47 protein-coding genes and 3 tRNA genes (1 of these 50 running past the window's edge) are annotated in these 57,671 nt (G+C 39.6%); 25 read left to right on the top strand and 25 right to left on the bottom strand.

The window, feature by feature from the left end; genetic code table 11:
* A protein-coding gene (locus ACSZOX_RS21485; protein ID WP_437922270.1) for an FAD-dependent monooxygenase crosses the window boundary here: on the top strand, nt 1-549 show its 3' portion. The gene continues 606 nt to the left of window position 1, outside the view; 549 of the gene's 1,155 nt are visible here — the last part of the coding sequence; its start codon lies beyond the left edge, outside the window; it ends in the stop codon at nt 547-549.
* Complete coding sequence (locus tag ACSZOX_RS21480; RefSeq protein WP_437922269.1) at nt 546-1,490, top strand: NAD(P)-dependent oxidoreductase; 945 nt, start codon at nt 546-548, stop codon at nt 1,488-1,490. The genes ACSZOX_RS21485 and ACSZOX_RS21480 overlap by 4 nt, the downstream gene beginning before the upstream one ends.
* Here ACSZOX_RS21480 and ACSZOX_RS21475 read toward each other — a convergent pair.
* Nucleotides 1,465-2,346 carry a hypothetical protein gene (locus ACSZOX_RS21475; protein WP_437922268.1) on the bottom strand — a complete coding sequence of 294 codons (882 nt, stop codon included), beginning with the start codon at nt 2,344-2,346 and terminating at the stop codon, nt 1,465-1,467. The genes ACSZOX_RS21480 and ACSZOX_RS21475 overlap by 26 nt on opposite strands.
* A gap of 349 nt (nt 2,347-2,695) precedes the next feature.
* Here ACSZOX_RS21475 and acs point away from each other — a divergent pair, with 349 nt between their 5' ends.
* From acs to mnhG, 8 genes are all read left to right on the top strand, one after another.
* Nucleotides 2,696-4,612, top strand: a complete 1,917-nt coding sequence (gene acs / locus ACSZOX_RS21470) for an acetate--CoA ligase (protein ID WP_437922267.1) — start codon at nt 2,696-2,698, stop codon at nt 4,610-4,612.
* A gap of 140 nt (nt 4,613-4,752) precedes the next feature.
* Nucleotides 4,753-7,062 carry a putative monovalent cation/H+ antiporter subunit A gene (locus tag ACSZOX_RS21465; RefSeq protein ID WP_437922266.1) on the top strand — a complete coding sequence of 770 codons (2,310 nt, stop codon included), beginning with the start codon at nt 4,753-4,755 and terminating at the stop codon, nt 7,060-7,062.
* A 50-nt stretch (nt 7,063-7,112) separates the two neighbouring features.
* Nucleotides 7,113-7,523, top strand: a complete 411-nt coding sequence (locus ACSZOX_RS21460) for a Na+/H+ antiporter subunit B (protein WP_437922265.1) — start codon at nt 7,113-7,115, stop codon at nt 7,521-7,523.
* Between the two features lies 1 nt (nt 7,524).
* Nucleotides 7,525-7,881, top strand: coding sequence for a Na+/H+ antiporter subunit C (locus ACSZOX_RS21455; protein ID WP_437922264.1), 357 nt, complete (start codon nt 7,525-7,527; stop codon nt 7,879-7,881).
* Nucleotides 7,878-9,389 (top strand): proton-conducting transporter transmembrane domain-containing protein, encoded by a 1,512-nt coding sequence (locus tag ACSZOX_RS21450; RefSeq protein WP_437922263.1) that lies wholly within the window; start codon nt 7,878-7,880, stop codon nt 9,387-9,389. Before ACSZOX_RS21455 ends, ACSZOX_RS21450 begins: the two co-directional genes overlap by 4 nt.
* Nucleotides 9,390-9,392: 3 nt before the next feature.
* Entirely contained in the window at nt 9,393-9,869 is a 477-nt protein-coding gene (locus tag ACSZOX_RS21445) for a Na+/H+ antiporter subunit E (protein WP_437922262.1), read from the top strand.
* Nucleotides 9,869-10,141 (top strand): monovalent cation/H+ antiporter complex subunit F, encoded by a 273-nt coding sequence (locus ACSZOX_RS21440; RefSeq protein ID WP_437922261.1) that lies wholly within the window; start codon nt 9,869-9,871, stop codon nt 10,139-10,141. The genes ACSZOX_RS21445 and ACSZOX_RS21440 overlap by 1 nt, the downstream gene beginning before the upstream one ends.
* Nucleotides 10,134-10,565, top strand: a complete 432-nt coding sequence (gene mnhG / locus ACSZOX_RS21435) for a monovalent cation/H(+) antiporter subunit G (RefSeq protein ID WP_437922260.1) — start codon at nt 10,134-10,136, stop codon at nt 10,563-10,565. Before ACSZOX_RS21440 ends, mnhG begins: the two co-directional genes overlap by 8 nt.
* A gap of 4 nt (nt 10,566-10,569) precedes the next feature.
* On the opposite strand, the gene ACSZOX_RS21430 is transcribed toward mnhG, so the two are convergent.
* Nucleotides 10,570-11,661 carry a lactonase family protein gene (locus ACSZOX_RS21430; RefSeq protein ID WP_437922259.1) on the bottom strand — a complete coding sequence of 364 codons (1,092 nt, stop codon included), beginning with the start codon at nt 11,659-11,661 and terminating at the stop codon, nt 10,570-10,572.
* A gap of 235 nt (nt 11,662-11,896) precedes the next feature.
* Here ACSZOX_RS21430 and ACSZOX_RS21425 point away from each other — a divergent pair, with 235 nt between their 5' ends.
* Complete coding sequence (locus ACSZOX_RS21425; protein ID WP_437922258.1) at nt 11,897-13,264, top strand: foldase protein PrsA; 1,368 nt, start codon at nt 11,897-11,899, stop codon at nt 13,262-13,264.
* A gap of 140 nt (nt 13,265-13,404) precedes the next feature.
* Here ACSZOX_RS21425 and ACSZOX_RS21420 read toward each other — a convergent pair whose 3' ends face one another.
* The 6 genes from ACSZOX_RS21420 to ACSZOX_RS21395 all read right to left on the bottom strand — a co-directional run bounded on the left by ACSZOX_RS21420 (nt 13,405) and on the right by ACSZOX_RS21395 (nt 17,704).
* The gene (locus tag ACSZOX_RS21420) at nt 13,405-14,271 is read right to left on the bottom strand and encodes a DUF4440 domain-containing protein (RefSeq protein WP_437922257.1); all 867 of its coding nucleotides are present in this window, start codon (nt 14,269-14,271) and stop codon (nt 13,405-13,407) included.
* A gap of 24 nt (nt 14,272-14,295) precedes the next feature.
* A complete protein-coding gene (gene cysS, locus ACSZOX_RS21415; RefSeq protein WP_437922256.1) occupies nt 14,296-15,774 on the bottom strand; it encodes a cysteine--tRNA ligase in 1,479 nt (492 codons plus the stop codon).
* Nucleotides 15,775-15,794: 20 nt separating this feature from the next.
* The gene (der, locus tag ACSZOX_RS21410) at nt 15,795-17,099 is read right to left on the bottom strand and encodes a ribosome biogenesis GTPase Der (RefSeq protein WP_437922255.1); all 1,305 of its coding nucleotides are present in this window, start codon (nt 17,097-17,099) and stop codon (nt 15,795-15,797) included.
* Nucleotides 17,100-17,389: 290 nt separating this feature from the next.
* Nucleotides 17,390-17,462 (bottom strand) — tRNA-Met (locus ACSZOX_RS21405).
* Nucleotides 17,463-17,510: 48 nt separating this feature from the next.
* Nucleotides 17,511-17,583: transfer RNA gene (locus tag ACSZOX_RS21400), tRNA-Met, on the bottom strand.
* A gap of 48 nt (nt 17,584-17,631) precedes the next feature.
* Nucleotides 17,632-17,704: transfer RNA gene (locus ACSZOX_RS21395), tRNA-Met, on the bottom strand.
* A 117-nt stretch (nt 17,705-17,821) separates the two neighbouring features.
* On the opposite strand from ACSZOX_RS21395, the gene era reads away from it, so the two are divergent.
* The gene (gene era, locus ACSZOX_RS21390) at nt 17,822-18,700 is read left to right on the top strand and encodes a GTPase Era (protein ID WP_437922254.1); all 879 of its coding nucleotides are present in this window, start codon (nt 17,822-17,824) and stop codon (nt 18,698-18,700) included.
* Here the strand turns inward: era and uvrC are convergent.
* The 3 genes from uvrC to ACSZOX_RS21375 all read right to left on the bottom strand — a co-directional run bounded on the left by uvrC (nt 18,697) and on the right by ACSZOX_RS21375 (nt 26,113).
* Nucleotides 18,697-20,496, bottom strand: a complete 1,800-nt coding sequence (gene uvrC, locus ACSZOX_RS21385; protein WP_437922253.1) for an excinuclease ABC subunit UvrC — start codon at nt 20,494-20,496, stop codon at nt 18,697-18,699. The two genes, era and uvrC, sit on opposite strands and share 4 nt — an antisense overlap.
* Nucleotides 20,497-20,566: 70 nt before the next feature.
* A complete protein-coding gene (locus ACSZOX_RS21380) occupies nt 20,567-22,813 on the bottom strand; it encodes a penicillin-binding protein 1A (RefSeq protein WP_437922252.1) in 2,247 nt (748 codons plus the stop codon).
* Between the two features lie 15 nt (nt 22,814-22,828).
* Nucleotides 22,829-26,113, bottom strand: coding sequence for a tetratricopeptide repeat protein (locus ACSZOX_RS21375; protein ID WP_437922251.1), 3,285 nt, complete (start codon nt 26,111-26,113; stop codon nt 22,829-22,831).
* A 254-nt stretch (nt 26,114-26,367) separates the two neighbouring features.
* On the opposite strand from ACSZOX_RS21375, the gene ACSZOX_RS21370 reads away from it, so the two are divergent.
* Nucleotides 26,368-27,588 carry a TCR/Tet family MFS transporter gene (locus tag ACSZOX_RS21370; protein WP_437922250.1) on the top strand — a complete coding sequence of 407 codons (1,221 nt, stop codon included), beginning with the start codon at nt 26,368-26,370 and terminating at the stop codon, nt 27,586-27,588.
* Here ACSZOX_RS21370 and ispF read toward each other — a convergent pair.
* The gene (gene ispF / locus ACSZOX_RS21365) at nt 27,572-28,051 is read right to left on the bottom strand and encodes a 2-C-methyl-D-erythritol 2,4-cyclodiphosphate synthase (RefSeq protein ID WP_437922249.1); all 480 of its coding nucleotides are present in this window, start codon (nt 28,049-28,051) and stop codon (nt 27,572-27,574) included. The genes ACSZOX_RS21370 and ispF overlap by 17 nt on opposite strands.
* Before the next feature lie 194 nt (nt 28,052-28,245).
* Here ispF and ACSZOX_RS21360 point away from each other — a divergent pair, with 194 nt between their 5' ends.
* From ACSZOX_RS21360 to ACSZOX_RS21350, 3 genes are all read left to right on the top strand, one after another.
* A complete protein-coding gene (locus tag ACSZOX_RS21360) occupies nt 28,246-29,802 on the top strand; it encodes an SUMF1/EgtB/PvdO family nonheme iron enzyme (protein ID WP_437922248.1) in 1,557 nt (518 codons plus the stop codon).
* A gap of 144 nt (nt 29,803-29,946) precedes the next feature.
* Entirely contained in the window at nt 29,947-30,516 is a 570-nt protein-coding gene (locus tag ACSZOX_RS21355) for an RNA polymerase sigma factor (RefSeq protein WP_437922247.1), read from the top strand.
* A gap of 14 nt (nt 30,517-30,530) precedes the next feature.
* On the top strand, nt 30,531-31,625 hold the full coding sequence (locus ACSZOX_RS21350; RefSeq protein ID WP_437922246.1) for a trypsin-like peptidase domain-containing protein: 1,095 nt from the start codon (nt 30,531-30,533) through the stop codon (nt 31,623-31,625).
* Nucleotides 31,626-31,684: 59 nt separating this feature from the next.
* Here the strand turns inward: ACSZOX_RS21350 and ACSZOX_RS21345 are convergent, their stop codons facing one another.
* On the bottom strand, nt 31,685-32,320 hold the full coding sequence (locus ACSZOX_RS21345; RefSeq protein ID WP_437922245.1) for a peroxiredoxin: 636 nt from the start codon (nt 32,318-32,320) through the stop codon (nt 31,685-31,687).
* Between the two features lie 172 nt (nt 32,321-32,492).
* On the opposite strand from ACSZOX_RS21345, the gene ACSZOX_RS21340 reads away from it, so the two are divergent.
* Nucleotides 32,493-33,629, top strand: a complete 1,137-nt coding sequence (locus ACSZOX_RS21340; protein WP_437922244.1) for an acyl-CoA dehydrogenase — start codon at nt 32,493-32,495, stop codon at nt 33,627-33,629.
* A gap of 19 nt (nt 33,630-33,648) precedes the next feature.
* Here ACSZOX_RS21340 and ACSZOX_RS21335 read toward each other — a convergent pair whose 3' ends face one another.
* Genes ACSZOX_RS21335 through proB form a run of 3 tightly spaced genes read right to left on the bottom strand, consistent with a single transcriptional unit; the run spans nt 33,649 to nt 36,378 of the window.
* Nucleotides 33,649-34,059, bottom strand: coding sequence for a hypothetical protein (locus ACSZOX_RS21335; RefSeq protein WP_437922243.1), 411 nt, complete (start codon nt 34,057-34,059; stop codon nt 33,649-33,651).
* Between the two features lie 3 nt (nt 34,060-34,062).
* The gene (locus tag ACSZOX_RS21330; protein WP_437922242.1) at nt 34,063-35,313 is read right to left on the bottom strand and encodes a glutamate-5-semialdehyde dehydrogenase; all 1,251 of its coding nucleotides are present in this window, start codon (nt 35,311-35,313) and stop codon (nt 34,063-34,065) included.
* 30 nt (nt 35,314-35,343) lie between these two features.
* A complete protein-coding gene (gene proB, locus ACSZOX_RS21325; RefSeq protein ID WP_437922241.1) occupies nt 35,344-36,378 on the bottom strand; it encodes a glutamate 5-kinase in 1,035 nt (344 codons plus the stop codon).
* A gap of 142 nt (nt 36,379-36,520) precedes the next feature.
* Here proB and ACSZOX_RS21320 point away from each other — a divergent pair, with 142 nt between their 5' ends.
* Complete coding sequence (locus ACSZOX_RS21320) at nt 36,521-36,949, top strand: hypothetical protein (RefSeq protein ID WP_437922240.1); 429 nt, start codon at nt 36,521-36,523, stop codon at nt 36,947-36,949.
* A 14-nt stretch (nt 36,950-36,963) separates the two neighbouring features.
* Here ACSZOX_RS21320 and uvrB read toward each other — a convergent pair whose 3' ends face one another.
* Nucleotides 36,964-39,000, bottom strand: coding sequence for an excinuclease ABC subunit UvrB (gene uvrB, locus ACSZOX_RS21315; protein WP_437922239.1), 2,037 nt, complete (start codon nt 38,998-39,000; stop codon nt 36,964-36,966).
* Nucleotides 39,001-39,128: 128 nt separating this feature from the next.
* Here uvrB and upp point away from each other — a divergent pair, with 128 nt between their 5' ends.
* From upp to ACSZOX_RS21295, 4 genes are all read left to right on the top strand, one after another.
* Nucleotides 39,129-39,776 (top strand): uracil phosphoribosyltransferase, encoded by a 648-nt coding sequence (gene upp, locus ACSZOX_RS21310; protein ID WP_437922238.1) that lies wholly within the window; start codon nt 39,129-39,131, stop codon nt 39,774-39,776.
* Nucleotides 39,777-39,856: 80 nt separating this feature from the next.
* Nucleotides 39,857-40,330, top strand: a complete 474-nt coding sequence (locus tag ACSZOX_RS21305; RefSeq protein ID WP_437922237.1) for a ribonuclease H-like YkuK family protein — start codon at nt 39,857-39,859, stop codon at nt 40,328-40,330.
* A gap of 60 nt (nt 40,331-40,390) precedes the next feature.
* Nucleotides 40,391-41,005 carry a nicotinamide riboside transporter PnuC gene (gene pnuC / locus ACSZOX_RS21300; RefSeq protein WP_437922236.1) on the top strand — a complete coding sequence of 205 codons (615 nt, stop codon included), beginning with the start codon at nt 40,391-40,393 and terminating at the stop codon, nt 41,003-41,005.
* 7 nt (nt 41,006-41,012) lie between these two features.
* Nucleotides 41,013-41,525, top strand: coding sequence for an AAA family ATPase (locus ACSZOX_RS21295; RefSeq protein ID WP_437922235.1), 513 nt, complete (start codon nt 41,013-41,015; stop codon nt 41,523-41,525).
* Between the two features lie 77 nt (nt 41,526-41,602).
* Here the strand turns inward: ACSZOX_RS21295 and ahcY are convergent, their stop codons facing one another.
* Nucleotides 41,603-42,919, bottom strand: coding sequence for an adenosylhomocysteinase (gene ahcY, locus ACSZOX_RS21290; protein ID WP_437922234.1), 1,317 nt, complete (start codon nt 42,917-42,919; stop codon nt 41,603-41,605).
* Nucleotides 42,920-43,114: 195 nt separating this feature from the next.
* On the opposite strand from ahcY, the gene ACSZOX_RS21285 reads away from it, so the two are divergent.
* Nucleotides 43,115-43,525 (top strand): BrxA/BrxB family bacilliredoxin, encoded by a 411-nt coding sequence (locus tag ACSZOX_RS21285; RefSeq protein ID WP_437922233.1) that lies wholly within the window; start codon nt 43,115-43,117, stop codon nt 43,523-43,525.
* Between the two features lie 183 nt (nt 43,526-43,708).
* On the opposite strand, the gene lipA is transcribed toward ACSZOX_RS21285, so the two are convergent.
* Nucleotides 43,709-44,590, bottom strand: coding sequence for a lipoyl synthase (gene lipA / locus ACSZOX_RS21280; RefSeq protein ID WP_437922232.1), 882 nt, complete (start codon nt 44,588-44,590; stop codon nt 43,709-43,711).
* A gap of 148 nt (nt 44,591-44,738) precedes the next feature.
* On the opposite strand from lipA, the gene ACSZOX_RS21275 reads away from it, so the two are divergent.
* Entirely contained in the window at nt 44,739-46,988 is a 2,250-nt protein-coding gene (locus ACSZOX_RS21275; protein ID WP_437922231.1) for a glycoside hydrolase family 20 protein, read from the top strand.
* A 62-nt stretch (nt 46,989-47,050) separates the two neighbouring features.
* On the opposite strand, the gene ACSZOX_RS21270 is transcribed toward ACSZOX_RS21275, so the two are convergent.
* Nucleotides 47,051-47,557: a hypothetical protein gene (locus ACSZOX_RS21270; protein WP_437922230.1), complete on the bottom strand. Its 507-nt coding sequence runs from the start codon at nt 47,555-47,557 to the stop codon at nt 47,051-47,053.
* A 280-nt stretch (nt 47,558-47,837) separates the two neighbouring features.
* Here ACSZOX_RS21270 and carB point away from each other — a divergent pair, with 280 nt between their 5' ends.
* Complete coding sequence (carB, locus tag ACSZOX_RS21265; protein WP_437922229.1) at nt 47,838-50,657, top strand: carbamoyl-phosphate synthase large subunit; 2,820 nt, start codon at nt 47,838-47,840, stop codon at nt 50,655-50,657.
* A 66-nt stretch (nt 50,658-50,723) separates the two neighbouring features.
* Here carB and ACSZOX_RS21260 read toward each other — a convergent pair whose 3' ends face one another.
* The 5 genes from ACSZOX_RS21260 to ACSZOX_RS21240 all read right to left on the bottom strand — a co-directional run.
* Nucleotides 50,724-51,800: a formylglycine-generating enzyme family protein gene (locus ACSZOX_RS21260; protein WP_437922228.1), complete on the bottom strand. Its 1,077-nt coding sequence runs from the start codon at nt 51,798-51,800 to the stop codon at nt 50,724-50,726.
* A gap of 127 nt (nt 51,801-51,927) precedes the next feature.
* Nucleotides 51,928-53,232: a TolC family protein gene (locus tag ACSZOX_RS21255; protein ID WP_437922227.1), complete on the bottom strand. Its 1,305-nt coding sequence runs from the start codon at nt 53,230-53,232 to the stop codon at nt 51,928-51,930.
* A 3-nt stretch (nt 53,233-53,235) separates the two neighbouring features.
* Nucleotides 53,236-56,313: an efflux RND transporter permease subunit gene (locus ACSZOX_RS21250; RefSeq protein ID WP_437922226.1), complete on the bottom strand. Its 3,078-nt coding sequence runs from the start codon at nt 56,311-56,313 to the stop codon at nt 53,236-53,238.
* Nucleotides 56,310-57,368 (bottom strand): efflux RND transporter periplasmic adaptor subunit, encoded by a 1,059-nt coding sequence (locus ACSZOX_RS21245; protein WP_437922225.1) that lies wholly within the window; start codon nt 57,366-57,368, stop codon nt 56,310-56,312. Before ACSZOX_RS21245 ends, ACSZOX_RS21250 begins: the two co-directional genes overlap by 4 nt.
* Nucleotides 57,369-57,384: 16 nt before the next feature.
* On the bottom strand, nt 57,385-57,671 hold a 287-nt coding region (locus ACSZOX_RS21240; RefSeq protein ID WP_437922224.1), incomplete at its 5' end, for a hypothetical protein.

Here is a 57,671-nt window from a genome sequence, read left to right as displayed (position 1 = left end):
TTCGGCATGACACCTCTTGTAAACAACAAACTGTATTGGTATGCTTGTGTGAATGCTCCTCAAAACAGTCTTCTATACAAATCATATGGCATAGCGGATCTTGCGACACATTTTTCTTCTTATCACGAACCGATTACAAGAATTTTGAAAGCAACAAAAGATGAACAGTTGCTTTGGAATGATATAATCGACATCAAACCTTTAAACACACTCGCTTATAACCGCGTTCTCCTCATAGGAGACGCAGGTCATGCCACCACTCCAAATTTAGGACAGGGAGCCTGTCAAGCAATAGAAGATGTGGCTGTATTAATAGAGAAACTCTCGCAAGAAGAAAATATTGTTAAAGCATTTCGACAAATCAGCCAGCTACGACTTCCCCGTACACGCTACATCACCAAGACATCGTGGCAAGTTGGAAAGATTGCCCAGTGGCATTCTCCATTAGCCATAACTATTCGCAATTTTTGTATGCGACTCTTACCTGAACCGCTAAAACAGTTACCTTTAAAAAAACTAATAAATGAGGATTTTATGTCCTCCAAATGATTATGACAGAACAACGCATTCTCATTGTAGACGATATTCATGAAATATTGCTTACCCGACTTCGTGAAGCTGCTATTGCTTTTGATTACGAGCCAAACATGCAACGCTCAACTGCAGAAGATTGTATTAAGAATTATACAGGACTTGTTATCCGTTCAAAATTTCAGGTAGATGCCGCTTTTATTGATAGCGCTCCCCGGTTACAATTTATCGCTCGCGCAGGGGCAGGTCTTGATAATATTGACGAAAATTACGCTTTGTCGAAAGGTATAAAGCTTATTCCTGCAAATGAGGGAAACAGAGACGCTGTGGGGGAACATATGACAGGCATGCTATTAAGCCTTATGAACAATCTAAACCGAGGGCATTGCCAGATTACGGAAGGGCTTTGGCGGAGAGAAGAAAATAGAGGCTATGAACTCAAAGGTCGTACAGTTGCCTTGATTGGATACGGACACAACGGCCAAGCTATGGCAAAAAAACTATCAGGGTTCGATGTCAACATCATTGCCTATGACAAATATAAAACAGGATTTTCGGACAGCTACGTGAAAGAGGTATCTATGGAGGAAGTTGTTCGCCAGGCCGATGTGCTAAGTTTTCATATCCCGTTAACAAGAGAGACAAAAGGCATGATAGACGACGAGTATTTGTTCCATTTCCGAAAACCCATCTTCTTCCTCATGGGTGCTCGAGGCGAGATCAGCAATATACCATCTATATTAAAAGCATTAGATAACGGCAAAATTTTGGGCGCAGCATTCGATGTGCTACCTATCGAAAAATTCCCACTTCTTCAAGAACAAGAATGGTACAATGACCTCATCTCACGAGACAATGTACTATTAAGCCCCCATGTCGCGGGCTGGACCTTTGAAAGCTATTATAAGCTTTCTGATGTTCTAGCAGAGAAGATCATTGCGCTATGGAATGCAGTGTAACAGAAGTCAACACCGTCAAAAATTGGACAACCAAAGCAAAATCAAGAAGGTAGGCATAATGGTATCTATCCTTATTCCGGAACACAAAATTTCTTAACAGCAAAGCTATTAATACATTTGTCGTAAGAACACCTACTTTGAGATCCCAAGGAAAAGACGTCAACAATACCGAGATACTGTGTAGACACAAAAGTCCGTAACATAACTTTATAGCTTTTTGTGCACCTAACATACTCGGTATTGTCTTTAAATGGTAATAAGAATCTTGTTGTATATCCCGAATATCAAAGGGTAAAGTACAAATAATCAAAAAGATAAACTTCAAAACAAACAGACTCAAGAGGCGGTGTATATCCAGTAGATGCCCATCAAGATAGAGTTCAAATGCAGGTAAGCAAACCGAACTTAAAGTCCAGACTAGCGCAATATGAAAAATTTTAACAGCAGGTAGCTGCCGTAAACCAACCCGTTTTCCACGATAATGAAAGAGCGGAAAAGAATAAGCCACACTGACAAGACCTATAAAACCCAGAAACACGAGGCTATACCAATGTATCAGAAAAATAGCGTATGCAAGAACACCAATTCCCATAACAGTATTCAACCACAAAATCCATTCGTTTTTAAAGATCCATCGTGTACGTTTGTAGACCGATTTATCCGGATCTTTGGGTTTGGATAAAACCAAACTAAAATTATACAACACTAAAGTAGCGGCTCCCTCTATTGCGATAATAGGATAATCAAAGGAAGCATCAAAGAAAACATAGGTTAGCGCACATTGGGCCATAGCAGCACTTGCTATTAGCAAATTGGTATAAATAAAAAAATAATAACAACGTCTTAGTGCATTCATACGTAAAAGTATATACTTGAACCTTTTCTTTTCTTCCTATAAATATCCGTTTATTTTCATCTATTTGTTTTTTTATTTTTCAGTGTTTACGCACTCCTCAATAACTAATACATCCCAAAGCGCTTACCATTATTTCACCCCTCCCGATTGCCTCTGCTAAAAAAATACACCTATTTTGTTAAAGATACCTATTCTCTGCTTAAAGAGCTTCCAACCCGTTTTATCCGTTCAAAAAATTGACATTGATGGCAAAAAAAACTAAATTAGCTAGTGAATATTCAATAAAGACAGTATAAAATAAATAACTGTCCGTATTGAATAAGTAAGAGATAAATTTTGTACCGAAAATATGAACCTGCAGATTAAAAACTTTGAGGAGTATCAACAGGCCTATGGCCAAAGTGTAGAAGATCCAGAAGGATTTTGGGGAGGAATTGCTGAACATTTCTTTTGGAAAAGAAAATGGACAAATGTTTTAAACTGGAATTTTGAAGAACCTAAAATAAAATGGTTTGAAGGCGGTAAGCTAAATATAACAGAAAACTGCCTAGACCGACATATTTACAGCCTAGGCGACAAGCCTGCAATTATATGGGAGCCAAATGATCCAAATGAATCCCACCGTATCTTAAGCTACAAGCAGCTATTAGAGAAAGTCGAAACCTTTGCAAACGTTTTAAAAAACAATAATATATCGAAAGGAGACCGTGTCTGTATCTATTTACCCATGGTTCCTGAGTTGGTAATAGCTGTTCTAGCTTGTGCTCGAATAGGAGCAATTCACTCGGTTGTTTTCGGAGGTTTCTCAGCCCAATCCATTGCTGACAGAATCAACGATGCTTCCTGCAAACTCGTTGTCACTTCAGATGGAGGCTATCGCGCAAATAAAGTCCTAGAGCTTAAATCTATCGTCGACGATGCGTTAATGCAATGTCGCTCTGTAGAGCGCGTTATCGTCCTTACACGGACAAGAACCCCGATTTCTATGATTAAAGGACGGGATGTATGGTGGGAAGATGAAATTAAAAAAGTGGAAACACAAGGAAATCCCCCTTGTCCAGCTGAAGAGATGGATGCCGAAGATCCGTTGTTCATTCTTTACACCTCTGGGTCGACAGGAAAACCAAAAGGTGTAGTCCACAGTACCGGAGGCTACATGGTGTATGCAGGATATACTTTTTCGAATGTTTTTCAATATCAACCTGGTGAAGTTTATTTCTGTACAGCTGATATCGGGTGGATTACAGGTCACAGTTATATTGTTTACGGACCGCTATCACAGGGCGCAGTCTCTCTAATGTTTGAGGGTACACCTACATTTCCAGATGCAGGACGTCTTTGGGATATTGTTGACAAATATAAAGTGAATATTCTGTACACAGCACCAACAGCAATTCGTTCGTTAATGGCTTTTGGAGATGAATTTGTTGACAGTAAAGATCTAAGTAGCATAAAGAAATTAGGATCTGTCGGAGAACCTATCAATGAGGAAGCATGGCACTGGTTCCACGATAAAATCGGAAAAGGAAAAGCACCTATCGCGGACACATGGTGGCAAACTGAGAATGGCGGTATTCTTATCGCCCCATTGGCTGGTGTATCCCCCACTGTCCCTAGTTACGCGATGTTACCTCTCCCTGGTGTCCAACCCTGCTTGATGGATGAAAACGGTCAAGAAATAGAAGGCAACGATGTGACGGGTAATCTATGTATAAAATTCCCTTGGCCAGGCATGTTGCGCACAACATGGGGAGATCACGAACGCTGCCGTCAAACGTACTTCTCTACATATGCTGATAAGTATTTTACTGGAGACGGATGCTATAGAAGTCCTGAAGGATATTATAAAATTACGGGTCGTGTAGACGATGTTCTCAATGTTTCAGGGCATAGAATCGGGACTGCCGAAGTAGAAAATGCGATCAATATGCATTCCGATGTTGTAGAGTCTGCTATCGTAGGATATCCGCATCCCGTAAAAGGACAAGGCATATATGCCTATGTCATTGCCAATCATCATATTGATGAAGAAAGCACGCGTAAGGACATTCTACAAACGATCACACGTATCATCGGCGCTATCGCTAAACCAGACATTATTCAATTCGTAAGCGATTTACCTAAAACCCGTTCGGGAAAAATTATGCGTAGAATTTTACGAAAAATAGCTGAAGGTGAGGTAGAACAACTTGGTGATACAAGTACTTTACAAGACCCAACAGTTGTACAGGCTATCATAAAGGGGGCCGAAGAAATACGGAAATAAAAAAACGCGCTTAGGCGCGTTTTTTTATTTCCGTATGATTTTGTGTTGGTATATCAGAAAAAAAATGGAATAACATGAGGAAAACCGCTCATTTTTTTGTATTTTTATGACATTTCCAACATTTTTAATATAAAGACTGCATGCTATTTACTGTTTTCACAGGACTAATAACATCAAGCCTTCTCGTTCCTTTCGGCAAGCTTATTAAAACAAAATGGAGTATCATACTGCCATTTATACCTGTCATACTTTTTGTATTCTATCTTTTTAAAATACCGGCAATCGCAGCAGGTACGGTTTATATACAACATCTTGATTGGGTACCGACACTCGGTGTCAATTTTGATTTTCGACTAGATGGGCTTTCTCTTTTATTTGCTTTACTCATTACTGGAATTGGAACGGCTATTTTCTTTTACGGAAGAAGTTATTTGAAAGGACACCGCTACTTCGATCGTTTTTTCGCCTACCTGTTCTTATTTATGAGTGCCATGCTCGGCGTCGTACTGTCAAACAATGTGCTCACTTTATTCATTTTTTGGGAACTTACAAGTATTAGTTCTTTCTTCTTGATAGGTTTTAACAATGAAAACGAAGATTCTCGAAAAAGTGCTATAACCGCACTTAGCATAACGGGATTAGGAGGCTTCTTTCTTCTAGCAGGTCTAATCTTAGCCGGTAATATAGCAGGAACTTTTATTATAAGCGAACTTTTTTCCAAACACGATCTTATCACCTCCCATCAGCTTTATCCACTAATCATTGGATTAATTTTTATTGGTGCATTTTCAAAATCGGCTCAATTTCCCTTTCATTTTTGGTTGCCCGGAGCGATGAAAGCACCTACTCCCGTATCAGCCTACCTTCACTCGGCTACGATGGTCAAAGCAGGGATATACCTCTTAGCACGTTTTACACCTGTATTTGGAAACACCGAATTATGGAATAATACCCTTTTACTTGTCGGTGGTTTTACCATGTTATATGCATCCATCCACGCTCTTTTCAGAACAGATTTAAAAGGTATTTTAGCTTATTCTACCATTTCGGCCCTTGGAATCTTAACTTTTCTACTAGGGCTTGGTACACGAGAAGCAATCATTGCTGCCAGTGTATTCACCCTTGTTCATGCACTTTACAAGGCTACCCTGTTTATGGTCACAGGAATTATAGACCACGAAGCGCATACAAGAGATATTACCAAACTAATGGGATTGAGAAAAGTACTGTTCCCGGTATTTATAGCGGCAGTTATAGCAGCTCTCTCCAGCGCAGGTGTCCCTCTTACTTTTGGATTTATCGGCAAAGATCTAATTTACGAGGCGACTTTACACCTCGACAAAAATTGGGCAATAGGCCTTACTACGCTTGCGGTCATTACCAACATAGGTCTCGTTGCTGCAGGTTTTATGGCAGGCTTGAAGCCTTTCTCTGGAAAACTCCCACCCGAGTTTAAAGACATTCACTTACCTTACAAAGCGCTTTGGATACCTCCATTATTACTTGCTATACTCAGTCTCCTTTTCGGCATTTTCCCAACGATAACTGGACATTATTTTAGCCACCAAGCTGCAAATGCAATTGCGCAACTCGACACGAAGCTGCATCTTGGAATTTGGCATGGTTTCAACACCGTATTGTTGTTGAGTCTCTTGACACTTCTAAGTGGTTTTGTGCTTTATCTTATCAATAAACCATCTGCGAGCAAGCTGAAATTCATTGAACAATTTAACCATCTATCCCCTAAACATATTTTTTCAAAAATAGTCGATGGAATTTTACAGCTTTCCAGTTGGTACACGAGAACTTTCCACAATGGTTATCTTCGTTCCTACAATATAAAAATTATTCTTTTCGCAGAAATACTTCTAGCCTACAAACTATGGATCAGCGGACCTATCCATATCGATTTCGATACATTAACACCTTTATCTTGGTATGAATTTGGTATCGTCGCGATCTTACTAGGAGCTTTATATCTGATTGTTACTACAAAATCCCGTCTAACATCCGTCGTATCCACAAGCGTCATCGGCTACTGCATCTGTCTTATGTTTGTATTTTACAGTGCTCCCGATCTTGCTATGACGCAATTTTCTATTGACACGCTAACAACTGTTTTGTTTGTTTTGGTTCTGTATAAACTTCCTGGTTTTATTAATTTAACCAGCCGTGCCGTGCTCATTCGTGATGCTATTGTCTCGGTTGGTTTTGGAGTTATTCTTTCATTGATAGCTCTCCGCGTAATGTATGAGCCAAACAGTACAGAGATAAGCAACTTCTATGGTGAAAATGCCTATTTACTTGCCAAGGGCAAAAATGTAGTAAACGTTATACTTGTGGACTTTAGGGGGATTGATACGATGTTTGAAACCGTAGTATTATCTATTGCAGCGCTCGGTGTATATAGCTTGATCAGGCTTCGTTTAAAATCTTCAGAGAAAGAATAAGCGTGCATTTTCTGTTATAATTTATATTGAAAATTAAAAATAAAAACCGCATGAAAAGTGCCATATTACAAACAGCAACACGATATCTTCTTCCTATTTTGCTTCTGTTTTCCTTCTTTCTCCTCTTGCGGGGACATTATTATCCAGGAGGAGGTTTCGTAGGGGGGCTCGTAGCATCGATTGCTTTTGTGTTACATAGTTTTGCAAATGGAACGGCCAGCACGATGAAGATCTTAGGCTATAAGCCACTCTCCTTAATTCCTATCGGACTAGGTATTTCAACGTTAAGTGTCGTCGTACCCTTGCTATCAGGCCTTCCTCCCATGACCGGATTATGGTTTGACGAGCCTATCCCTGTCATCGGCATGATTGGATCAGCGCTGTTTTTTGATCTCGGTGTCTACTTGGTCGTCATAGGTGTCGTTTTAACAATTTTGTTTACAATAGCTTTAGACGAATAATATGGAATTACTACTTATACTCATCTTAGGATTATTGTATGCTGCAGGTGTATACCTCATCTTACGCCGAAGTATGGTAAAATTATTATTGGGGATAATGTTACTTGGCAACGGTACAAACATCCTGATATTTGTACTTGGAAAGATTACAAAAGGAAGCCCTCCCGTTATTGATGAGGCCCACAAAGTATTCCAGGATATATACGCAGACCCGATTCCTCAAGCACTCATCCTAACAGCAATTGTAATCAGCTTTGCCCTGACATCATTTGCCATTGTATTATTAAAACGTGTATATGCTCTGGTTGATTCCGATGATTTGGACGACTTAAATACGCCAGAAGAAGAAGATTTATGATAGACAACCATATTTTAGCACCGATTTTTATTCATTTGTTTACCGCCATCATTCAATTGATGTTTTGGAGAAAAACGGTAACACAAAGGTTTCTCAGCGCAGGAGGAAGTTTAGTGGGACTGTTGGTTGCCATCAGGCTCTTTCAGCGGGTACATGAAAATGGCATTCTCACGTTAAATGCCGCAAATTGGGACGCTCCATTTGGTATAGTATTCGTAGCAGATATGCTTAGTGTTACACTTGTGCTACTCACCTCCATTGCTGCTTTGGCAGTCTCTATTTTTTCCTCCGTAAGTTTAAGCCGCCCACGTATGCTCTATGGTTATTTCCCCATCTTTCATTTCCTTATCATGGGGTTAAATGGAGCGTTCTTAACTGGCGATATATTTAATTTATATGTTTATTTTGAAGTTATTATAATCTCTTCCTTTGTTCTTATGACCCTGGGAGGACGGAAGGCCCAACTAGAAGGTGCTGTCAAATATATGGCCATGAACATTCTGGCATCCATGTTTTTTCTAACAGGTATCGGGATTCTATATGGTATAACGGGCTCTCTTAACCTCGCAGACCTCGCCTTAAAAATTCAATCTGTACAGAACAAAACACTAGTGGGCATAACCTCCTGTTTCTTTATCTTAGGCTTCGGCATCAAATCTGCCGTTTTCCCATTGTATTACTGGCTCCCGTCGTCTTATCACACACCGCCGTCGGCTGTTGCTGCAACATTTGGTGGTTTACTAACGAAGGTCGGAATCTATGCTATGCTCCGTGTGTTCAGCCTGATCTTTATTCCAGATGAATTCACGCGGTCCCTGCTTTTAGTCATTGCTACCCTAACAATTATAACAGGGGCATTTGGTGCATTGATAAAAACCAATGTACGACGTCTTTTTTCTTATCTCATTGTTTGCCACATCGGATTTATGGTTGGAGGAATCGCCATGTTTAGCAAAATTGCTTTAATGGGGGTTGTATTCTATCTCATACACGATATTATGGTAAAAACAAACATGTTCTTAATTGCGGGGCTTATTAGACAATTAAGAGGTACGCTAGATATGGAAAAACTAGGTGGACTATACCGGGACTATCCAAAGATATCCTTGGGTATTGCTTTTGTACTTTTCTCGCTAGTAGGGATCCCCCCTCTTTCGGGATTTTGGCCAAAATTGTTTCTTTTTCAGGAAGCCTTCAACCAAAAGCATTACGTCTTCATCGCTGCACTTATCTTAGGAAGTTTTGTAACACTATATGTTATCGCCAATATGTGGGCACAGGTTTTTTGGAAAAATTCACCGGCAGACTATGCAATAGAAGATCGCTTTATGCCTATGCCACCTTATAGAAAACTGTTAATGTTTTTGCCTATTGCGCTATTGGCTGGTGCAACATTATTTATCGGCTTGAATGCAGAAGTCATCGTCAAAGTTACCGATACAATATCATCGCAATTAATGAACAACAAGCCTTACATCGACGCAGTCTTGGGCAACAAAATGAACTAGAACATGATTAAGTATTTTTTGATGAATTTACTCCTTTCGGGCATCTGGGTGGCTTTAACAGGATCCATGTATTATACCAATTTCCTATTTGGATTTATGCTCGGCTTTTTCGTTTTGTGGATAATGAACAGAAATGAAATTGATCAACGGTATTTCTATCGTGTACCAAAGATTATTTCCTTTATTTTATATTTCATTTTCGAAGTCGTGAAAGCGAATGTGCAAGTTGCCTTCGATGTCGTCACGCCAAAATATTTTTTTAAACCGGGCATCGTGAAGTATCCGCTTCAAGCATCTACAGATTTTGAGATTAATCTATTAACGACAATGCTTTCGCTAACACCGGGCACCTTAATACTTGATATCAGTGAAGACAAAAAAACCATGTATATTCATGTAATGTACCTGTCCGATCCAGAAAAATTTGTAAAACAAACTAAAATGGGGCTAGAAAGAAGGCTCCTTGCAATTCTACGCTAATGACTTTAGAAACGTACTTCGACTTTGTTATACTCCCAATCTTAGCCATATCGGTTATGCTTGTGTTTATACGTCTTTTTAAAGGCCCCACGGTAGTGGATCGAGTTATTTCACTCGATCTTATAATCACAATTGGGATTGGTATTATCACAGTATACAGCATTCGTTCCAATCAGCAAATCTTCTTAGATGTTGCGATCATTCTCGCCCTCATCGCATTTCTGGGAACAATTGCCTTTGCTTACTACATAGAAAAACAAAAAGATGATTAATATTATTTTAGGTGCACTAAGCACCATAGGTGCATTATCCATTCTATTTGCCTCCATAGGCATTCTACGTATGCCCGATTTTTACTTACGTTTATCCGTAACGGTAAAAGCCTCTACTTTGGGCGTTGGACTACTATTGATTTGCGCTGCCATCATGTTTCCGGACGTATCTGTAACGACCAAGGCTATTGCTATTATTTTCTTCTTATTGATCACGGCACCCATTGCGGCACACATGATTGGAAGAGCATCCTATTTCACAGGCACCCCACTGTGGAAGGGTACGATAGTCGACGAGCTTGCCGGCATGTATAATAAGGAGACACATGAGCTGGAAGGCGAGGATAAGAACAAAGGGTCTAAGCCCTCTTTTCATTCCGATTCACTACCTTCCAACGATCAGGAGTACGAGGGAAACAGCTAATTTCTTAGAATGTCACACACACTGGAGTTGGCACGACAATCTCCTTGCCGGCATCTTTTAATTCACCTGTCATAACGTCTCTCTCGAACACTGTAATATTATCCGTTGATTGGTTAGCAACAAGCAGGTAGCGACCTCCAGGGGCAATATTAAAATTACGAGGTCCTTCGCCCTTCGTTGGATAAACATGTAGCCGATCCAATTTGCCGGAAGCATTTACACGAAATAAACTAATGCTATTTGCATCACCTCGATTACTCGCGTATATGAACTTTTGATCAGGCGAAAACTTAATTTCAGCAGCACCATTCTTTCCCGCAAACGTATCGTCATTTATAGAAATTGTTTCCTGTAATTTCCAGTCTTTACCATTCTTTTTATAATGGGCTATCTCGGCTGTCATTTCCAACAAGACGTATAAATTTTTTTCCTTAGGATCTAAAACAATATGCCTTGGCCCTCCTCCTGCAGGAGTTACAATAGCCTGTTCTTCAACAAGCTTATGCCCATTTTTGTTTTTCTCTATCCCATAAATGGTAATCTTATCCGTTCCCAAATTTTGTACATAAATGCGTTTTCCGTCAGGACTAAAAAACGCGGAATGTACATGCGATGCTTCTTGACGCTCTTTGTCTGGACCTGTCCCATTCTGCTGAATATGCTGAACCTTATTCGAGAGACCTCCCTTACTATCAAGCTCATATACCGACAAAGATCCCCCACCGTAGTTGGAAACCACCGCAATAGGAAAACGTTTGCCAATAGAAACATGACAAGGATAGCTACCCTCCGTAGTAAGCGAATTTAGAAAGGAAAGTGCATCGCCATCAAAAGTAAAAGAAGATAACGAAGCTGTACTATCACCTGTTTCATTGACAGCATATAGCGTGTTTCCATCGTTAGATCTCGCGAGAAAAGAAGGATCAATGGTTGCTGTGCTTGCATCCAATGTAGCCTCCCCATTTTTTGGATTGAATCTGTAGAAATAAATCCCCTGACTACCATTGCTTGTATAAGTACCAATAAATAAAGGGACCTCTTGTGCGCTCGTAAAAACGGTCCAAAATGTACACAGAAAAATAGATAATGTTCTCATCGTATGCTAAACTAGAATGTAACCACCGAAATTAAAAAATATTATCGCAATAGTTATAACAAAGTGGCTGTTAAATATGGTTAAAGAAAAATTTAATTTCAACATTTTTAATAATTTAGCGCGCAAAGATATACGATATTTAAGAGAGAAAGAATTACGGTAAAATTATCAGCGATATAGCCCTAAAAATCCCATTATTTCTGATAATTTTGCAACAGGTAAAGGTAGACATTCTATGATGAAGAAATACATTAATTTATTCGGTGCGATAGCCCTGGTGATATGTTCAATCCAACAGACTATTGCCCAAAACAAACTGATAGACCGCGTCGTAGCGACGGTAGGATCCAGTATCATTCTACAGTCCGATATTGAAATGCAGTATGCGCAATACCTAGCGCAAGGTGAAAAGCCTAATGAGGATATGAAATGTTATGTATTGCAACAACTCGTTACACAGAAATTGTTGTCCCAGCAAGCCATGATAGATTCTATTGAGGTTTCTGAATCAGAAGTAGATGATAACCTCAACCGAAGAATGCAAGTTATGGTGCGACAAGCTGGAGGAAAGGAACGTCTAGAAGAGTTTCTAAATCGTTCACTTCTTCAATACAAAGAAGAAATGCGTCCAAATATTTCTGAGCAGCTAAAAGCGCAAAAGATGCAAGGAAATATTGTCTCCGCCATCAATGTTACTCCCCAGGAAGTAAAACGTTATTTCGAAGGTTTAAATCAAGATAGTCTACCGAAATTCAACACCGAAGTAGAAATAGGAGAAATTGTGATCAACCCTGTGTTGACTAAAGAAGAAAAAGAACAATTTAAGCAAAAGGCAGAAGGTTATCGCCAACAAGTCGTTAATGGTTCTGATTTTGGTACAGTAGCACGTTTATATTCTGAAGACGGATCAGCCCCTTATGGCGGTGAGTTAGGATTTGCAACACGTGACAGCTACGTAAAAGAATTTTCCGCTATGGCTTTTAAACTTAAAGAAGGAGATGTATCTCCTGTCTTTGAAACACAATATGGTTTTCACTTTTTACAAGTACTCCAACGTCGAGGAGAAGAGGTAAATGTAAGGCACGTTCTTATCAAAACAAAACCAACAAGCTCAAGCTTAGAGCGAGCTAAAGCAAAGATCGATAGTATTTACGACAAAGTTATTCAGCGGAAAATGAGTTTTCATAATGCAGCTTCAGTATACTCGGACAACAACGAAACCAAATACACTGGAGGAATGATTATGAATGAAGAAGACCGTACCGGATTAATCCCTGTGGACCAACTAGACAGAGAAACATTCGTAGCAATAGACCCTCTACAGGTTGGAGAATACTCAAAATCTTTCCTTTCAAAAGACCGCACAGGAAATCAAATTTATAAGTTCATGTATTTGAAATCCCGTATCGCACCTCACGAAGCAAACTTACAGCAGGATTTCGCGAAGATTCAAGAAGCTGCAAAACAAGATAAAGTAAATAGAAAGCTTTCTGAATGGTTTGAACAACGAAAAGAAAATACATTTATAGATATCAATCCTGAGTTCTTAAAATGTGATGAACTAAAGCTCTGGATAACTAAAGAAACACTAGCGAATAACTAAACTAGTATAAAGAAAAGAGGCTGCAAATTTTGCAGCCTCTTTTCTTTATATATAATACGGTTTATTTACTACTCATACTTTCACAATTCTACAATCGATAATCTCTGGGATAAATTAAACAGCCTATTTTCCGTATTCTGCTATCTTTCGAACATCATCTCGATCAATACACGCCACTGATAGTCGTCCTTTAGTTGCCAAATCCGAATATAATTGAATTTAACCACCTTTTCTTTTGACCGGACAGTCGCCGTTCCAGAAGTATACGCATATTCTCCACTGTACGCTCGACCAACACCTTCGGGGTCAGTCGTAATTTCAATACGTTTCTTTTTTAAGAATGCAAGTACATTCTTTTTTCCTTCAATTTCTGATTCCCATGGGTAATAGTATCGTACGTCATCTGCCAGAAACTCACTAAAAGCAGCTTCATTATTTGCCTTTAAAATCGTGGAGAACAATTCATCACTCTGCGTCACGACTTCCTCTCGTTGTTGAAGCCGAACTTTCGACCGATGCTTAAGAAACCAAGAATCATCGGGCTCATAATAAACCAAGTCAGACTTTGGTCCCTTACCAAAATTTTCTACCTCGGCACGAAGGTGAACCTTCCAATTCCCCTTCTTATCTCTCCTCCACACAATCAAATATTGGCCCGCACGTTTTACGGCACCCACTTTTTGAAATTCCATTGGACCAGAGGTTACTCCCCAGTCCAAGCTTTTAGAAACCAGGGCAAAATTTGGTTGCCAAGAAAGAACGTCTGGGATATTAGGTCGATTATTAAGATAGTTTATCGCATTTACAGGCGAAGGCACGTACAACGTCGATTCCTTATCCACAATAGACATAAGCGCTTGATGCGGGCTGGTTGCCTTTGAAATATTCGCAGCAGTTCGATCAGCCGTTATTAAACTTCCTACTTTAGCAGGCAGCTGTGCGTAGGCACCATCCGCTGCTGATAATAGAAACCCCACCAATAAAAAATGGATTTTTTTGAACTTCATTTAAACAATTTTGTTGTCTTACAATCAAATCTTATTCCAAAGTGTTCCGTCTTTGCTATCTTTTAATTGAATACCAACAGCTTGAAGTTCTTCCCGAATGCGATCCGATGTAGTAAAGTCCTTGTTTGACTTGGCTTCATTCCGTACAGCAATAATAATTTGCATCAATTCGTCAAGACTATCTGTTCCTCCGTTACCAAGCACATCATCCTTTAAGCCTAATATATCTTCAACAAAAGTCTGCATAAACGATTTTAATCGCTCAATATCCGCTACTTGTACACTGGCTTTACCGTCGTAAGCTGCATTAATAAATCGAACAACTTCAAATAATTCTGCAATAAGTACCGGGCTGTTAAAATCATCATCCATAGCTGCATAACAACGATTTGTAAGTGCATCTAAATCGAATTCTGTTGTTGAACTTGTTGCTACTGGCTTTATCTTATCCAACAAAGCAATCGCGTTCATCAATCTCTTATACCCCTTATCAGCAGCGTCTAGCGCATCATTTGAGAAATCAAGCGTGCTGCGATAATGTGCTTGCATCATAAAAAAACGAACAGCCATAGGCGAATAGCCTCTTTGAAGCAATGGATGTTGTCCTGTAAACAATTCGTGTGGCAAAAAGCCGTTGCCCGCAGACTTAGACATTCTTGCACCATTCACCGTAAGCATATTCGTATGCATCCAGTATTTAGCCGGCTGTACATGATTACACGCTTGCGATTGTGCTATTTCATTCGTATGATGCGTTGCTGCAAGATCCATACCGCCTCCATGAATATCAAATTGAGCACCTAGATATTTGCTGCTCATCGCCGAACATTCTATATGCCAACCTGGAAAACCAACGCTCCATGGTGCTGGCCAACGCATGATATGTTCAGGCTTTGCCTTTATCCACAATGCAAAATCGAGGCGGCCACGTTTCTCATCTTGACCACCAAGTTCACGTGTGTTATTCAGTAAATCTTCGAGCTTTCTATTAGTTAACGTGGTATAATCATGTTCCTTAACATACTTTTCCACATCAAAATAAACCGTACCATTTCTTTCATAACCATAACCATTCGCTATGATCTGCTTTACCATTTCTATCTGTTCAGATATATGACCTGTAGCGGTGGGTTCTATACTCGGTGGTAATGTATTAAACAGTCGCAAAACTTCATGGAAACCCAACGTGTATTTTTGTACAATTTCCATCGGCTCCAACTGCTCCAATTTTGCTTTCTTCGCAAATTTATCATCGCCTTCATCCCGATCTCCCTCCAAGTGTCCAGCATCCGTAATGTTTCGAACATAACGAACCTTATACCCTAAATGCAATAAGTAACGAAAGATGAGGTCAAAGGAAACAAAGGTTCTACAATTACCGAGATGCACATCGCTATAAACCGTTGGACCACATACATAAAGCCCTACAAATGGAGCATTCAATGGTTCAAATTTTTCCTTTTTTCGGGTTAACGTATTATAAAGGGCAAGATTGTTTTCCATAAAAATTAATAATAGCTGCCTTATTTTTGTCTAAAAAAGATTTGAATAGGAACTCCTTTAAACTCAAAGTTATCACGCAGTTTATTTTCTAAAAATCGTTTGTAAGGATCTTTTATATACTGAGGTAGATTACAGAAAAACGCAAACATAGGTGAACGTCCAGGCAACTGGGTAATGTATTTGATTTTAATATATTTTCCCTTGGTCGCTGGTGGTGGATACCTCTCAATAAGATCCAGCATCACTTCGTTAAGTTTAGATGTAGAAATCTTCTTTGTTTTATTTTCGTAGACTTCCATGGCAGTTTCTACCACCTTAAAAATACGTTGCTTTTCTGTAACCGATGTAAAAATAATGGGCACATCAGTAAAAGGGGCAATTTTCTCTTTGATTCTAGATTCAAATTCCTTTGCAGTTTTGTGATCCTTCTCTACTGTATCCCATTTGTTAATGACCAAAACTATCCCTTTTTTATTCTTTTCTGCTAAATGAAAAATATTGATATCCTGTGCTTCAATTCCATCGTTCGCATCCAACATCAAGATAACCACATCTGAATCTTCTAAGGCTTTGATCGTACGCATAACCGAATAAAACTCGATATCTTCATTCACCTTATTTTTTCGGCGAAGACCTGCCGTATCAATTAATAAAAATTCGTGTCCAAATTGATTATAATGAATCCGAATGGAGTCACGTGTAGTCCCAGCAATATCCGTCACGATATTCCGATCTACGCCAAGCAAAGCATTCGTTAACGAAGATTTTCCAACATTTGGACGACCTACGATTGTAATCTTTGGAAGTGTATTCTCTTCTTCCTCCTCTTGTTGAGGAAAGTGGGATACAACCGCATCTAAAAGCTCGCCAGTACCGGATCCAGTAGCGGAAGAAATATTAAAAATTTCACCTAATCCAAAGGCATAAAACTCCGCCGATTCATGATGAAGTTTAGCATGGTCAACTTTATTAGCGACAACAAATACCGGTTTCGAACTACGACGTAAGAGGTCTGCTATTTCATCATCTAAGTCGGTAATCCCTGTTGTTACGTCGACCATAAATAAAATAACCGAAGCTTCTTCAATAGCAATATGCACTTGGTCGCGAATAGCTTCTTCGAAAATATCATCCGATCCGTGCACAAAACCTCCGGTATCTATAACAGTAAACTTTTTCCCGATCCACTCCGCAGTTTCGTAATGACGATCGCGCGTAACGCCACTAAAGTCATCGACAATAGCCTTTCTACTTTCTGTTAAACGATTAAATAACGTAGATTTGCCCACATTCGGGCGTCCTACAATTGCAACTATATTTGCCATAACTTTATTCGGTATTAATGACGTTACCTCACGGCAACTTACGTTTTATTCAAGCCCACAAAGTTACAATAAATTAAGTGATTATTTAACGCCATTGACAAAAATGCGTTACATCCTTTCGTCATCTTTTATCCGACACAACAGAAAGGATAGCCAATATAAATTTCAGCAAGCAAAATAGACGGTAAACATAGACGGACAAAGCTTCTCGGCCAAGTAAAAGGAAGAGAGTTTCATTGCGGAAATAACGAATACAAAAAAAGCCCAAAGTTTCCTAAGGGCTTTCGTAGTAGCGGGGACCAGACTCGAACTGATGACCTTCGGGTTATGAGCCCGACGAGCTACCAACTGCTCCACCCCGCAATGTATTTTCAATGTTTTTGAGCTAAGTAAATACTTAGCTCTTCGTAGTAGCGGGGACCAGACTCGAACTGATGACCTTCGGGTTATGAGCCCGACGAGCTACCAACTGCTCCACCCCGCAATATACTTTCAATATTTTCGAGTTAAGCATCGCGCTTAACTCTTTTAGTAGCGGGGACCAGACTCGAACTGATGACCTTCGGGTTATGAGCCCGACGAGCTACCAACTGCTCCACCCCGCAATGTATTTTTATATTAGAATTGCGTTTCTACATCCAAAACGCAAGATAACATTCCGTTTAATTGGAGCACAAAGATATTATTTGTTTCTTTGTATTCCAAATAAAAAACAAGATAAAATGTCGCATAAAGCAGGATTCGTAAGTATCATAGGGAAGCCAAACGCAGGTAAGTCAACACTAATGAACTCATTAGTAGGCGAAAAGATGTCTATTATCACACCAAAAGCGCAAACAACCCGACACCGAATTATTGGAATAGTAAATGATGAAAATCATCAAATCGTCTTTTCGGACACCCCCGGAGTCATAAAACCGAACTATTCCCTACAAGAATCTATGATGAATTTTGTACAAGGATCGCTTATTGATGCCGACGTTATCTTGTTTGTTACCGATATTCACGAAAAATATGACGAAAACGATGTCATAGAAAAATTGCGTAAAACATCTTCTCCAGTTGCCGTACTTATCAATAAGATTGATAAATCGTCGGAAGAGGAAGTCAAACAAAAAATTGAGTTTTGGAAAGAAAAGCTGAATCCTGATGCAATCTTTGCGATATCAGCCTTGCACGCGCATGGCGTTTCTGGCATCATGGAGTACATAAAGGAAAAACTTCCTGTTCATGCACCTTACTACGAAAAAGATGAATTGACAGACAAAAACATGCGGTTTTTTGTATCAGAAATGATTAGAGAGAAGATCTTCAAACTTTATGACAAAGAAATTCCTTATAGCACCGAAGTTGTTATCACCTCCTACAAAGAAGAGGCAAACATCACCCGTATTGCTGCTGAAATAATTGTTGAACGAGATTCTCAGAAAAACATTATCATTGGTAAAGCGGGGGCAATGATCAAAAAGGTAGGTACTTATGCCCGTCAAGACATAGAAGAATTTATCGACGGAAAGGTATTCTTAGAACTTTTCGTAAAAATAATTCCTGATTGGCGTACGAAGAAAAATTATTTAAAGAAATTCGGATACGACGATTAGTTCTCAAAATAAATACGAAGTGCTTTAACCTGTTTCAGGTTAAGCACTTTACCTAAATCTTCATCAGAAGCTTCTTTCACTTTTTTTGCAGACTTAAAGACTTTTAGGAGCTTCTCTACAGATGTTTTCCCTATCCCGGGAATATTCTCCAATTCGGAGACAAAGGTTTTCCTACTTCGTTGATTTCGGTGAAACGTTATACCAAATCGATGGGCTTCATCCCGCAGGTGCTGGATGATCTTTAATGTTTCTGATTTTTTATCCAAATAAAGAGGGTATTGATCTCCAGGATAATAAAGCTCTTCCAGCCGTTTTGCAATTCCGATAACCGTTACTTTCTTTTCTATTCCTAAAAGCCTTAAACTTTTTAATGCGGCCCCCAACTGTCCTTTTCCTCCATCGATAATAATCAACTGTGGCAATTCCTGGTCTTCGTCTAGCAAACGTCTGTATCTTCGAAATACAGCTTCTTCCATCGTCGCAAAATCATTTGGCCCTACAACAGTTTTCACGTTAAAATGCCTGTAGTCTTTCTTCGAAGGCTTTGCATCTTTAAAAACAACAATAGCTGAGACCGGATAATTACCTTGTATGTTCGAGTTATCAAAACACTCGATATGTCTTGGCAAAACGTTCATCCTTAAGTCCTTCTGCATTTGGTTCAAAACACGTTCTGTTTTCACCTCAGGATTCAATCGCTCATATTGTAGCATCCTTTCTTTTTTGAAGTAGGCAACATTTTTAAGCGACAAATCCAACAGATTGCGTTTATCGCCCAATTTGGGTATTGTAAACTTAATCGTCTCACTGTCTTCAATATGTATATCAAAGGGAACAATAATTTCCCGAGAAGTACTTTTAAACCTACTGCGTATTTCAGGAATAGCCAATGCGAGGAGCTCCTCTTCTGATTCATCAAGGCGTCGTTTCATCTCCAAAGTCTGGGTTTGAATAACAACACCATGAACAACCTTTAGGTAATTTACAAACGCATAACTATCATCGGAAGCGATACTAAACACATCAATATTCGTTATCGATGAACTAACAACTGTCGACTTACTCTGGTAGTTAGACAATTTATCAAGCTTCCCCTTCAGTTTGTGTGCCCCTTCGAAATTTAAAGCCGTCACAGCTTCTGTCATCTGATTTTTCAAACGACTAGTCACGACCGATATTTTACCATTAAGAATATCTTTTATATCCGACAGATTCTGGCTATAATCGTCTTCCAATTGGTAGCCTTCACAAGGCCCTTTACAATTTCCAATCTGGTATTCCAAACAAACCTTATACTTTCCTTTGGCAATATTCTCTGGTGCTAAGTTTAGATTACAAGTACGTAATGGAAATAATTCCCGTATCATATCTAAAATAATATGCATCATACTAACTGAAGCATAAGGCCCATAATAACGAGAACCGTCTTTAATATATTTTCGAGTCCAAAAAATCCGTGGAAAATGTTCATTCTTTATTACAATCCAAGGATACGTCTTATCATCCTTTAATAATACGTTATAGCGTGGTTTGTGTCTTTTGATCAGGTTGTTTTCCAGCAACCAAGCGTCAATCTCTGTATCAACTATCGTAAAAGCAATTCGCTGTATTTTCCGAACAAGAACTTTAGTCTTACTATTCAACTGACTGTCTTGCACAAAATACGACCCTACTCGATTACGCAAATCCTTTGCTTTACCGACATAAATCAGCTCATTATCTTTATCAAAATACTGATAAACACCTGGCTTATGTGGTATCCTCTTTAGCTCCTCTCTGTAATCAAATGATCCCATATTCCTTAAAAACGTCGAGCAGTAAATTTCGTTAAAATTTACTGCTCGACAATGACCAAATCGTTCCTTGTTAAAATCCTAGTCTATCGTCATCAAGCTGTCCATCTTCTGTCGGCGTCCCATAAAACTGCACATACTTACCACAGTCTATTTCCCGCGTTAGACCTCCTGGAGGAAGAGGAAAATCATCCTTGGTATATTTTAAATTTTTATCGTTATACACACGCTTCATGTATAACCCAAAAATAGGTAGAGCGGCAGATGCCCCCTGCCCGGAAGCCATGCTATAAAAACGAATACCTCTATCCTCTGCACCTGTCCATACCCCCGTAACTAATTCCGGTGTTATACCAATAAACCAAGCATCCGAGTTATCGTTGGTAGTACCGGTCTTTCCTCCCATAGGATTTGTTAAACCACCGTATTCGGCCCGTCTCACACGAGATCCCGTTCCACCATCCACAACTCCTTTAAGCATATCAACCATAATATAGGCCGTCTCGCTGTTGATTGCTTTCACGACCTTAGGCGTTTTCTCATAAATTGGAGTGCCATTCTTATCTTCTATCCTTAAAATCATAGTAGGCTCAATCCAAGTACCGAAGTTTACAAAAGCAGAGTACGCTCCAACCATGTCGTAAACAGAAGCCTCATACGCACCTAGCGCAATGGAAGGATAATTTGGCACATCCGAAGTTATCCCCATACGTTTCGTCAGCGCAGCCACATTAGACGCCTGCACCTCGTTAATTACATAGGCTGAGGCAAAGTTCTGTGAATACTTTAATGCATTTTTCAACGTTATCGGATCCCCCCCCTGAACTGTTCCTCTTGGTGTCCAATTGCCATACGTCTGCATATGATTTGGAACTGTAAAACAGGGAGAATACCCATTATCTATAGCTGTCGCATAGGTAAAAGGCTTTGCTGTTGAACCAACCTGACGCAATCCTTGTTTGACATGATCATATTTAAAATGTTCAAAGTTAATGCCCCCTACCCAAGCTTTAATATGTCCTGTTTTAGGTTCCATCGACATTACCGCATTTCTTAAAAACAGCTTATTGTAGCGTATAGAATCCATTGGTGTCATTACGGTATCTATATTTCCTCTATAAGTAAATAAAGACATAGACACCTTCTTATTAAACTCTTTTTTTATTTCATCTTCCGACAATCCAGCCGCTTTAAGATCTCTGTATCGGTCTGATCTACGCATTCCGGAAATAAGCAGCTTTGCATTTGCACCTTTAAATGGATCGGAGTTCCGATATTGTCGATCAAAATCGCGTTGTAATTTCATCATCCATTCTTTTTGCGCTGCCTCCGCGTATTGTTGCATTGCATAGTTAATCGGGGTATAAATTTTTAAACCATCACGGTCTAAATCATATGGTGTACCATCCGCTTTTGTAATCGATAGCCGTTTAAATTCTTTTTTTATTTCTTCTTTAAGAACTGCACGAAAATAAGGTGCCAAACCTTCTCCGTAATTTGAAATTTGGAGCTTCAGATTAATCGGTTGACTCTTCGCTTTTTCAGCCTCTGCTGCTGTTAAGAAATTCCGATTTGCCATATTATTAATAACTGTATTTCTCCTTACCATTGCACGTTCCGGAAAACGAACAGGAGAGTAATACGATGGACCTTTCAACATTCCAACCAAAATAGCCGCTTCCTCTGGTGTTAACTTATCTGGCGTAGTACTAAAAAATGTACGAGCAGCAGATTTCACACCGTATGTATTTTTGTAGCCAAAATCGACCGTATTAAAATACATCATAATGATCTCTTCTTTTGTATAGCTTCGTTCCAAACGAACAGCAGTGACCCATTCCTGGAACTTCTGCATAATTCGTTTAAATGCACTGCGCTCTCTTCTTTCCGAAAACAGATTTAGTGCTAGCTGCTGTGTGATGGTACTCCCCCCTTGCTTATCTCCAAGCAACGTATGAAAGACCGACGTAATCGTACGCGAATAATCGATACCGGAGTGATCGTAGAAACGTTTATCTTCGGTAGAGATCAAAGCCTGAATCAAATATGGCGACAGCTCGCTATACTTCACATTCGACCTGTTATGTCGGTAATAGGTTCCTAAAACCTTCAGATCATCAGACAATATCTCGGAGGCAAGATTACTTTTCGGGTTTTCCAATTCTTGAAACGAGGGCAACTTTCCAAAGACACCTATACGTACACTTAAAATAAAAAGGCAACCTAATACAACAAACGCCAGTAATATCTTCCAAAAATTAAAGGTATATCGCTTGATGTCCTGTTCTGTCAACTTACTTTGCTTTGATTCTCTCTTCATAGCATTAATACAAAATTACTGTTCGATGTAAACTTGATGGTAATTTTTGATTTGTATCCCATCAGTTAACGTGCCAATTGTCTCTCTTGTTATCACAAAAATATTGTAATCTTCTTGTGGCACTTTCATGATTTCAGGTAGCAAAGGTAAGATTCTTGTCTCATATGTTTTAACTTCTTCAAAAGTTTCAAACGGTCCGACCAGTAACAACTGATTTTCGGCGTTCACCAGTTTCAGTTGATGGTTAATAGAAGCGCGCGTATAACGTGAGCGATTGAATTGCCCAATACCGTAGCGACTAGGCGCTAGATTCACACGAGGATCCATTACATTAACGACAAAATAGTATGTCGCGGTATCGGGGAGCAATTTTTTATCTCTGTATTCGTTCGGTCCGTATTGAATACGAACATCCGCTATCGCCAACTCTCGATTAATCAACTGTGCGTCCTTTCCGATTTTTGGCTGCAGCTTCAACGATGCCAACGTTTTATTTCCGTCTAAAGAGACCACATTTCTCTTCTCTTCGGAGGTTTCATCTTCTACGCTTTCCTCATCTAATCCGCTCAATACCGCTGTCGCCAAGGGTTCTTTTTTACGAATCAAAACACCTTCTTTCGCCTTTAAATCATTCAACTTAATCGCTGTACTTCCTGCCAACAGTTCCTGTTCCAAGAGAGCGGCTATTTCTTTTTGTTCCTCTTCTAAGTCGTCTAAAGTAGCTATCGTCTCTTTTTCATTTTTGCGGATCAATTTCCCATCCTGCGTTTGCAAACTATTAAGCTTAATATCTTTACTTCCCGAAGACAATGGCTGTGCCGAAAGAAGCGTAGCCTCTTTACGTTCTTCAACAGGAACTTCTTTTTTTGGTTCCTCGACAGCCTCCTTTTTAGGTTTATCCTTCACTAATGCAAGCCCCGTTCTGTAGTCCCCCTGGATATAAAGGGCGGGCCAAGGCGTCATATCAGGTTCATCAACAAAAGCGACACGCCCCCTATCCCTATCCTGCAATGCATTCACCCGATGAATAAATAAATCCGGATTATTCTCAATAAAAGCAATATTCTCCTTTGCAAGAGGTGTAACCAGGCTATCGTGAGGATATTTATCGACAATCTTCTGGAGAGCGTGATTGAAATCCTCCACCCGACCTACACGACCAATAGCCAACGCTTTAAGGTATTCCACTTGTACAACCATTCCTGTATTTTCAAACACAGTAGCAAGTGCTTCATTAGCCTGTTTAATCACCGCAACGTGATCACCCGCTGTATACAAGAGAAACAGTCGCTCAAAAGCCCTATCCAAAACTCGTTTTTCCCGATTGACTTTATCCATATAATAAGGGTCGAGAGCCATTTGAGCATGAAGTGAATTAGGAAACAATTCGACCAAACGCGCTTTATAAAAGTTACTTTTATCTACATTGTGGCCGTCATACATTCGATAAAGTGAATAGTAAATCTCGGCCGCAGAAGACGAATGAGGAAAACGATCCAAAAAATCTTCATATGCATTAATTGCCTCCTTATTATTACGCGTGTAGTCGCGGTATATATTACCAATAACAATCATGTTGTTATGTACAATCCTCTCTCTTCTGTCAAAATCAGCTTGACTTCTCGGTATTGAATCTTCATATCGATGACGTTCTGCCGTTAAAAATGCATCTACATCTAACGTATCGATAGATTTTAGCGGCGTTAAAACCTCTTCCTCCCTTTTCTCCGCGACTTTAACTACCACAGAATTATCAGCAGAAAATCGCCAATCGTCTTTCAATTGTCGAGCACCCCATTTTCGTTTAAACTCCGAAGCCCCCAACATTAATGCTTCCTGGTTATTAAAATAAAATCGGTTATCGGAATAAGTAGATCTATTCGTTGTACTAACAAAAGCATTCGATACGTTCATACTCGATGAGGATCCTGCACGATCTTTTTTTCTATCCTTCGCTGCAACTTTCAACTTTTCATCCGCTATCTGCTTCTCTTTCAATACAGCTCGTGCATATTCATCGATTTTCTTGGATTGATCATCAGCTGTTAACTTTCCTAAAGACAGCAAGGTATCCTGCCACAGATTTTGCTCATATAATTTCGTCAATTCCGACATAAAGATGAGTTTTCGACGAATCTTATTGACATCCGTATAGTTGTCGGGAAGTACCGTAGCGGTACTATCAAAATAGGCTTGTGATTTTCTGAATTGCTTCTTTTCAAACAGATAATCTGCCATGGTCAAATAAGTTTCTGTCGCTTGATAATTACTGCGATTCGGCTGCCTAAGCGATAGATCAAAGAATTTCAATGCTTTTTCCTCATCCTTAACTTCAAGATATACATTACCAATTTCGAATAGAATTTGGTCTTTATATTCTTCATTTTTACCTTCTTTCAGCATCGACAAAAAAGGTTTTATTCTTTTTTCTGTTGCGATCCCCTCGCTCCTCCCCAATAAAAAAGCATTCTGCAAATCCGATTCAAAAGACATCGAGAAAGGGACATTGCTATTTGCTAATTTTGCAAACAACCGAAAGGCCTTATCATCCTGCTTGTTATCGCGGTAAAGTTGAGCAAGTAAAAACTTCCAGCGATATGCATCATAGGTATTTACATTCGATTCAATTGCATATGTCAAATAAGGAATAGCATCCGGCTCCTTTCCTATCCGTACCAAATGATTTGCTTTCGCGGCATTGACAAACGTGCGTGTCTTCTTTTTATCGTCTAAAAACATAAATGCTGAATCCACCGCAAGTCCAGCAGCCTCATATTTATTGATCTGCAGGAGAGCTCTAGATTTCCAGGCGTAGGCGAGCGAGATAAAAGAATTTTGTTCTGGACGCCGATCATGAATCAATTTGTCAAAAAATTCTACCGCAGTATAATAAGATCCTTTGAGGTAATAAGCTTTACCAATCACAAAATAAGCATCGTTTATATATTTACCATCTTGTTTTGTGTTCACAATTTTATAGGCTTTTTGAATCAGTGAATCCATCGACTTGTGTGGATCGCCATTTGCTGTAGGCTCATCAAATACGGACAGTCGGATTTGATAATTTTTATCCGCAGCATCATATATCGTTTTCCGTTCCTGATCCAACATCAGGTTCGCATTGTATAATATGTTATATCGTGAAGTTAGATTTTGAAAAAAGTCAGTTTTCAAGCTGTCTTCGGCTATATTTTTAACCTTTACATTCTTCTTCCCTTTGAATACAGCGCAGGAAAAATGCAAAAAGAGAATAGAAAAAGACCCCAGAATAAACAGCAGAAGTCTTCTATTAAATTTCATAATATTCGGGGAATTAGTCCTCATGTGATTTTAAACTTTCTTTAGGCCTCATTTTTTTAGGTAGCTTTGTAAGACAAAAATACCATTATTCACAGAATTTTAACTGCTAAACATTCGAAAATTCACGAATTGTTAAAAAGCCAAATCAGAATACGCTCTTCTCCGTTTTTTCGGAACAAAACCCACATTATAACCAATTAAAGTATTACTTTAGAAGAAAATTTCAGTACATCCATCTTTGGTATATCATTCTTATGCTACGCGTTAAAAACTCCAGTCTTTTCTTTATATTTTTAACAGTCGTTATCGATACTGTCGGCCTAGGGATTATTATACCTGTACTTCCTTCATTAATAAAAGAACTCATCAATGGCGATTTAAGCGAAGCCTCGCGTTATGGAGGCTGGTTAATGTTTTGCTATGCATTCACGCAATTTCTCTTTGCTTCGGTATTAGGAAATTTAAGTGATTGCTACGGGCGCAGGCCCGTCTTACTATTCTCCTTACTTGGCTTCTGCATTAACTATGTTTTGATGGGTTTCGCACCATCCATAGGCTGGTTGTTCTTGGGGAGACTCGTCGCAGGAATTACAGGAGCAAGCCATACGGCCGCAGCAGCTTATATCGCGGACATCAGCACACCACAACAAAAGGCACAAAACTTCGGACTATTGGGAGCTGCGTTTGGCCTAGGGTTTATCATAGGCCCGGTTATTGGAGGCTTACTTGGTCAATTCGGCCATCGGGTTCCATTTTTCGCGGCCGCCGGTCTGAGTTTAATAAACTGTATTTATGGCTATTTCATTGTTCCAGAATCCCTAAAAAGCGATCATCGACGATCGTTTTCCTGGCAAAACGCCAATCCTATAGGCGCTTTCCGACAAATTGCGAAATATCCGCAGATTCATACGCTCGTCGCCTGTATATTCCTCGTCAATCTTGCCGCTCACGCGGTCCAAAGCACATGGTCGTATTATACGATGGAAAAGTTCGGTTGGGATGAAAGAATGGTAGGTATCTCATTAGGTTTCATCGGCATACTCTTAACTATTGTACAGGCGGGATTATTACGCGTGATCATTCCGCGCCTTGGGTTGGCAAACGCTATTTTAACAGGACTCTTGCTGAATACGATATCCCTTTCACTCATTGGAGCCTCATCTGGTATTGTGATGCTGTCGGCAAGTTGTATATTATATGTATGCAGTGGTATTGCTGGCCCAGCAACACAAAGCCTAGTCTCTAACCTAACTCCAGCAAACGAACAAGGACAAATTCAAGGGGGCATTGCCTCGGTTATTAGTCTTACCGCAATATTTGGCCCGCTTTTAATGAGTAATCTGTTCTCCTTCTTTACAAGAGAAAGCGCGGAGACCTATTTTCCAGGTGCTCCGTTTATAGCGGGCTCTCTACTCGTATTCATTGCTCTTACAATTGCCTATCTCTATTTCAAAAAGACTAAATCTTCTGAATAAGACAAACGGCATAAGCTACAACACCTTCCTCACGGCCCACGAATCCCATCGTCTCGTTAGTCGTAGCCTTAATGGATATATCATCTGCATCTAGTCCTGTTGCATCGGCTAATCGTTCCTTCATTGCGGGTATATAAGGTTTTATCTTTGGAGCTTCCAAGCATAGCATAGCATCAATATTCCCCAATTCATATCCCTTTTCTGAGATTAGACGAACACATTCCTTTAACAACAACAAACTGCTTATGCCCTTCCACTTTTGGTCTGTATTCGGAAAATGGTAACCGATATCTTCCAAATTAGCTGCACCAAGAATAGCATCACAAATCGCATGTACGAGGACATCAGCATCAGAATGCCCGAAAGCTCCGGCGTGATGTGCTAACTCTACTCCCCCAACCACAAAGGGATGTCCTTCTTTCATTTGGTGGACATCAAAACCAAAACCGACTTTAATCTTCATATTACTGCTAAATTAGCTAATAAAATAATACAATGAAATCTAGATTTCATTGTATTGACAACATTGCTATTTAACACATTTTAACATTTTCAACAAAGAGAACCGATTAATTCCTACACAAATTCGTAATAACCCGTCACAGCAAATAATATTTATTTATTACTTTTGACATAATAAATTCATAATTCTATTCTATGATATTAACAAATCAATTTACTGTCAAAGGAATAGCCTCTGTCATTGTGGTAATGCTATCTATAGTGGCTTTTTCCTCCTGTAAAAGTAGAGCAAAAAAAAGCGATTTGTCGTCAAAAACGGGAGTTGCCTATAACGACCCCTACAATGGAGGATTACAGATCAATAGAAAAGTCAAGGAAACACCTGGTCCTGGCTTAGTTGCTATCGAAGGGGGCACATTTGTTATGGGAGGCAGTTTAAACGAAGATTTAGGCTACTCTCACGACAACCTAAAGCGTCGTGTTACTGTAGCTTCGTTCTATATCGACGAAACCGAAGTCTCCAATGCAGATTGGTTGGAATATCTCCATTGGATTGCCCAAAATTTTCCTAATGACGGTAAACTTTACTATGATGCGCTTCCTGATTCCTTAGTATGGCGTCATCCTTTATCTTACAACGAACCCTATGTAAATCTCTATCTAAGGCATCCCGCATTTCAAGACTACCCTGTTGTAGGCGTATCGTGGGAACAAGCAACGGCTTACTGCCAATGGAGAACAGATCGTGTGAACGAGAACATTCTGCGACAGTCAGGCATGTTAGTCGATTACAAGACACGTTCTGATGAGAAAACATCCGGAGATGCCTTTAACACCGAAATTTACCTTAATGGACAACTAAAGGGAGAAGGTATAGATGGGCCTAAAATGCCGAAGGATAATAAACCAGGAGCAGAGGCTCAAGCTAAGCGTACCGTACGAATGGAAGACGGTATATTAAAGCAACCTTATCGTTTGCCTACCGAAGCAGAATGGGAATACGCCGCACTCGGACTTATTGGAAATACCATCGAGGGGAATGTAGACAATAGCAGAACCTATCCCTGGAGTGGACTGGGTGTACGTTCCGATAAACGTAAAAACCAAGGCCGTATGTTAGCCAACTTTAAAATTACGAGTGGTAATAATATGGGAGTGGCCGGCGATTTAAATGACGGGGGAGATATCACTGTACCCGTTACGAGCTACGCCCCCAATGACTTCGGACTTTACAACATGGCGGGCAATGTCAACGAGTGGGTAAATGATGTGTATCGGCAGTTATCTTTCGAAGACTTTGAAGACTTTAACCCTTTCCGTGGCAATGTTTTTATGGACAATAAATATGAAAATACGGAGGGAAGAGTATTGGCCAAAGATAAATATGGACGCCCGATCAAAGTGCCTGCAAAAGCACCTCGCAAACAAACCTGGGAAGAATTACAAGCCGAGAAGGAAGGAAATACAATTGCTATGGCTGACTACCAATATGATGCTCGCGGGGCAGAAGATGAAGAAATGAAGGAGCTTTATGGGAAAACCACATTGGTCAATAACAAAAGCCGGGTATTTAAGGGAGGATCATGGAACGACCGCGCCTATTGGTTAAATCCTGCAACACGCCGTTTTATGCAGCAAGACGAATCTAATGCAATGATAGGATTCCGTTGCGCAATGACTATGGTGGGAAATGTCTTTGGACCAACCAAAGGCAAAATGAAAACAGCAGCAAGAAGAGGATCTACACCTTAAAATATAAAAAACTATACAAGAGCTCTCATTCATCTTGAGAGCTTTTTTTTTACCTTTAAGCTGCAAAGGAATTATTCCCTTCAAATTAAGTTTAAAAAAAATCCAATAAAGCAGGTTACTATTTTACTAAAAAGGTATTAATAAGTGAGTAAGGAAAGAAGTGACATAAATGTTGATTTAGAGATTCTTAGTGGAATTAGGAATGGGGACAACTTAGCTGTTCAAAAGTTGTACAAGTTTCATTTCCCTCCCATTGCCAAGATGATTCTAAATAATCAAGGAAGTACAGAAGAAGCTCAAGATATATTCCAGGAGACGATCATGGTTCTTTATGACAAAGTGATGCATGGTAATCTTGAATTGAGCAGTAAGCTACAGACTTTTTTATACGCGATATCTAAACGACTATGGCTCAAACAGCTTACTCGAGGGGAGTCGAAGTTTCAGAAGGATTTGATTGATGATATCGAAGATTCTCTGGCTGCTGACGAGGCGATTGAAGAGCATGAGATTTTGGAATCCAATTTATTGCACATGGAGAAAGCACTTATCGAATTAGGAGAACCTTGCAAAACAATTTTGCATGACTTCTATATACTCGATAAATCTATGGGAGACATTTGCGATAAATTCGGTTATACCAATACCGACAATGCTAAAAATCAAAAATATAAATGCCTTCAGCGCCTAAAAAAAATGTTTTTTAAAAAATAGGTTATTATTATCTCATGAGACGCGTAAGTCAACAAGAATTTATAGATTGGGCAGACTCCTACCTCCGCGGCGAGCTATCAGGTGAGGAACGTTTTCAATTTGAAAGCCATTGTGCTGAACAACCGGAACATGCCGCTTTGTTTGAGCAACATAAGACATTTGTGAATCAAATCAAACAAGTCGATGCGAGGATACATTTTAAAGATAATCTCCGTCTGGCAGCAAAAAAACAACGCATCCAACATAGTGACAAAAAACCCGTAAAAATAGTTTCTCTGCTCGATAGGCTAAAGTGGAATGCTGCTGTCGCGGCTGCTATTGCTATTGTCTCTGTATTTTCTACGCTGTGGCTAACGGGATATTATTCGAATCTAAGGAAAACAACCTCAGATTATAGTGCATTACGTCGTGACATGAATAACGTAAAACGCAATGTTAATGCGCATAATGCAGCTATTAAAAATATAAACGACAAGAAAGTTAGTGCAGAACCCATGCATTTCGGAGCTACAGGTTTCATGATTACAAAAGATGGGTACGTTGTAACCAATTACCATGTCATAACCGGTGCGGACTCTGTACACTTACAAAATCATAAAGGCCAATCTTTCAAAGCCGAGATTATTTTTACGAACCCAGAGAAAGACCTTGCGATCTTACATATTCAAGATTCTTCTTTTAAATCCCTAAAAACATTACCTTATACCTTCAAAAGAAAAGATTCTGATTTAGGCGAAGATATCTATACCATAGGCTTTCCTAGAGACGAGGCTGTGTATGGACAAGGTTACTTGAGCTCGTCAACCGGATACGCTGGAGATACCTTGGCTTATCAAATATCTATACCTGTTAACCCTGGTAACAGCGGAGGTCCTGTATTAGACAGAGAGGGAAATGTAATAGGCATCATTAGCGGTAAACAAAAAGGAATCGATGGTGCGGCCTTTGCCATCAAAACGAAAGCGCTTTTAGAAACTTTAAATAGTATTCCTGCCGATTCATTGCGCGGTAACATCGTGCTAAACAATCGAAATATGTTAAATAACTTGCCTCGCACAGATCAAATCAAGAAATTGCAGGACTATATATATATTGTCAAAGTATATTAATAGCAGTATATAGCACAAGAAAAAGGAGGAGTTTATGATTAACTCCTCCTTTTTCTTTTTTACTTATTCGGTTGCGGCGTGACGCGCAAATATGGTTTAATCTCTTTAAATCCTTTTGGAAATTTAGCAGGAATATCTTCTGTTTTGATCGCAGGAACAACAATCACATCTTCACCATCCTTCCAGTCAGCAGGTGTAGCGACCGAATACTGATCTGTAAGCTGCAAGGAGTCTATTACACGCAATATCTCGTTGAAGTTTCGCCCAGTAGATGCAGGATAAGTTAACGTCAATTTTACTTTCTTATCAGGTCCAATAACAAATACAGATCGAACAGTTGCCGTTGCGGATGCATTCGGGTGAATCATGTCATAAAGTTCCGCCACGTGACGATCCTTATCGGCAATGATCGGAAAATCGACCGTAGTTTGTTGCGTCTCATTGATATCACTAATCCAGCCCAAGTGGTCTTCTAATGAGTCTACACTTAAAGCCAAAACTTTTACATTTCTTTTCTCAAATTCAGATTTTAATTGTGCTGTACGCCCTAATTCCGTTGTACAAACTGGTGTATAGTCCGAAGGATGTGAATACAAAACCGCCCATCCTCCATCGATGTACGAATAGAAATCTATGTTACCTACTGTTGTTTCCGCCTGAAAATTGGGCGCTGTATCTCCTAATCTTAAACTCATATCTTTTTATTTTTAAATTGTTAACTAATCAAATTACTTACTCTACAAATTTAGTAGATTAAATGACTTCTCAAAATCAATTTCACTATTACACGTAAACTTTAACAAAACTTACATTGTTTTTACTATGCAAGCATAATAAATAACAGTATATTTGATTAAAACATCGGCTATGGATTTTACACAAACAGAAGAACATAGGCTTATTCGCGAAACAGCCAAAGAATTTGCAAAAAGCTTATTGCCCGGCATAATCGAGAGAGATGAAAAAGCACTATTCCCACATAAGCAAGTTACACAAATGGGGCAATTGGGTTTTATGGGAATGATGGTGGACCAAAAATACAATGGTGCAGGCCTGGATACGTTAGCGTATGCAATTGCTATTGAAGAAATATCCAAAGTAGACGCCTCTGCAGGCGTAATTATGTCGGCCCATAATTCACTGGTTTTATATGGTTTAGAAGCATATGGTAACGAACAGCAAAAAGAAAAATACCTAAAACCCCTCGCTGCAGGTAATAAATTAGGCGCATTTGCGCTTTCAGAGCCTGAAGCAGGATCCGACGCCACTTCACAACATACTACAGCAATTGATAAAGGAGATCACTATCTTCTTAATGGCACAAAAAACTGGATAACCAACGGTGGAAATGCAGATACCTATATCGTAATTGCCCAAACATCCCCTGAATTAGGTCACCGAGGTATTAACGTTTTTATTGTTGAGAAGGGAGTAGAAGGCTTTGCGATCGGCCCAAAAGAGAACAAATTGGGTATCCGGAGTTCAGACACACATTCCTTATTATTTACCGATGTAAAAATCCCAAAAGAAAACCGTTTGGGTGATGAGGGCTTCGGTTTTAAATTCGCCATGAAAACGTTAGATGGTGGCCGGATCGGTATTGCAGCACAAGCCTTGGGAATTGCCTCGGGAGCCTATGAGGCATCCTTAAACTATTCAAAAGAAAGAAAAACCTTCGGAAAAGCGATATGTGAACATCAAGCAATACAATTTAAGCTTGCAGACATGGAAATGGAGATTGAAGCCGCTCGTTTGCTGACCTACAAAGCTGCTTGGCTCAAAGATCAGGGGCTTCCATACGTTAAAGAAGCAGCTATGGCCAAATTATTTGCATCAGAAGTCGCTATGAAAACAACAGTCGAAGCGGTACAAATCCACGGAGGATATGGCTATGTGAAAGAATACCATGTGGAACGCATGATGCGTGATGCTAAAATCACACAAATCTATGAAGGAACATCTGAAATACAAAGATTAGTGATTGCAAGAGATATTCTAAAATAGGGAGGCATATTATTCCTCCCTATTTATTACTATTTAACAACTTATCTATAGTGGCCAAATTATCATAATCCTCAAAAGAAAAACTTCCTAGCTTAGCAGATACGTATCCCAATAAAAATTTAGATTGTTGCAGTAATCGCTGTTGGATTCCGACATCAGTTGTCAAAAGCGCGTCTCGAAAAAAGAGTAATGCCAAAGGACGAATTTGTTCAACATGCAATTCTTCATCCACATAGTGCTGCAGCTCATCATTGGAGCAATTCAACATCCAAGTCCGTTCTTTCTTAAAAAAATCTCGATACCCCTCTTCAACTAATTGTGCATCAACATCGTTATCAAAAGCTTCATACTTATCCACAAGCAAGCGCAGAAACTTTCCCATTTCATTCACCCAGTTAAGTATCGTATCCTTCTCGTATCGAATTCCCATAGCTTATCTTATTTGTCCATTACCTGTGACATACCATTTTTCCGTCACTAATTTTTCTAATGCAAAAGGTCCTCGAGCATGCAGTTTTTGTGTTGAAATTCCAATTTCGGCCCCTAGACCAAACTCTGCGCCGTCTGTAAATCGTGTCGAAGCATTAGCGTATACCGCAGCTGTATCAATGCTATTCATAAAAATTTCGATTCGTTCTTTGTTCTCCGAAACGATACATTCCGAATGTTTTGAAGAGTATTTACTAATATGTAAAAGCGCCTCTTCAAAAGAAGAAATTACCTTTATAGAGCATTGCAATCCCAAAAACTCACGTCCAAAATCCTCCTCACTTGCTCGCTTCAAATCAGGGTAAGCTAAGTCTTGCAACAAGGCATACGCCTCTTCATCAGCAAAGACGCCTACGTTGCTTTCTGTAAAGTAAGGTACTAGAAGCGACAAGAAGCGCTCTGCAACCAAACGATCCACTAAAACCGTGTCTAGTGCATTGCAAACAGAAGGACGGGATATTTTCGCATTAGCGACGATTCGTGCTGCATTTTCTAGATTAGCACTCTCCTCTACGTAAGTATGGCATACACCTGCCCCGGTTTCAATAACAGGAACTTTTGCATGCTCTCGAACAAAATCGATAAGCGCTTGTGATCCGCGAGGAATAATAATGTCAACAAACTTCGTTGCTGTCAATAATTCTGAAACGTACTTCCGATCTGTGGGTAGCAGTTGGACAATATGAACATTCAATCCCCTTGCCTGCAAAGCGGATTGTATAATTTCCACTAAGATACAATTGGTATACCATGCATCAGACCCCCCTCTTAGCAAGCAAACATTACCAGAACGCAAGCATAATGCTGCCACATCGATTGTAACATTCGGTCGAGATTCATAGATAACACCGACAACGCCTAAAGGAACCGTCTTTTTTTCAACGATTAATCCATTTTCCAATACGGTTCGCGAAAGCAAAACTTCTGTTGGATCTGCAAGTTTCGCCACATCCAATATACTTTTTGAAAGTGCCGCTATACGCTTTTCGTCCAGTAGTAATCGATCGTAACGGGAATCGGCGGGGTCCATACGATCTAGATCTTTCCTATTCTCCGCAATAATATCCGTCATTCGAAGATCCAGCAAAGATGCTATCTCCTGCAGCAACTCTTGTTTATCTTGATCTCCGAGTTGTTTAATTGTCAAGGTAGCCTGTAAAGCCGACTCCAATTCAACCTGTATATTTTCCTTCATGAAATTCCTATTTCTCGTAAAACTAAAATATTACAGCAACACGATATCATCTGCATGTGCTACTGCTGTGTTTTTCTTTTTTCGGATAGCATTTAAATCTGACACATAAATTTTCGCTTTTGCAACAGCGAACACATTTCCTTCTTCATCTGCTATTTGAAACACTTCCCCAATTTCTAACTCCTGATTCAACTCAATGATCCCAACGGCCAACAGACTCTTCCGTTTCTGTAAAGCTTCAACAGCTCCTGTATCAATTTTAACAAGCCCCTTTATCAAACTACCACTAGCCATCCATTTATTTCGAGAAGATACTTTCTTCACCTGTGGTCTACAGACTGTACCTGTTTCTCCACGTACAGCCTTCAATATTCCATCTTCGGTCTGCATACTAAAGATAACAGCCTGGATTCCCATCTGATTTGCCAGTCGCGCAAAATTAAGTTTCGAAGTCATCCCTCCTAATCCAACGGCAGACTTCTCTTTCTTTGCAAGAGACAGAGCCTCTCGATCAATAACCTTAATTTCGGGAACTACTTTTCCTTTACTATCTAACACACCGGGAACGGAAGTGCTAAACAATAATTGCTCTGCACCAAAACCAACCGCTATCAACGTAGCAAGCTCATCATTGTCCGAAAATTTAAGCTCTTTATTACTAACAACATCATTTTCATTGGCGATGGGAATAATATTATTCTTCCACAATTCTTGATACGTGTCCTTCAACTGTAAGAACTGTGCCCTATTGGCAAAATGTTGTCTTTCACAAAGGCTCTGTGCCAACGCGATATTAAAAGGTTTAAAATAAGTACTATAAGTCCTAACAAGCAACGGGTTTCCGATTGCCGCTGCCGCCTTTCTTTCGGATAAACTACCATCGTATTTGGTTAGAAATTTTTTTCCCGCAGCTACAGCACCAGAAGATACAAGCACAATATTATAAGTAGACTGCAATTGAGCAGTCTGTCTTGCAATCTCCAAGACAATACGTTCGTCAATATTCCCCTCTTTGGTCGTGATCGAAGCTGAACCAAATTTTATCACCAGTACAGGTTTCTTCATTTTTATCAATTTTACAAATACCAAACGATATTTTTAAAGAGATGTAAATGTAACAAGCTTTTCGATAAAAATAAACTATCCCATTAATTTTAAAGCGAAGTTTGGTACGGTTTATGGACTGACATTACAAAAAGGAGATTTTATGAAAAACTATTTCTTACCATGGTTAGCACTCATACTATTGTCCTGTGGGAGTTCCACTAAAAATGAGCAAACAAAAAATTCCAGTTCATCCTTACCCGAAATCGGGAAAAATAAAGATGAAAACGGCTGTTTAGTATCTGCTGGCTACACGTGGTCTAAAGTTAAGGAAGAATGTGTCCGTCCGTGGGAAGGTACAATCAGCATGAACGTAACAGATACCTCCTCCAATTTTGAGACCGCAGCATTTGTTCTCATAGATTCTACAAAAAATCGTGCAGAACTTTTCCTTAAAGAAGAGCCTGAGAGCATTTTATTGGACAGTGTATCCCCTTATTTATATGCCAGCAACCATTACAAGCTAAGACAGGAAGACCACTGTTGGTCCTTGACACATGGCGGTGAAATGCTATACGAAGAAAAGAAATAAAGTAGTGTACTACTTTATTTCTTTCCAAAACGTTCTTCATAGAGTTTTTCCATAGCAAACATTTCATCTCTTAATTTTGCAGCTTCTAAGAACTCCATTTCCTTTGCCGCTTTTTCCATTTGCTTGCGAACATTTTCTATAGCTTTTCGTAGATCTTTGTCACCCAAATATTCCATCACAGGATCAGCAGCAATAATAGTACTTGGATCTGGCTCTACATAAGCCTTGGCTTCGCCCGGTTTAAAATCCGCAACAGAAGTTTGTTCCAAGATTTCCTCTCTTGTCTTACCGACGGTCCGTGGTACAATACCATGCTCCGTATTATAAGCAATTTGCTTTTCACGGCGTCTGTTCGTTTCTTCGATAGTTACTCGCATACTATCGGTCATTTGATCGGCATACATTATCACGCGTCCCTTATCATTCCTCGCTGCCCGACCTATAGTCTGTATCAAAGACCGTTCCGAGCGTAAAAATCCTTCCTTATCCGCATCTAAAATAGCTACGAGGGTAACCTCGGGCAAGTCAAGCCCTTCACGCAAAAGGTTAACCCCCACCAGTACATCAAATTCACCCAAACGCAGCCCGCGGAGGATTTCCACGCGTTCCAATGTTTTTATTTCGGAGTGAATATAACGAACTTTAATATTTAGTCTGCTCATATATTTCGTAAGTTCCTCGGCCATTCGTTTTGTCAGGGTTGTCGCTAATATGCGCCCCCCTTCTTTTATGGTTTTGTCGACCTCTTCTAAGAAATCATCCACCTGATTAACCGCAGGATGAACTTCAATAATTGGGTCTAACAATCCCGTAGGCCGGATAACCTGCTCTACGAACACACCCTCCGTTTGTTGCAGCTCATAATCTCCTGGAGTTGCCGAAACGTAGATCGTCTGATTCGTTAACGACTCAAACTCAGGAAAATTTAAAGGGCGATTGTCCATGGCTGCTGGTAATCGAAAGCCGTGTTCAACGAGCGCTACCTTCCGGGATCTATCCCCTCCATACATTGCACGTAATTGAGGCAAAGTAACGTGACTCTCATCTATCACGAGCAGATAATCTTCCGGAAAATAATCAAGCAGACAGAAAGGACGCGTTCCAGGTTTTCTTCCATCAAAAAAGCGAGAATAGTTTTCTATACCTGAACAGTATCCCAATTCACGCATCATTTCCAAATCGTAATTCACACGTTCTTCCAGCCTTTTTGCCTCTAAAAGTTTACCTTCTTCTTCTAGCTGTGCCTTACGCTGTACTAATTCATCCTGAATAGCCCAAATAGATTGCGTAAATTTTTCCTTTGGTGTTACGAATAGATTGGCTGGGAACAAAGCGATGTCTTCCACCTTGGACAAGGTCTTTCCTGAGATAGGATCAATCTCACTGATTTCATCTATTTCGTCTCCAAAAAAGGAAATACGCAAAGCATGATCCAGATATGCTGGATAAATATCCACCACATCTCCTTTTACTCGAAATGTTCCTCGTTTGAAATCGCCAGTAGTACGTGCATATAAAATTTCTACCAGACGGTGTAAAAATGCATTTCGACTCACGGTAGTACCTACAGCAAATCGAAAAATAGACCGAGAAAAATCGTCCGGATTTCCCATACCATAAATACAGGATACGGAGGATACCACAACAATATCCCGTCTTCCCGACATAAGCGAAGACGTTGTCGCGAGCCTCAACTTCTCAATTTCTTCGTTTATTGCTAAATCTTTTTCAATATAGGTATTAGACGAAGCGATAAATGCCTCCGGTTGATAGTAGTCGTAATAAGAGACAAAATAGTTCACTGAATTCTCTGGAAAAAACTGTTTAAACTCTCCATAAAGCTGCGCTGCAAGAGTTTTATTATGGCTAAGAATCAGTGTCGGCCGTTGCGTCTCCTGGATAACATTCGCTACCGTAAACGTTTTTCCAGAACCGGTTACCCCCAGCAATGTTTGATATTGTTCTCCTTGTTGTACACTAGTTACCAGTTCCTGAATAGCGTGAGGTTGATCGCCTGTTGGTTTATATTCCGATGTAAGCTTAAACTTCATTCGTTCCTTTCGATTAAAAGTTAAAAATACGGAAAAAAGAAGAAATACATATCGTACTACTGTCATGTTCGTGGTACAAAAATTGAATGATATTTAGTAAATTAGTAGAAGAACATAATCAAAGCTTTATGATCACAATCCTAACCAAAGAAAATAGTATCGCCAACCAGTATTTGGTTGAGTTGAGAGACATTAACATTCAACAGGATCGAATGCGCTTCCGACGTAATCTAGAGCGCTTGGGTGAAATAATTGGCTATGAAATAAGTAAGACGCTCACCTATCAACCGACAACGGTAGAAACACCTTTAGGTGAGGCGACACACCAAGTATTGATCGAACAACCTATCCTGGCAACGATACTCCGTGCCGGCCTACCTTTCCATCAGGGACTACTCCACATTTTTGATCGTTCGGACTGCGCCTTTATTGCGGCATACAGACATACGAAAAAAAGTGGTGAAATGGAGATCCATAAAAAATATTCAAATACACCGAACTTGGATGATAAGGTTGTGATTATAGCCGACCCCATGCTAGCAACAGGGAGGAGCTTAGTACTTTGCTGCAAAGATCTTTTGGCTGAATATAATATCAAAGAACTCCACATCGCCGTAGTCATTGCCTCTGAAGAAGGCTTACAACATGTACGTGCTTTTCTTCCTGAAGCCCATATTTGGATAGGGGCTGTGGATAATGAAATGACATCCAAAGCTTATATAGTCCCTGGTTTAGGCGATGCTGGAGATTTAGCTTATGGCAACAAAGAAAACTAAATTAAATAATAGAAAATTAACATCAAGAAATAACATAATGCACTCTTTATCAATAAATTTATATCAAATATTTCATCACTATGGTTTGGCAGAAGTACAATGGCGAAACAATTCGCTCGTCCATCAACGACGCTGTTGAGGAAATTATCAAAAGAGAAATCCACATCGGAAACAAGCTCAAGGTCTATATTGGGACCGATTCCCAAGTAAAGCGTGGTATTATTGAGTTTGCTACTGTTATCGTTTTTTTGAGAGAACATAAAGGTGGATTTATGTTCATTCATAGGGACAAAAAAACACATCGTCAAAGCATCAAAGAAAGGATGCTGACAGAAGTTCAAAAATCCATCGATGTTGCCTATCAACTATGCCCTCTTTTAGACCAGTATCATGTAGACCTTGAGGTGCATGTTGACATTAACACAAACCCTAATTTCGAGTCTAACGTGGCATTGAAGGAGGCCATGGGATACATTCTCGGAATGGGATTCCAATTTAAAGCTAAACCTGAATCATTTGCCAGCACCAATTGTGCGAACAAAATAGTACAATAAAGCAACAGGTTTAGTATACTTCTTAAATGAAAGTGTATCTTTAGACGAAAATTTAAAGGTATGCCTGAATTTTTCACCTCTATTTACCAGCAATTTCTTGCAACCTCTGCCCTTGAATGGCTTGCCACAATCACAGGTTTTTTATGTGTGTTTCTAGCCGCTCGACAAAACATCCTCAATTGGCCCATTAGTATCATCAGTGTCTGCACATTTGCCTACATTTTCTTCACAAGCAAACTGTATGGCGATGCTATTTTGCAGTTCTATTTCCTATCGACAGCTATCTATGGTTGGTATTACTGGCAGCGCATAGAAAGCATACAGGATAGACCTATTAAATCTCTTGATAGGAAACAATTTTTGATAACAATTTTCATCACGATTGCATTAGCCGTCAGTATAGGATATCTACTCGATAGATTTACCGATACCGACGTTCCTTATGCGGATGGTCTATGTACTGCCATGAGTCTCGTGGCTCAATTTTTAATGACACGCAAAGTCTTACAAAATTGGTTAATTTGGGTCGTTGTTGATATCTTTTATATACCGCTCTATATACATAAAGATTTACTATTAACGGCTGTACTTTATATTGCATTTACTATTATTGCCTGGAATGGCTATAAAGACTGGAAACGAACATTTTTAAACACATATACGAACATTGAATAAGACTTTTTTGAAAAAAATAGCAGTTGTAGGTCCCGAATCGACGGGTAAATCAACAATTGCACAATATTTAGCAAATAGCTTAGGTACAGTATGCGTGCCGGAGTATGCGCGATATTATTGCAAAAATTTAAACAATCAATACACCCTTCAGGACGAAGTAAATATGTTTTACGGACAATTGGCCTTGGAAGAAGCTCTTGTACCGCTCGCCCAGAACATCCTCGTTTGTGATACAACTATTATGACCGTAAAGATATGGTGTGATCATCTCTTTGGCAATACGCCAGCCATTGTTACAGAAGAAATCAAAAATAGAGCATATGATTTCTATCTTCTGATGGATATTGATCTACCCTGGCAAGACGATCCGTTACGTGATTTCCCCAAAGAACGAGAACATTTTATGGAAGTATGGAAAAACGAATTAGATGGTTTAGGCACACCGTACATAATCATTTCAGGAACCGGCAACGTACGTAGTGAAAATGCATTAGCTGCTGTTCAGCAGTATTTGCAATAAGAAAGAAGCTGTAGTTTCTAGTTTCAATAAGTGAAATAAATTCTACAGCTTCCTTTAAAATCAGTAAAAGCAACCGCTTAATAGCGGTAAGCTTCCGGTTTGTAAGGACCTTCTACTGCCACTCCAATATAAGCAGCTTGTTCTTCCGTTAACGTATCTAATTCTACACCGATATGTGCCAAATGCAGACGTGCAACTTTTTCGTCTAGATGCTTAGGAAGCGTGTACACCTGCTTTTCGTAGTTAGCTGTATTTGTCCATAGCTCCAATTGAGCAAGCGTCTGATTCGTAAAAGAATTTGACATAACGAATGAAGGATGTCCTGTAGCACAACCAAGGTTTACCAAGCGACCTTCTGCCAATAATATAATATCTTTTCCGTCAATAGTATATTTATCAACTTGCGGTTTTATCTCAATTTTTGTGGCACCATATTGATCATTCAACCAAGAAACATCTATTTCATTATCGAAATGACCGATATTACATACGACCGTTTTATCCTTCATTGCTTTGAAATGTTCCGCCCGTACGATACCTTTGTTTCCTGTTGTCGTTACCACGATATTTGCTTCTTGAACAGCATCGCTCATTTTTTTCACTTCAAATCCTTCCATAGCAGCCTGAAGCGCGCAGATTGGATCGATCTCTGTGACTATGACCCGAACACCAGCGGAACGTAAAGATTCTGCAGACCCCTTACCGACATCACCATAACCTGCTACAACAGCAACTTTTCCGGCCAACATTAAATCTGTAGCACGGCGTATCGAATCTACCAACGATTCACGACATCCATATTTATTATCAAATTTAGACTTCGTTACCGAATCATTCACATTAATTGCAGGCAGATGTAATGTGCCATTCTTCATTCTTTCGTACAATCGGTGTACACCTGTAGTCGTCTCTTCGGATAGGCCTCTAATTTCATCTATCAATTCTGGAAATCTATCGAAAACCATATTAGTTAAATCCCCGCCATCGTCCAAAATCAAATTTAATGGTTGACGATCCTCACCAAAAAATAAAGTTTGTTCGATACACCAATTAAATTCGTCCTCATTCATACCCTTCCAAGCATATACAGGAATACCAGCAGCAGCAATAGCAGCAGCGGCATGATCTTGTGTCGAGAAGATGTTACAAGAGGACCAAGAAACATCTGCACCAAGCTCTACAAGCGTTTCGATAAGGACAGCTGTTTGTATCGTCATGTGCAAGCACCCAGCAATACGTGCTCCTTGAAGAGGCTTTGCTGCGCCAAATTCGGCACGCAAACTCATCAAACCAGGCATTTCAGCTTCAGCAAGCTCTATTTCTTTTCTTCCCCATGCAGCTAATGAAATATCTTTCACCTTATAAGGAACATACGTTGTTTCTATAGAAGACATATTATTAATTTTTGAATTACAAAAATAACCTATACAGAGTTGATTTCAAAGCATTTTGGCAAGCGCATTCTTTAAATCTGACATTATCTTGAGGATATCGTCTTGATTAGCGACGATCAATCCCTTACCTTTGTAGAGAAGTTCATTTAACTTCAGTTATAGAAGAGTATTTTTTGATATTTAATTATAGATAACATGTATCCAGAATATTTAGTAGCTCCAATGCGTCAAGAATTAATTGATGCGGGATTTCAAGAACTAAAGACAGTAAATGACGTTGATTCTGCCATTCCATCTGAGGGCACTGTATTCGTCGTGGTAAATTCTGTTTGTGGATGTGCCGCTGCAAATGCGCGTCCTGCTGCCCGTTTCGCAGTTGAAAATGGCAAAAAACCGACAAAATTAGTTACGGTATTTGCCGGAATGGAAAAAGATGCCGTTGACAAGGCTCGTGACTATATGCTCCCTTATCCTCCATCATCACCTGCAATGGCTCTTTTTAAAGATGGAAAACTTGTTCATATGATTGAAAGACATATGATTGAAGGACGTCCAGCGCAAATGATTGCAGACAATCTTATTGCAGCATTCGACGAATATTGCTAGAAATTTGATTTTTGAATATAAAAAGGCTTTTCAATTCTAGAAAAGCCTTTTTTTCTTTTGAGGCCCCATTAATCAACTCTCTTTATTTTAAATTAACAACGTAATTTGACGTCTATATTTCTGCTCCAGAATATCAGCAAAAAAAAGCCTTGATCGAATCAAGGCTTCATACTAGTATCTTTTCTATTGCATATCAAAAAGGTGCTTCTCGGCATGATAAGAAGAACGAACCAAGGGCCCGGACTCCACATATTTAAAGCCCATCTGTAATCCAATCTGTTTATATTTTTCAAACTGAGCTGGTGTAATCCATTCTACAACGGGGTGGTGAGCTTTAGTTGGCTGCAGATACTGCCCAACTGTAAGAATATGAACGCCCACATTATACAAATCTTGCATAGCCTCGACTACATCCTCTTCTGTCTCTCCAAAACCAAGCATAATTCCAGACTTTGTACGTAGTCCTGCTTCAGAGATACGACGAAGGCATTCCAGCGATCTATCATATTTGGCTTGGATACGTACTTCTCTTGTCAAACGGCGTACCGTCTCCAAATTATGAGACACGACTTCCGGACGTACTGCGAGGATACGATCAAGATTATCCCATTGCCCTTTGAAATCAGGAATTAAGGTTTCTAAAGTCGTTTCTGGACTTTCTCTCCGAATTGCATTGATTGTTTCCGCCCAAATAATAGAACCGCCATCCTTTAAGTCATCGCGATCGACAGAAGTGATAACACAATGTTTCACCTGCATCAGTTTTACTGAATTAGCCACACGATTTGGTTCATCAAGATCAACGGCTAAAGGACGTCCTGTAGCAACAGCACAAAATGAACATGATCGCGTGCAAATATTACCTAATATCATAAAAGTAGCCGTACCCGCACCCCAACACTCCCCCATATTGGGACAGTTACCACTCTCACAAATGGTGTGAAGTTTGTGTTCATCGACTAGACTCCGTACATGGCGATATTCTTTACCGACTGGCAATTTAACACGCAACCAATCCGGTTTACGTTGAGTTTCGGTAACTGGAATTACAGGAAGTTCAATCATACTACAAAGTTAAACAATATTTGGCTAAAAAAACTAAAAGTCAATTGTAGTTAAAATATCATATTCCACTGTGTAGGCAAATGTTTGTCAAACGGCATTAAAAATAAATTAGGATATTTGTGCAATCAAACTAATTTCGGGACTAGACATGTGTAAATTTTCGTTATTTCTGCTGAGCGTATTGCTCCCCTTTTTCGGTATCGCCCAAAGTACATCATTGCCGTTAATTCCAAAACCGAATAAAGTAACTTTCGGAGAAGGGACTTATAAAGTTCCAACAAATGTCGGACTTTACACAACGGAAATGTATGCCAGCAGCGCTTCGTTGTTGTCAGAATATCCTACTCTACAGACATCAGCAGTAGAAATTTTAAAAAAAGTAACTAAAAAACATCAGCAAGGGATTCGATTATTCCCTGCGGAATCTGCAGATAAGATTGCTCAAGGCGCTTACAGATTACAGATTGATGATGCAGGGATTTTAATTAAGGCAAACGATCCCCAAGCGATGATATCAGGGATTTATACATTACTGCAATTGGCTTTGCTCCAAGAAAATCCAAGCGTTTTACCTCAACTAACAATAGACGATAATCCACGTTTCGCTTACCGCGGATTACATTTAGATGTATCGAGGCATTTCATGCCCTTCTCTTTTCTAAAGAAATATATAGACGTTATGGCCTTGTATAAGTTCAACTACTTTCACTGGCATTTGACAGATGGAACAGGTTGGCGGTTAGAAATCAAACAGTATCCAGAGCTGACACAGAAGGCCGCTTGGCGCACACACAGCAACTGGAAAGAATGGCAAAATAACGGAAAACAATATATCACTAGCGGAAGTGCCAATGCGAGTGGAGGCTTTTATACGCAGGAGCAAGCAAAAGAGCTGGTCAATTATGCAGCCAACAAGGGTATAACGGTTATACCAGAAATAGAAATGCCAGGACATTCGGAGGAGGTACTCGCAGTGTACCCTCAGCTTTCTTGTACAGGTAAACCCTATGATCAAGGCGAGTTTTGTATCGGAAACGAAGAGACTTTCACCTTTTTAAAAAATGTACTGGATGAAGTGTTAACCATTTTCCCTTCTCCTTATATCCATATTGGAGGTGATGAAGCAGACAAAAAACATTGGAAAAACTGCCCTAAATGTCAAAAGCTTATACAAGAAAAAGGGTTAAAAAATGAAGATGAATTACAAAGTTACGCCATTCAGCAAATGGACGAGTATCTCCAATCGAAAGGTCGTAAACTGATTGGGTGGGACGAAATCCTAGAAGGTGGACTAACAAAAGGTGCTACCGTGATGAGTTGGCGAGGAGAAGAAGGTGGTATTAAGGCTGCAAACATGGGGCATGATGTCATCATGACGCCAGGTAATTTTTTATATTTTGATAGTTACCAAACAGATCCCAGAACTCAGCCTGAGGCTATAGGTGGATATTTGACGATTGACAAAGTATATTCTTACAATCCTATCCCCGCTCAAATAGAAAAAGATAAAGCAAAGCATATTTTAGGTGCTCAGGCAAATCTTTGGACAGAATATATGCCCAATTACCAACATGTAGAATACATGGCTTTCCCAAGAGCACTTGCTCTTTCTGAAGTAAATTGGACCAATCAAGAAAATAGGAATTGGATAGATTTTAAAGAAAGACTTCAACATCACTACAAAATATTACAACAGTTCGACATCAACTATTATAGACCGTCGTACAATATTGTCTCTACAATCCTTTTCAACAAGGATAGAATGACGAATACAGTAGCCTTAAGTTCAGAACAACTACATCCCGTTATATTCTACACGACGGATGGTTCGGAACCGACCAGCCGTTCGACACCGTTTACCAATCCAATAGAATTTACGAAGTCGGTAGGAATAAAAGCGGCCTCTTTTATAGACTCGGCCCGCGTAAGTCCTATCGAAAGCATCCAATTGGATTTGCATAAAGCGATAGGAAAGAAAGTTTTCTACAATAATAACTGGCAAGGGTATGCAGCACAAAAGGAACTGACGCTAACGAATGGAATAAAAGGAGGACTAAGCTACCATGATGAGCAGTGGCAAGGGTTTACCAGTGACTTCGATTCGTACGTAGACTTTGAACGTCGTGAGGAAATAAAATCTGTTTCTATGCAATTCCTACAACAGCCAGGACCAGGAGTCTTCTTTCCAGGAGAATTCCGAGTCTATTTGTCGGATAACGGAAAAAACTATCGAGAGGTAGGTACGTTAACAAACTTAGATGATGGTAAAGATCCAAGTTTAAAGTTTAAGACATTTGAAATCAAATTGGAAAAACCACAAATGGCGCGTTATGTTAAAGTCGTCGCGACAAACACCCATAAAGGTTTTCTATTTACCGACGAAATTGTGATTTACTAACACAATTTTCGGAAATAAAAAAAGCCGCTTACAAAAATTGTAAGCGGCTTTTTTTATCTTTTTTAGAATACGTAACGCGCAGTCAAACCACCATTAAATAGGAAACCATTAATTCCACCATACGATTTAACAAAATGGGCTGTTGGCCTTACATCAGCAGAAAAAGCAAAAGGAGCATTTTTCAACTTGTAGTCTACACCACCTGTAGGGAAAATACCAACGGAAACACCACTCCAATCTTCATAATCTGAAAATGTATTCGCGATAATTGCACCACCACCAACAAACCATTTGAATCCTTCGATGTTTGCAATTGGAAAATGATGTTGATAAGCACCAGAGATTGACAAATTGGTAACACCATCGCTATAACCGCCATAAGATTGGCTAGGCTTAACTCCTAGATCAAATTCAAGAGCTCCAGGAGCAGAAATGAAAGTCTTAAAAGAAGCACCTACTAAATCATAATATCCCCCACCAAAACGAATACCAACAGAGTTTTTGTAATCTTGAGCAAAAACACCAACCGTGAAAAATAAAGCTACAAGAGCCAACATCAATTTTTTCATAAATTTTTAATTGAAATGAATAACAAAGTTTTTAATGTAATTGTATTAATTATACGCAAGTAGGCCGTAAAAAGACGAATCAATTCGCGGTCTAAAGCTTGTGCAGAAACTTTTAAACATAAATCGTGCCGTAAAGTTTTTAAAAAGAGATAAACTTTAATAAAAATAATGTAACTTTGCACTCCGACAAAGCAGTCGGAATACTATCCCTCAAAAGGCACGTTTCGTTGCTATGTCAAGCACAACAAATTGAAAGTTAATTTTTTGAAGAAGAAAAATAATGCCTAGAAACGCCTCCATTAACTCAGTTTTAATCATTGGTTCGGGACCTATTGTTATTGGTCAAGCCTGTGAATTTGATTATTCAGGATCTCAAGCAGCCCTTTCTCTTAAGGAAGAGGGGATCAAAGTGTCCATTATCAATTCGAACCCTGCAACGATTATGACCGACAAGGTTATTGCAGACCATGTTTATTTGTTGCCGCTTACTTGTGAGAGTATCGAAAAAATCTTGCAAGAACAGCAAATTGATGCCGTACTTCCAACAATGGGTGGACAGACCGCTTTGAATCTTTGTATTGAAGCGTCGAACCTTGGTCTTTGGGAAAAGTACGATGTAAAAGTCATTGGTGTCGATGTAGCGGCCATTGAAAAAACGGAGAATAGAGAAGAATTCCGTCAGCTCATGATCGACATTGGTGTAGGTGTGGCTCCATCAAAAATCGCAAACTCATTCTTGGAAGGGAAAGAAGCTGCCCAACTCATCGGATTTCCACTTGTTATTCGTCCTTCTTATACCTTAGCTGGTACTGGTGGCGGGTTCGTACATAGAAAGGAAGACTTCGACGCAGCGTTAAATAGAGGTTTGCACGCTTCTCCTACGCACGAAGTATTGGTTGAGCAAGCTGTACTTGGCTGGAAAGAATTCGAGTTAGAATTGTTACGCGACAGCAACGATAACGTTATCATTATTTGTACCATTGAAAATTTTGATCCAATGGGCATACATACAGGAGACTCCATCACTGTTGCTCCTGGAATGACTTTAAGTGATAAGTGTTACCAAGAAATGCGTAATCAGGCAATTCGGATGATGCGTTCAATAGGAAATTTTGCGGGAGGATGTAATGTTCAGTTTTCTGTGAATCCTGAAAATGAAGATATCATTGCGATCGAAATTAACCCTCGTGTATCAAGATCATCAGCTTTGGCTTCTAAAGCGACAGGATATCCTATCGCCAAAATTGCAGCCAAATTAGCTATCGGATACAATTTGGATGAATTACAAAATCAAATCACAAAAACAACATCGGCCTATTTCGAGCCAACATTAGATTATGTAATTGTAAAAATCCCACGCTTCAACTTTGATAAATTCAAAGGAGCAAATAAGGAGCTTGGGTTGCAGATGAAAGCCGTTGGTGAAGTTATGGCCATCGGTCGTACATTTATTGAAGCTTTACAAAAAGCATGTCAATCACTTGAGACCAACCGTTGGGGATTAGGTGCCGATGGACGTCAATTACGTAGTCTAGAAGAAATAATGGATAGCTTGGAACACCCAAGTGGCGATCGTCTATTTCATATCAAAGATGCATTTGAATTAGGCGTTCCATTAGAATCTATAAGAAAAGCAACACGCATTGATAAATGGTTCTTAGTACAAATCCAAGAACTTGTTCAGTTAGAAACTGAGTTGCGTAGATATCAACTTAATAATATTCCGCGCGATTTCTTCCTAACGTTAAAACAAAAAGGTTATTCAGATGCACAAATTTCTTGGCTATTAGGTACAGTATCAGAAGACGATGTATATGCACGTCGTAAAGAACTTGGTATAAACCGTGTTTATAAAATGGTTGATACTTGTGCTGCAGAGTTTCCAGCGCAAACACCATACTATTATTCTACATTCGAGGATGAGAATGAATCTGTCGTATCGGACAAAAAGAAAATTGTGGTATTGGGATCTGGTCCAAACAGAATTGGACAAGGGATCGAGTTTGACTATTCGTGTGTGCATGGTTTGATTGCAGCGAAAGAGTCAGGTTATGAAGCAATCATGATTAACTGTAATCCGGAGACCGTTTCAACAGACTTTAATATGGCCGATAAGCTTTATTTCGAACCTGTATTTTGGGAACATGTACGTGAAATTATCGAACTTGAGAAGCCTGAAGGTGTTATTGTTCAACTTGGTGGACAAACAGCATTGAAAATGGCTGAACGCCTTGAATCCTTGGGTGTGAAAATCATCGGAACTTCATTCTCCAATATGGATTTGGCGGAAGATCGCGGTCGCTTCTCTGATTTACTAAAAGACCTTGCTATTCCTTATCCAAAGTATGGTGTAGCTACATCGGCCGAAGAAGCTTTAAAAGTAGCAAACGAAGTAGGATATCCGGTACTTGTTCGCCCATCTTATGTTTTAGGAGGACAAGGTATGAGTATCGTAATTAACGATGAAGATCTAGAAAAAGCCGTTGTCAATCTGTTGAAAAACCTACCAGGCAACCAGATCTTAATTGACCATTTCTTAGATCGTGCAGAAGAAGCAGAATCTGATTCAATTTCGGATGGCGAAAATGTACATATCATTGGTATGATGGAGCATATTGAACCAGCGGGAATACACTCTGGAGATTCTTCGGCGGTACTTCCTCCATTTGGCCTATCAGAGAACGTTCAGCAAAAAATGGAAGAATACTCTATTAAGCTTGCTAAAGCACTGAATGTTATCGGTTTGTTAAACATCCAATTTGCTATAAAAGGTGAAAATGTTTACGTCATTGAAGCAAACCCGCGCGCATCCCGTACCGTACCTTTCATTGCTAAAGCTTACGATGTTCCTTACATCAATATCGCGACGAAAGTGATGCTTGGAGTTAATAAATTAGCAGACTTCAAAATAGAACGTAAACTCAATGGCTATGCCATAAAAGAACCTGTATTCTCTTTTTCTAAGTTCCCTGAAGTTGATAAAACGTTAGGCCCTGAAATGAAATCTACAGGTGAGGCTATTCGCTTTATAAAAGATCTTCAAGATCCTTTCTTCCGCGAACTTTACAGTCAAAAGTCTATGTTCTTAAATGCACAATAAGGAGACTATACACGAGTTATAAAAAAAATGCCCGCATAAGCGGGCATTTTTTTTATAACTCGTGTATTAGATATCTTTAACACAGCGAAAACCAACATTATTAGTTGGACTATTTTCTTCTCCCTTTCCTCTACTTCCAGCTTTATACCGTTCGCAATACTGATCATTACATAAAAATGAACCACCTCTTTGTACCCTCTTCACGGATCCGGGTTCTTGTGGGTCATAAGAATCTACTGGTCCTTTCGGGTTTTTCAACGCTGTATGACTATAGGCATCTGGTCTATAAAAATCGGCGCACCATTCCCACACATTTCCTTCCATATCATAGAGTCCCCAAGCATTCGCTGGAAAAGATTTTACTGGAGCAGTGTCTTCAAAACCATCTTCTTTAGTATTAAGAACCGGAAAATCCCCTTGAAAGATATTGGCTAACCATTTTCCTTCTTCTTTCTTATCATTTCCCCAATAGTATGTTTCATTCGTATGTCGACCTGCTTTTGCCGCATACTCCCATTCAGCTTCTGTCGGCAATCTCTTGCCTACCCATTTCGCATAAGCTGCGGCATCTTGATAAGCCAACTGTGTAACCGGATGGTTTTCCTTTCCTTTTATTGTACTTTTTGGTCCTCGGGGATGTTTCCAACTTGCTCCAGGGACATAGGTCCACCACTGTAGGTGATTACTCAAATTAACGGCCCCTTCAGGGGGAGAAAACACAGCTGATCCTGGCACCAAAAGCTCAGGATCTACTCCAGGAAATTCAGCAGGATTTAAAGGTTGTTCTGCCACGGTAACATATCCGGTAGCATCGACAAATGAAGCGAACTGTGCATTTGTTACTTCATGTTCGTCCATATAAAACGAGTTAACTTCCACGCGATGAATAGGCTGAGCGTCGGGAAAATTGGCTGATCCCATTTGAAACCCTCCCCCTTCAATAAGCACCATATTCGCTTTATCGCTTCCTTCTTGATAAACTAATTCTGCGGATTGAATTGCAACAAATCTGGATGGAATATTACCAACATGACATACAGCAACACTATCGGAGACAAACGTGGTTTTATTCTCCTGACTATTCGATGACTGGCAGGCAATAAATGCCAATGAACTAAATGAAATCCATCTTGTTATAAACATAAGGCTAATATAACTTTTAGTTTCTCAGTTTACAAAAAAAAGACTACTATTTTAGTGGTCTTTTTTTTATACAGGTATTCTTCTGACTATAGATCTCTCTAAATTTCGTATCAATACCGTTATTTTTTTAGAAATCTACTTGTCCAATCAATTCTTTCAATTGTATTTCCGATAATTTAGCCTGTAACTGTGCCGCATTAAAGCGAGCGAGTGCATCAATAAAATTTTCCTGTGCGTCACGGAACTCTACTGCACTGATTGATCCAATGGTATACTTCGCTAAAGTAATATTCAAATTCTGCCTTGCGATATCCTCATTCTTCTCCTCTAGCTTTACCAATTCGAGATTCGTAAGATAAGTTTCATACGCCGTTTTTAGGTTTGTATGCACTAATAGACGTTGTTGTTCTATCTGAAGTCCTGCATTCTCTATCTGAATCTTCGCTACACGCTCATTTCTCCGCTGATTAAATCCATCAAATACATTCATTGATGCCGTGATACCATAATTCAAACCCCGTGAATTAGAACGAGCCACAAACCCCAAACTGGATTCCGACCTAGAGAAATTATACCCTGTATTCAAGCGTACGACTGGGTACCGAGAAGCCTTTACATTTTTAAGATCCAGTTCAGCTAACCGCTTATTCAGCAGGATAAGCTGCAGGTCTGGATTAAATTGATTTGCTTTTTCTTGTAAGTCATTATATACGAGCGCAGCATCAATTGTAACAACAGTATCTACCTGAAAATCAACATCAAGATCTCGGGCAAGAAGACTATTAAGTGATGTTTTCAGATTTTTCACCGTTTCGGCTTGGCGAAGACGAGCTGAAACATCCTCATTTAAATTCACCTGTACATTGAGAACCTCCAATTTTGCGGCTTTACCAATAGAAAATCTATTTTGAGCTGTCCGAAGTCTCGCATTAGAAATATGAATACTAGAATCCAGAGCCGATAACATATTCTGCTGTTCAACAAGTGTGTAGTATACCGTTATCACATCTCCAACGGTTGTCAAAATCATACGCTTAACCTCTAGATTACCTTGCTTTTCCAGTTCTTGCAATTTCTCCAGTCGAGCAAACATCCCCAATCCATCAAAGATCGTCCATCCCAGACTAAGCCCATAACTCAGATTATTATTCTTAGCGTTTGCCAACGAACGCTCATCACCGGTATTCTGTACTTGATTCGAATTTTGTACACTATTACTTTGCGAAAGATCAGCGGATACAGTCGGCAACATTCCAGCATTGCCATAGGTATTATTTTCCTTTGCAACCAGTTGATTATTTTTGGATAAACGGATATCATAATTATTTTGAAGTGCGATTTCCACCGCTTCTTTGGCTGTCAAAATTTCCTGAGCCAGGACATCACCGCACAGCGACAGAAAAAAACAACTTAGCGCTACTAAACTTTTCATTACTTATTCCTCAATATTATCGAATTCGGGCCTTCTCTTTCTCGATTTTGACATCATCAAATAGAAAGCAGGAATAACATATAGTGTTAAAATCAGAGAGAATAGCGTGCCTCCCACAATCACCACCCCCATACCAATACGGCTTGTCGATGCAGCTCCTAATGATAGCGCGATTGGTAATGCCCCTAACGCTATTGCCAATGAGGTCATCAATATCGGTCGCAACCGCGCTTCCGAAGCCATCACTACAGCCTCGTATTTCGCCATTCCTTGATCGCGCAATTGATTTGCAAATTCTACAATCAATATACCATTTTTAGTTACCAAGCCTATCAACATAATCGTCCCAATCTGACTAAATATATTCCAAGTCTGCCCGAAAAGCCATAACGAAAATAAAGCCCCTCCCACAGCCATAGGCACAGTGAGCAATATAATAACAGGATCCATAAAACTTTCAAATTGAGCAGCTAATATTAAGAAAATAAGTAACACTGCCAATCCAAATGCAAATGTTGTATTGGAACCGCTTTCAACAAAATCTCTCGCCTCCCCTCCCAAATCTGTTGTAAAACTCGCATCCAAAACCTTGTCCTTAATTGCATCCATACGTGCAATACCTTCGCCCATGCTTCGCCCTGGAGCTAAGCCGGCAGAGATAGTCGCAGACATATATCGATTATTATGGTAAAGTTGCGGAGGACTGCTCCGCTCTTCCAATTCAACGATATTATCCAACTGGATAAGTTGTCCGCTTTGATTCTTCACGAAAATAGAAGCAAGATCCATTGGTGTAGCACGATCCTTCCTATCGAATTGTCCCATAACTTGATATTGCTTGCCGTTCATCATAAAATATCCAAACCTTTGTCCTGACAGCGACATTTGTAGGGTTTGCGCAACATCGAGAACGGATACCCCTAAAGATTGTGCTTTTGCACGATCTATATAAACATAGATTTCAGGTTTATTAAATTTCAGGTTAACATCGGCGGTAGAAAAAGTTTGGTCCTTCGCTAACTCATCCATAAAAAGAGGTATTTTCTCTTCCAATTTTTGAAAATTCGGTGCCTGAATAATATATTGGATGGGAAGCCCTCCTCTCCTATTGACAGAAATCGTAGGTTGTTGAGATACAGCGACTCGTGCTTCAGAATATTGTTTAGTCAATTTAGAAAGATCATTTGTGATTTGTTCCTGCGTACGGTCTCTTTGATCCGGGGGGATCAATCCTAAGCGGACAATACCACTGTTGGCAGAAGCAGATCCAAAGCCCGGAGAAGTAATCACCAAACTAACTTTTTTCTCTGGTACCGAATCATTAATCAATTGTGTGAGTTCAGTCATAAAACGATCCATGTAATCGTAAGAAACCCCCTCGGGTGCTGTAGCTCTTAAACTAATGTAACTCCTATCATCATAAGGAGCAGTCTCTTTCGGTAGAACGGTATAAAAGAAATAAATGAGTACGAAACAAGCTCCAATGACTAGAAATGCTAACCATTTCATGCTCAAAAAACCACGCAGAGAGCCTTCATATTCTTTATTCATCATTTCGAAATACCGCTCCGTTTTCTCATAGAACTTAGAATGCTTTTGTCCCCCCCCTTTCATCAAGTAGGCATTTAACATCGGCGTTAATGATAAGGATACAAAAGCAGAAATAAGAACCGCTGCTCCGATCACGACACCAAACTCCCGGAAAAGACGGCCTACAAAGCCCTCTAGGAAAATTACAGGTAAGAACACCGCTGCTAATGTGATCGAGATGGATATAACAGCAAAGAATATCTCGTTAGATCCTTTGATCGCAGCTTCAATAGGAGACATTCCCTGTTCTACTTTCTTAAAAATATTCTCAGTCACTACAATACCATCATCCACAACCAAACCCGTTGCAAGAACAATGGCCAAAAGTGTCAACACGTTCACAGAGAAGCCACATAAGTACATAATAAAAAATGTGGCAATCAAGGATACGGGGATGTCAATTAATGGTCTAAAAGCGATCGCCCAATTTCTAAAAAAGATATAAATAATGAATACGACGAGCACAATAGCTATGGCCAGTGTCTCGACCACTTCCAACACCGCTCGTTTAACAAACTGCGTATTATCTATAGCAATATTCAGTTCAAATCCTGGCGGAAGATCATTTTGCAACCTATCATATTCTTCATAAAATTGCTTAGCAATATCCAAATAATTGGTTCCTGGCTGTGGTATAACAGCCATCGCAACCATAGGAAATCCTGAATCAGACATTTTAGTCTCAAAATTCTCTGCTTCCAATGCCGCCTTGCCAATATCCCCCATTCGAATGATCTTATTGCCATCCGACTTCACAATAATATTGTTAAACTCTTCCTCGGAAGCTAAATTTCCAATTGTCTTTACCGCCAATTCCGTATTTGCTCCTGTGAGGATTCCAGAAGGTAACTCTACATTCTGATTATTCAAGGCTGTACGAACGTCCAAAACTGTCAAACCATAGGACGCCAAGCGGACAGGATCTATCCATAATCGCATTGCGTATTTTCTCTGTCCCCAAATCTGAACAGAGCTCACGCCAGGAATTGTCTGCAAACGTTGTGCGATAACATTCTCAGCATAATCCGACAGTTCCAGTACATTTTTAGTGGAACTTTGTACCGTCATGGTAATGATGGGTTCCGAATCTGCATCTGCCTTAGAAACTACCGGCGCAGCGTCTATATCCTGTGGTAAACTCCGCAATGCTTGCGAAACTTTGTCCCGAACATCATTAGCAGCCTCCTCCAAATTTTTATCCAAGTTAAACTCTATCGTGATATTACTCGTTCCCTGATTACTTGAGGAAGAAATATTACGGATACCGTCGATCGAATTAATCGATTTCTCGAGAGGCTCGGTGATTTGAGATTCAATAATATCCGCATTAGCTCCCGCATAACTCGTACGAACAGAAATCTGAGCTGGGTCAATGGATGGAAATTCCCTAACCCCCAAGAATGTATAACCAATGATTCCAAAAAGAATCAACAGCAAATTCATTACAATAGCCAGTACAGGGCGTTTTATACTAAGTGTAGATAAACTCATAATACCTGAACATGAACCGGACTGCCATCACGTAGCGACATCACACCAGAAGTCAATACCGTATCTCCCTCGTTAATTCCTTTTGAGACCAAGACTTCCGAAGCTGTACGACCTCTGGTCTCCACTAATATTTCCCGAGCAAGTCCATTTTTCTGAATAAATATTTTCTTTCCATTTTGAACAGGGATTAGCGCCTCGGTAGGGACCAATAATCCTTTATCGATGGTCTCAAGTGGGAAAACCACATTGGCAAATGTTCCCGGAATCAAACTTCCGTTAGGATTATCAGCAAGAGCTCTAACCCGTAACGTTCTTGTCGTTGCTTCTACAGTAGGCTCAATCGCATATACCTTAGCTGAAAACTCTTCTGTCAGCTCTTGAACCGAAAATTTCACACTATTACCAACTTTTACTTTATTAGCATATTTTTCAGGAATGGAGAATTGCACTTTTATACGACTGGTATTCACTAATTGGGCAATGTCAGTCGTCGGAGTGATATAACTACCTCTCGAAATACTTCTCAACCCTACCGTACCCGAAAAAGGAGCTCTAATTAATGTCTTTCTTAACTGAGCTTCAATTAACTGGATCTGGGATTGGGTCGTACGAAAATCAGCACTTGCAATATCATACTCTTCTTGGCTTATCGCCTCTTTCTCCAATAGTAGCTTCGCGCGACGCTCATTTTCCATCGCCAATGCATTTCGAGTCTTTGCCTCCCCTAACTGCGCACGCAATTCAGCATCATTGATTTTGATAAGTACCTGTCCATTAGAAACCCGCGCCCCTTCAGAAAAATTCAGCTCTTCTGCTATTCCTGAGATTTCAGAACGAAGACTAATCATTTCGTCAGGTTCAATAGATCCCGTCAACGACAAAAAATCGGAGAAAGGCTTTCCTATTACCACTTTACCATATACCTTTAATTCCCGTTGTGATACAGCACCGGCTGCCCCTTCAGCCTTTTTGCTGTTAATCATCAATCGATATCCGACCAAAGCTCCAACTAGGATGAAGAGACTAATTAAAACTATTCCAACTTTTTTATTCATGATCTGCCTTAACTTCCTATAGAAGCCTTATGTTTTTCAAGGCAAGATAGCGGAATTTAGGCAAATCGACTTGTAAAAATATTAATATAAAATAATAGGATAGGTTCAATCCTATAGAGTCCGCAAAGACCCAACCTCGTATAAATGAAATCGTAATTACGAATATAGAGCTACAGGGAGGAAATTTAGGATCTTGTTCGGCAGCGTTGTGGTGGAATCTGTGTAGATAAAAAAAGGCCCCTCCAGTTATCACTGAAGGGGCCTGTATAAAATTAGGCACCGACCTACTCTCCCACCTGTTAC

This window comes from Sphingobacterium sp. LRF_L2 (assembly GCF_965644235.1).
In the GTDB taxonomy this organism is placed as follows: domain Bacteria; phylum Bacteroidota; class Bacteroidia; order Sphingobacteriales; family Sphingobacteriaceae; genus Sphingobacterium.
This window is presented reverse-complemented; position numbering and strand designations above follow the sequence as displayed.

Excerpts from the sequence above, each read along its gene's own strand:
- ACSZOX_RS21480 (WP_437922269.1), top strand. The coding sequence starts at position 546 with ATGATTATGACAGAACAACGCATTCTCATTGTAGACGATATTCATGAA.
- ACSZOX_RS21475 (WP_437922268.1), bottom strand. The coding sequence starts at position 2,346 with ATGAATGCACTAAGACGTTGTTATTATTTTTTTATTTATACCAATTTG.
- acs (WP_437922267.1), top strand. The coding sequence starts at position 2,696 with ATGAACCTGCAGATTAAAAACTTTGAGGAGTATCAACAGGCCTATGGC.
- ACSZOX_RS21465 (WP_437922266.1), top strand. The coding sequence starts at position 4,753 with ATGCTATTTACTGTTTTCACAGGACTAATAACATCAAGCCTTCTCGTT.
- ACSZOX_RS21460 (WP_437922265.1), top strand. The coding sequence starts at position 7,113 with ATGAAAAGTGCCATATTACAAACAGCAACACGATATCTTCTTCCTATT.
- ACSZOX_RS21455 (WP_437922264.1), top strand. The coding sequence starts at position 7,525 with ATGGAATTACTACTTATACTCATCTTAGGATTATTGTATGCTGCAGGT.
- ACSZOX_RS21450 (WP_437922263.1), top strand. The coding sequence starts at position 7,878 with ATGATAGACAACCATATTTTAGCACCGATTTTTATTCATTTGTTTACC.
- ACSZOX_RS21445 (WP_437922262.1), top strand. The coding sequence starts at position 9,393 with ATGATTAAGTATTTTTTGATGAATTTACTCCTTTCGGGCATCTGGGTG.
- ACSZOX_RS21440 (WP_437922261.1), top strand. The coding sequence starts at position 9,869 with ATGACTTTAGAAACGTACTTCGACTTTGTTATACTCCCAATCTTAGCC.
- mnhG (WP_437922260.1), top strand. The coding sequence starts at position 10,134 with ATGATTAATATTATTTTAGGTGCACTAAGCACCATAGGTGCATTATCC.
- ACSZOX_RS21430 (WP_437922259.1), bottom strand. The coding sequence starts at position 11,661 with ATGAGAACATTATCTATTTTTCTGTGTACATTTTGGACCGTTTTTACG.
- ACSZOX_RS21425 (WP_437922258.1), top strand. The coding sequence starts at position 11,897 with ATGATGAAGAAATACATTAATTTATTCGGTGCGATAGCCCTGGTGATA.
- ACSZOX_RS21420 (WP_437922257.1), bottom strand. The coding sequence starts at position 14,271 with ATGAAGTTCAAAAAAATCCATTTTTTATTGGTGGGGTTTCTATTATCA.
- cysS (WP_437922256.1), bottom strand. The coding sequence starts at position 15,774 with ATGGAAAACAATCTTGCCCTTTATAATACGTTAACCCGAAAAAAGGAA.
- der (WP_437922255.1), bottom strand. The coding sequence starts at position 17,099 with ATGGCAAATATAGTTGCAATTGTAGGACGCCCGAATGTGGGCAAATCT.
- era (WP_437922254.1), top strand. The coding sequence starts at position 17,822 with ATGTCGCATAAAGCAGGATTCGTAAGTATCATAGGGAAGCCAAACGCA.
- uvrC (WP_437922253.1), bottom strand. The coding sequence starts at position 20,496 with ATGGGATCATTTGATTACAGAGAGGAGCTAAAGAGGATACCACATAAG.
- ACSZOX_RS21380 (WP_437922252.1), bottom strand. The coding sequence starts at position 22,813 with ATGAAGAGAGAATCAAAGCAAAGTAAGTTGACAGAACAGGACATCAAG.
- ACSZOX_RS21375 (WP_437922251.1), bottom strand. The coding sequence starts at position 26,113 with ATGAAATTTAATAGAAGACTTCTGCTGTTTATTCTGGGGTCTTTTTCT.
- ACSZOX_RS21370 (WP_437922250.1), top strand. The coding sequence starts at position 26,368 with ATGCTACGCGTTAAAAACTCCAGTCTTTTCTTTATATTTTTAACAGTC.
- ispF (WP_437922249.1), bottom strand. The coding sequence starts at position 28,051 with ATGAAGATTAAAGTCGGTTTTGGTTTTGATGTCCACCAAATGAAAGAA.
- ACSZOX_RS21360 (WP_437922248.1), top strand. The coding sequence starts at position 28,246 with ATGATATTAACAAATCAATTTACTGTCAAAGGAATAGCCTCTGTCATT.
- ACSZOX_RS21350 (WP_437922246.1), top strand. The coding sequence starts at position 30,531 with ATGAGACGCGTAAGTCAACAAGAATTTATAGATTGGGCAGACTCCTAC.
- ACSZOX_RS21345 (WP_437922245.1), bottom strand. The coding sequence starts at position 32,320 with ATGAGTTTAAGATTAGGAGATACAGCGCCCAATTTTCAGGCGGAAACA.
- ACSZOX_RS21340 (WP_437922244.1), top strand. The coding sequence starts at position 32,493 with ATGGATTTTACACAAACAGAAGAACATAGGCTTATTCGCGAAACAGCC.
- ACSZOX_RS21335 (WP_437922243.1), bottom strand. The coding sequence starts at position 34,059 with ATGGGAATTCGATACGAGAAGGATACGATACTTAACTGGGTGAATGAA.
- ACSZOX_RS21330 (WP_437922242.1), bottom strand. The coding sequence starts at position 35,313 with ATGAAGGAAAATATACAGGTTGAATTGGAGTCGGCTTTACAGGCTACC.
- proB (WP_437922241.1), bottom strand. The coding sequence starts at position 36,378 with ATGAAGAAACCTGTACTGGTGATAAAATTTGGTTCAGCTTCGATCACG.
- ACSZOX_RS21320 (WP_437922240.1), top strand. The coding sequence starts at position 36,521 with ATGAAAAACTATTTCTTACCATGGTTAGCACTCATACTATTGTCCTGT.
- uvrB (WP_437922239.1), bottom strand. The coding sequence starts at position 39,000 with ATGAAGTTTAAGCTTACATCGGAATATAAACCAACAGGCGATCAACCT.
- upp (WP_437922238.1), top strand. The coding sequence starts at position 39,129 with ATGATCACAATCCTAACCAAAGAAAATAGTATCGCCAACCAGTATTTG.
- ACSZOX_RS21305 (WP_437922237.1), top strand. The coding sequence starts at position 39,857 with ATGGTTTGGCAGAAGTACAATGGCGAAACAATTCGCTCGTCCATCAAC.
- pnuC (WP_437922236.1), top strand. The coding sequence starts at position 40,391 with ATGCCTGAATTTTTCACCTCTATTTACCAGCAATTTCTTGCAACCTCT.
- ahcY (WP_437922234.1), bottom strand. The coding sequence starts at position 42,919 with ATGTCTTCTATAGAAACAACGTATGTTCCTTATAAGGTGAAAGATATT.
- ACSZOX_RS21285 (WP_437922233.1), top strand. The coding sequence starts at position 43,115 with ATGTATCCAGAATATTTAGTAGCTCCAATGCGTCAAGAATTAATTGAT.
- lipA (WP_437922232.1), bottom strand. The coding sequence starts at position 44,590 with ATGATTGAACTTCCTGTAATTCCAGTTACCGAAACTCAACGTAAACCG.
- ACSZOX_RS21275 (WP_437922231.1), top strand. The coding sequence starts at position 44,739 with ATGTGTAAATTTTCGTTATTTCTGCTGAGCGTATTGCTCCCCTTTTTC.
- ACSZOX_RS21270 (WP_437922230.1), bottom strand. The coding sequence starts at position 47,557 with ATGAAAAAATTGATGTTGGCTCTTGTAGCTTTATTTTTCACGGTTGGT.
- carB (WP_437922229.1), top strand. The coding sequence starts at position 47,838 with ATGCCTAGAAACGCCTCCATTAACTCAGTTTTAATCATTGGTTCGGGA.
- ACSZOX_RS21260 (WP_437922228.1), bottom strand. The coding sequence starts at position 51,800 with ATGTTTATAACAAGATGGATTTCATTTAGTTCATTGGCATTTATTGCC.
- ACSZOX_RS21255 (WP_437922227.1), bottom strand. The coding sequence starts at position 53,232 with ATGAAAAGTTTAGTAGCGCTAAGTTGTTTTTTTCTGTCGCTGTGCGGT.
- ACSZOX_RS21250 (WP_437922226.1), bottom strand. The coding sequence starts at position 56,313 with ATGAGTTTATCTACACTTAGTATAAAACGCCCTGTACTGGCTATTGTA.
- ACSZOX_RS21245 (WP_437922225.1), bottom strand. The coding sequence starts at position 57,368 with ATGAATAAAAAAGTTGGAATAGTTTTAATTAGTCTCTTCATCCTAGTT.